This is a genomic window from Nocardia sp. No.11 (assembly GCF_038752175.1).
GTDB lineage: Bacteria > Actinomycetota > Actinomycetes > Mycobacteriales > Mycobacteriaceae > Nocardia > Nocardia canadensis.
Map to the genome: position 1 here is coordinate 1 of NZ_JBCGFB010000021.1, position 56,925 is coordinate 56,925.

Sequence of the window (56,925 nt, forward strand, 5' to 3'; positions counted from 1 at the left end):
CCACCCCGCCCGCGCCGAGGACGGTGCCCTCGAGGACCGCGCGCACCGGCACCCGGCCCGTCGCGTCGACCGCGCCGTGCCTGCTCAGCCAGTGCCGGACGGTGTCGGGCACCTCGTGCAGCGCCGCGAAGACCCGCCTGCCGTCGGCGAGCGCGGCCAGGGCCGCCGTGTGCCTGCCGGGGAGTTCGGCGCCCGCTTCGTCGTAGAGCGCGGCGAAACGCACCGAGAGTCCGGGGGCGACAGCCGGATTCGGATGCACCCGCGACAGCACCGGCGCCAACCCGTAGGCGCTGGAGAATTCCATCCCGGACAGCTCGGCGCCGGCCTCGGCCGCCATCAGCAGGCCCTCGCCGGTGTTCACCTCGGTCCCGGCGCCGCCGGACAGGAACGCGCAGCCACCGGTGGCCACCACCACCGCGCCCGCCCGGATGGTCCACGGCCGGAACCGGTTGTGCCGCTGGATGCCCGCGGCACCGACCACCGTGCCCGCCGGATCGACGAGCAGTTGCAGCGCCGGATGGTGATCGAGGATGCGCACGCCCGCCTCGAGCGCGCCCCGGCGCAGCCTGCGCAGGTAGCTCGCGCCGTCGAGGTGCACCACCGGCGGATCGACGCCCGCGGTGTCGGGCACCCGGTTCCTGGTGCCGGACCAGACCCGCAGGCGGCGGTGGGTCTCGTCGGCGACCCGGTGCAGCCAGTCGGCGTCACCCAGGCCACCGCCGCGGACCAGCGCCGTGTCCACCACGTCGGCACGGCTGTGACCAGGAGCGACGTCCCAGATCATGGTGCTGCCGTAGACCGAGGGCCCACTCGACCCGCACCTGCTCTTGTCGACGAGGACGACCCTGGCCCCCGCGGTCGCGGCCGAGACGGCGGCCCAGAGCCCGGCGGGTCCACCGCCCAGGATCAGAACATCCGTCTCGATGTTGCTCACAAAGAGAAATATTCGGGGACAGTTCACCCGGGCGCAACCATTACGCGCTCGTCAACTCCACCATTGTGTCCAAAGCAGTACACCGGTCGTGATCATCACGACCGCCGAGGCGGTGAACGCGGCGACGCCCCGGCTCCGATCGGCGTAGAGCTGGGCGGCCACGACGACCACCGCCGCGAGCACATGCCAGGTCAGCGATTCGGCGCCCGGCCCGGGGAAGTCCCGGCGCGAACCCATCACCGCGGCCCCGATCACCACGCACAGCAACGCGACCACTCCGCCCGCGACCAGGCCGCTGAACCCGCGCACCAGCGTCACGGGGCGATCACCGGCACCCCGCTCGCCTTGCCGATCAGCGCCTCGAACTGTTCGGGATCGGTCCGGCAGGCGCCGATCTCGATGGTCTTGTTGCTGCCGTGGTAGTCCGACGACCCCGTGCGCAGCAGGCCGAGTTCGGCTGAGAGGTCGGTCAGGACCGCGCGATCGGCGGCGCTGTGGTCCGGGTGGTCGATCTCGAGACCGCCCAGGCCGAGGGCGGCCAGGTCGCGGATCTCGTCGAGGGCGAGCAGCCTGCCGCGCTTGCGCGCCCGCACATGGGCCAGCACGCTGACCCCGCCCGCGGCCGCGATCAGTCCGACCGCGCGGGTCAGCGGGGTGTCGGCCTTCTCGGCGTAGTACGGGCCGTGCGGGGCCAGCAGTTCCTGGAACGCGGCGTCGACGCTCTCGACCACCCCGGCCTCGACCAGCGCCCGCGCCAGATGCGGACGACCGGCCGCCGGGCCCGCGCCGGCCAGCACCGCGTCGGGATCGATGGGCAGCCCGTCGGCGACCATCTTGTCGGCCATCGCGCGCACCCGGGCCACCCGCTCGGCGCGCAGGCGTTCGCGTTCCTCGGCGAAGCCGGCGTCGGCGGGATCGAACAGGTAGGCCAGCAGATGCACCGGGACGGGCCAGCCGTCCTCGCCCATCCCCTGGCACGACATCTCCATGCCGCGCACCAGCGTCAGTCCCGGCGGGCGCGCCGCCTCGGCCTCGGCCCAGCCCGCGGTGGTGTCGTGATCGGTGATCGCGACGACGTCGAGGCCGGCCGCGGCGGCGTTGCGCACCAGCTCGGCCGGGCTGTCGGTGCCGTCGGACGCCGTCGAATGGGTATGCAGATCAATGCGCACACCCTCAGTCTTACAGTGCCGTCTCGACCGGCGCGCGGTCCTCCACCGAGACAGCGCGGGCCGTAGCATCCACCTCGTGCCTTCGCTACCGCAGATGCCGTCATTCCGTGGGCCGAGCCGGGCCGGTCCGGCGCGGCCGCGGATTCCCGTGCCGACCGCGCGGGCCATCGTCGACTGCGGGGTCTACGTCGACGGGAAACGCCTACCGGGTCACTTCACGCCGCAGCAGGCGCTGGCCGAGGCGAGCAAGACCGAGACCGGATTCGTCTGGCTCGGGCTGCACGACCCCGACGAGGGACAGATGAACGAGGTCGCCGCGATCTTCGGCCTGCACCCGCTGGCGGTGGAGGACGCGGTGCAGGGCAGGCAGCGTCCCAAGCTCGAGCGCTACGACAACACGCTGTTCCTGGTGCTGCGCACCGTCAGCTATGTCGAGCACGACATCCACGCGATCAGCGAGATCGTCGAGACCGGCGACATCATGGTCTTCACCGGACCGCATTTCGCGATCACCGTGCGCCACGGCGAGCACACCGGGCTGGCCGGGGTGCGCCATGACCTGGAGGGCAAGCCCGACCAGCTGCGGCTGGGCCCGTGCTCGGTGCTGCACACCGTCGCCGACCACGTCGTCGATTCCTACGTCGACGTCTCGGAATCGGTCGAGTCCGACATCGACGAGATGGAGGAGGCCGTGTTCACCCCCGCCTCCAAGATCGGCATCGGGTCGATCTACCAGCTCAAGCGCGAAGTGGTCGAATTGCGCAGGGCCGTCTCACCGTTGGGGCAGCCGCTGCAGATGCTCGTGCACAGCCAGGACATTCCGGTGCCCAAGGAGATCCGCCGCTATCTGCGCGACGTCGCCGACCACCACACCACCGTCACCGAGCACATCACCTACTTCGACGAATCGCTGAGCGGCCTGGTCAACGCGGCGCTGGCCAAGATCAGCGTCCAGCAGAACACCGACATGCGCAAGATCGCCGCCTACGCCGCCATGGCCGCCGTGCCCACCATGATCGCCGGCGTCTACGGCATGAACTTCGACTACATGTGGGAACTGCACCAGCCGTGGGGCTATCCGGCGGTGCTGATCATCATGGTCGTCGTCTGCGGGGTGCTGTTCCGCAGTTTCCGCCGCAGCAAGTGGATCTAGAGGTTCACCGCACCGCGCGCGGGGTCGCGGATGTCGATGCCCGCTTCGGCCCACGCGTCGCGCAGGGCCTGGGCGCCGCGGACGCGGACCCAGGCGGCTTCGGTCGCGGTGATCGGGGTGACGCTGAGATACCGCACCGGCTCGGCGGGTTCGGGCAGGGCGATCTCGGTGATGTCGCTCTCGCCGAGCAGGACCGCGGTGAAGGTGGCGTTGTGCCACAGCGGTTCACCCAGGTCGAGCAGCGCGTCCGCCTGGAGCACAACGCCTTCCACCGACGGGGTCGCGACGAGCACGCCCAGCGAGCGCGCGACGCCCGCCTGCGGGCCCGCGCTCAGCAGCAGGGTCAGCACCAGTTCGGCGCGCGGGCCGCGGACGGGGTCGGCCAGCAGATCGGCGGGATCGCCCATCGGATGGCGTGATCCGCCCAGCGTCGCGTAATGCACCGCGTCGTCGCCGGGGATGCGCAGGATCTCGATCGGTTCCAGGCCGAGGAAGGTCACCGAGGCCGAGTCGACCCGGGCGCGCTCCACGCCGTAGTGGTCCAGCACCGCGGTGCGGACCGTGTCCACCACATCCATTGCGTCACAGGGCCAATCGGGCCAGCATGTCGCGGGCGCGCTCGGCGGTCTTCGGGTCGCACAGCACGTCGTAGCGGCCGGCCACCAGCTGCATGGTCGAGGCGAAATCGCGCTGGCCCTTGGTGGCCGCGTACGGGATCGAGGTGGTGATCACGCCGAACACGATGCCGCCCAGCAGGCCGACGACCAGCGGGCCGAGGGCGCCGCCGGTGGTGGTGAACAGACTCAGCAGCAGGCCGAGGAACAGGCCCAGCCACGCGCCCGAGACCACGCCGCCGCCGATGACCTTGCCCCAGGTCAGCCGGTACAGCACCCGCTCGACCTGCATGAGGTCGACGCCGACGATGGTCACGTCCTGCACCGGGAACTGTCCGTCGGCCAGGTAATCGACCGCGCGCTGCGCCTCGGCGTAGGTCGGATACGAGCCGACCGGCCAGCCCGACGGCGGCGTCGGCAACGCCTGCCGTCCGCGATTCGGGTTGCCCAAGGGATTCGTCATAGTCCCATTCTGCTAGTTCTGGACCGGCTGTGGCGGAGTGAAACGCGTTGTGCGTGTCATTCCCGCAGCTCGCCCCTTCTCCGCTATGACCTGCGCCATCTTCGCGCTGGCTTCGTCGATCATCTCATCCCCCAGCATGACGGCGCCACGAGCGCCGCCGGCGTCGGAGGTGTGGAAGGCGTAGGCCTCCAGGATCAGCTCGGCGCGGTCGTAGTCGCCCTGGCGCGGGCTGAAGATCTCGTTGCAGGCGTCGATCTGATCGGGGTGCAGCACCCACTTGCCGTCGAAGCCGAGCGCGGCGGTGCGTCCGGCCGCCCGGCGGAATCCGTCGACATCGCGGACCTGCAGGTAGGGACCGTCGATCGCCTGCAGGCCGTGCGCGCGGGCGGCGAGCAGGATGGTCATCAGGATGTGGTGGTAGGCGTCGCCGACGTCGTACCCCACCGGCTGCTCGCCCACCACCAGCGTGCGCATATTGATACTGGCCATGAAATCGGCCGGGCCGAACACCAGCGCCTGCACCCGTGGGCTGGCCGTGGCGATCGCGTCGATATTGCGCAGGCCGAGCGCGTTCTCGAGCTGCGGTTCGATCCCGATCCGGCCGACCTCGAGCCCGCTCGCCTTCTCCAGCTGGGTGAGCAGCAGGTCCAGCGCGTGAACCTGGCCCGCGTCGGTCACCTTGGGCAGCAGGATCGCGTCGATCGCCGCGCCCGCGCCCTCGACGACGCTGATCACGTCGGCGTAGGTCCAAGCGGTCGACCAGTCGTTGACCCGGACCACCCGCAGCTGCGCGCCCCAGCCCGGTTCGTTGAGCGCGGCGACGATATTCGCCCTGGCCGCGGTCTTGGCGCCGGGCGCGACGGCGTCCTCGAGGTCGAGGAAGACCTCGTCCACCGGCAGGCCCTTGGCCTTGGCGATCATCTTCGGATTGCTGCCGGGTACGGCCAATACTGAGCGGCGGGGCTTCATGGGCCCTCCTCCTTCGTTCGTCACACCGGCCGTGGCGTGTGGTGACCGGCCGTTGTGGACCGCCTAGCCTGAGGGTCATGGCAACCACCAGGGTGTACGTCGCCCGGCTCGCCGGCCTGACGGTGCTGGGTCCGGACGGGGAGTCTATCGGCCGGGTCCGCGATGTCGTCGTGGCCGTGCGGCACGGACGGCAACAACCACGGGTGCACGGCCTGGTCGTCGAATTGGTCACCCGGCGGCGGATTTTCGTGCCGATGCTGCGCGTCACCGCGATCGAACCGGGCATCGTCACCCTCAACACCGGCACCGTCAGCCTGCGGCGATTCGCCCAGCGGCCCGGCGAGATGCTGGCGCTGGCCCAGATCGTGGACTCGCAGGTGCGGGTGAACGATCCCGGACTGCCGGATCTGGACGGCGTCGACGTCCATGTGGCCGACCTGGGCATCGAGCAGACCAGGACCAGGGATTGGGTGATCGGCCGGGTCGCGGTGCGCGGGCACCGGCGGATCGGGCGCAGGCGCACCGTGCACGTGGTGGACTGGTCGCAGGTCGAGGGCCTGACCCCGGCCGAGGTCGGCAGACCAGGCCAGGACGTCACGACGCTGCTCGAACAGTTCGAGGGGTTGCGCGCGGCCGACGTCGCGCACCGCCTGCGGGAGCTGCCGGAGAAACGCCGGGTCGAGGTGGCGATCGCCCTGGACGACGAACGCCTCGCCGACGTCGTCCAGGAACTGCCCGACGACGATCAGGTCGACCTGCTCGGCCACCTCGAGGTGCGCCGCGCGGCCGACGTGCTCGAGGCGATGGACCCCGACGACGCCGCCGACCTGCTGGGCGAGCTGCCCGAGAGCGAAGCCGAATCCCTGCTGGCCCTGATGGACCCGGAGGAATCCGAGCCGGTCCGCAGGCTGCTGGCGCACTCCCCCGATACCGCGGGCGGTCTGATGACGCCCAAACCGGTCGTGCTCAGCCCGTCGACCACCGTCGCCGAGGCGCTGGCCCGGGTCCGTGACCCCGACCTGACCCCGGCGCTGGCCTCGATGGTCTTCGTCGTTCGCCCACCCACGGCGACCCCCACCGGCCGCTACCTGGGCTGCGTGCACATCCAGCAGTTGCTGCGGGAACCGCCGGCGCACCTGGTCGGCGGAATCGTCGACACCGACCTGATGCCGCTGGCGCCGGAACTGCCGCTCTCGGCGGTGACCCGGTACTTCGCCACCTACAACCTGGTCAGCGGCCCGGTCGTCGACGCGGAGAATCATCTGCTCGGTGCGGTGACCGTCGACGACGTCCTCGATCACCTGCTGCCCGAGGACTGGCGCGAAGAAGAAGAGCAGACGTTCGCCCATGCCGAAAGGGTCCCGCGTGAGTGAGAAGAACCCGGCCCGTCAGCGGCTGGAAACCCCGGTCGGCTCCCGGTTCACCCTCGACTGGGACTCCGAGGCGTTCGCGCGCAGCAGTGAGCGCGTGGCACGGTTCCTCGGGACCGGGCGATACCTGGCGATCCAGACGATCATCGTCATCGTCTGGATCGTGCTCAATGTGTTCGTGGTCGCGCTGCGCTGGGACCCGTACCCGTTCATCCTGCTCAATCTGGCCTTCTCCACGCAGGCCGCCTACGCGGCGCCGCTGATCCTGCTGGCGCAGAACCGCCAGGACAACCGGGACAAGGTCTCGCTCGAGGAGGACCGCAGCCGGGCCGCGCAGACCAAGGCCGACACCGAGTTCCTCGCCCGCGAGCTGGCCGCGCTGCGGCTGGCCGTCGGCGATGTCGCCACCCGCGACTACCTGCGCCGCGAGCTCGAGGAGATCAAGGACGTGCTCGACCGGATCGACGCGGTCACCACGCCCGACGGCGCGCCGAAGCCGGAGAAGAAGCGAAAAGCCGTCCGCAAGAAAACCTCCGGTCAAATGCCCTCTGCTGCCCCGGTTTCGCCAGGTGGTTCAGACGAGTAACCGGAAATGCTCTACAACTTCCTGACCGGTAGGTAACCTGGATCACGTTGTTCCGGGCGGGCCGGAGGGGGACTCTGCGGTGCCGCTGCTTCGACGTAAAGGGTTGGTGTGGCCGTGCGAATCTCTGCTCCGATAACGATGTCGGCCCTTGTCGTCGCTGGACTCGTCGCCTCCGGGTCGGCCGTGCAGACCGCGACGCCGAGCACCGCCCCCACCGCGCCCGAGGCTCTGCTCGCCGCGACCGCGAGCACCACCGAGGACACCCCGGAGACCGATCCGTCCGAGATCGTCGGGCTGCTGCCGATCGCGCAGGAGGCGCCGCGCAAGCTGCGCGCGCTGTCCCCGTCCGCGAACAGTCTGGCCCCCTTCGCCGGGACGGTTCCGTTGCAGAGCATCTCGCTGCCCACCGGCAGTGGCGCGCTCGGCATCCCCGAGATCGTGCTCGCCGCCTACCGCAACGCGGAGCTGGCGCTCGAGACCGCCCAGCCCGGCTGCGGGCTCACCTGGAACCTGCTGGCCGGCATCGGCCGCATCGAGTCCGGGCACGCCAGCAGCGGCCGCACCGACGCCGCGGGCACCTCGACCACGCCGATCTTCGGCCCCGCGCTCGACGGCACCCTGCCGGGCAACGAAATCATCAAGGAAGCCGACGGCGGGTTCGTGCGGGCCGTCGGCCCGATGCAGTTCCTGCCGAGCACCTGGGCGCTCTACGCCGCCGACGGCAACGGCGACGGCACCGCCGACCCGCACAATGTCTTCGACGCCGCGCTGGCCGCGGGCAAGTACCTGTGCTCGGGCGGGCTGAACCTGCGCGACGCCTCGCAGGAACTGCGCGCGGTGCTGCGCTACAACAACTCGATGTCCTACGCGGCCAATGTGCTCAGCTGGTCGGCGGCCTACCGCACCGGTGGCGCGCCGAGCTCGGTCGCCATCTCCCCCGACATCGTGCCGCCGGGCAGCGCGCCGATGGTCTCGCCGAATGTGCTGGCCGCCTCGACCGACGCGCCGGTCACCGCGGCGCCGCCGTCGACGACCAACCAGCTGCCGCCGAACACGCCGAAGGTGACCACGCCAACCCAGGTGATGATCACCCTGCCCGGCCTGCCGCCGATCCCCTGCGGCATCTTCTGCCCGGCTCCGGTCGCACCGGCTCCCGAGGTGTGTGTGAGCGATCCGGCGCCGGCCCAGATGCCGAACCCGCTCGAGCCGGCCAAGCCCGTCGAGCAGACCTTCGGCGCTGCGGCGCCGAAGGATCCGGCGCAACCCGAGCAGACCGACCCCGCGCAGCAGGCGGCCGAGCAGCAGGCCACGGCGCCGGTGTGCACCCCGGCCCAGACCGCCGAGCCCGCGCCCGCCGAGTCGAAGGCCCCCGCCCCGGAGAAGACGCCGGAGCCCGGCATCGAGCCGACCGAGGCGCCCGCGCCCGTCGAGCAGGCGCCGGCGGCGCCCACGCCGCCGCCGGGGATCACGTTGCCGTTCAACATCGTCATCCCGCTGCCGCCCGGTCCGGCGGTCCCCTAGAAATCAAACCGAAATACAGGTCACGGAGGGGTAACAAAAAGGTCTCGGGTGCGGTAATCTCTTCTCATCCAACACGGTTGAGGAGGGCACCACACAGTGGGTCGTCATCGGAAACAGCCTGCTACGACGGTTCGACGTAGCTCGCTCATCGCACTGACCGGATTGGTCCCCGCCGGACTCGTGGCCGTTACCGCCGCCGCGACCGACGCGACCATCGCCAGCAACGCCGCTGTCGAGCACGACCTGCCCGGCGCCGACGCCGAGGCCGCGCCGGAGCTCGTGGCCGCACCGCAGGCCGATATCACCGAGGTCGCCCACGCCGAGGCGCGCCAGTCGCCCTCGGCCGCGCCGGTCGTGAAAACCGTTGCGCTGCCGGATGATCGCGCGGCCGCCGATCTCCCGGCCGGCCCGCTGGGCATCCCGGGCATCGCGGTCGCCGCCTACCAGAGCGCCGAACAGCAACTGGCCGTGGAGAATCCGACCTGCGGGATGTCCTGGTCGCTGCTGGCCGGCATCGGCCGGGTGGAGTCCACCCACGCGTACGGCAAGGCCGACGCGGACGGCAACCCGATCAAGGCCGTCTACGGTCCGGTCCTGGACGGCAGCCTGTACGGCAACAACGTCATCCACGACAGCGACGGCGGTGAACTCGACGGCCTCGGCGGCTACGACCGCGCCATCGGCCCCATGCAGTTCCTGCCCGAGACCTGGCACCGCTACGCCGCCGACGGCAACGCCGACGGCATCGCCGACCCGCAGAACCTGTTCGACGCCGCCCTCACCGCGGGCCGCTACCTCTGCGACGGCGGCCTCAACATGCGCGACCTCTCCCAGCAGTCCAAGGCGATCCTGCGCTACAACAACTCCATGGCCTATGTAGCCAACGTCATGGCCTGGTCGACCTCCTACTCCAGCGGCATGGCCCCCAAGCCCTCGGACCTCCCCCGCATCTGACCTGAGAGGACATGGCCCCGCCGAGGGCGCTCGAATGAGCAGCAGCATAAAATCGGGCATATGCCAGTGATTACGGAAGCGGATGTGCGGGCCGCGCTCGCGAAGGTCGACGACCCGGAGATCCGCAAGCCGATCACCGAGTTGGGCATGGTCAAGAGCATCGCCATCGCCGACAGCGGTGACGTGCACGTCGAGGTGTATCTGACGACGTCGGGCTGCCCGCTGCGGACCGAGATCGTCCAGCGGGTGACCAAGGCCGTCGCCGATGTGCCCGGCGCCGGTGCGGTGACCGTGGATCTCGACGTGATGAGCGACGAGCAGCGCACCGAGCTGCGCAAGTCGCTGCGCGGCGACTCGGCCGAACCGGTGATCCCGTTCGCCCAGCCCGGATCGCTGACCCGCGTCTACGCCGTCGCTTCCGGCAAGGGCGGCGTCGGCAAGTCCAGCGTCACCGCCAACCTGGCCGTCGCGCTGGCCCAGCGTGGCCTGTCGGTCGGCGTGCTCGACGCCGACATCTACGGCCACTCGATCCCGCGCATGCTCGGCACCGACGCCCGCCCGACCCAGGTCGAGCGGATGATCATGCCGCCGATGGCCTACGACGTGAAGATGATCTCGATCGCGCAGTTCACCCAGGGCAACACGCCCGTGGTGTGGCGCGGTCCGATGCTGCACCGCGCGCTGCAGCAGTTCCTCGCCGACGTGTTCTGGGGCGACTTGGACGTGCTGCTGCTCGACCTGCCGCCCGGCACCGGCGACGTCGCGATCTCCATCGCGCAGCTGATCCCCAGCGCCGAGATCCTGGTCGTCACCACCCCGCAGATCGCCGCCGCCGAGGTGGCCGAGCGCGCGGGCGCGATCGCCCTGCAGACCCGTCAGCGAATCGCCGGCGTGGTGGAGAACATGTCCTGGCTGGACCTGCCCGACGGCACCCGGATGGAGCTCTACGGCTCCGGCGGCGGCCAGGTCGTGGCCGATCGGCTGACCCGCGCGGTGGGCTCGACGGTGCCGCTGCTCGGCCAGATCCCGATCGAGCAGGCCCTGCGCGAGGGCGGCGACGCCGGTACCCCGATCGTCCTCGGCGACCCGGACAACCCGGCCGCCAAGGCCCTGCGCGAGGTCGCCGACAAGCTGGCCGTCCGCAAGCGCGGCCTGGCGGGCATGTCACTGGGCATCGATACGACCCGGCACCTCTGAGCCTGGGGTTGTCGGTGGGGGTGCTTAGGCTGTCTACATGCTGACGCTGCTGCTCTATGTGCTGATCGTCGGACTGGTCGCGGCCATGTTGTTCCTCGTGGCGAGCGCGGTGTTCGGCCGGTCCGAGGAACTCGGGCCGCTGCCCGAGGGCACGACGGCCACGGTGCTGCCCGCCCACGGCGTCACCGGCGCCGACGTGCGCGCGTTGCGGTTCCAGCAGGTCGTGCGCGGCTACAAGGCCGGCGAGGTCGACTGGGCGCTGGGCAGGCTGGCCGAGCGGATCGACGAACTCGAACTCGAGCTGGCGCAGGTGCGGCAGTGGCAGGCGCAGGTCGCCGCGGGCCAGGACCGCCCGTGACCGAGCTCGCCGACGACGGGTACGAGCGCTGCCCCTGGTCGACCGGCTCGGCGCTGTATCGCGACTACCACGACACCGAGTGGGGCAAGCCCCTGCACGGCGACGACGCGCTGTTCGAACGGCTGTGCCTCGAGGCCTTCCAGTCCGGCCTGGCCTGGATCACCATCTTGCGGAAGCGGCCCGCGTTCCGCGCGGCGTTCGCCGACTTCGAGATCGCGAAGGTCGCCGAGTTCGGCGACGCCGACCGCGAGCGACTGCTGGCCGACGCGGGCATCGTCCGCAACCGCGCCAAGATCGACGCGGTGATCGCCAACGCTCGGGTTGCTCGGGACCTGCCGGTGGGCTTGGACGAGCTGCTGTGGTCCTTCGCCCCCGCGCCACGCCCGCGGCCGGCGACGATCGCGGATGTGCCCGCCACCACACCCGAATCCATTGCTCTGGCAAAGGAATTGAAGCGCCGAGGCTTCGTCTTCGTCGGCCCGACGACGGCGTATGCCCTCATGCAGGCGACCGGGATGGTCGACGATCACCTGGAGGTTTGCTGGGTGCGCCAGGCCGCGAACGGAACCGACTCGCGAGTCACATTTCGTACTCAGGTGTCCGTCCGAGACGGCAATAGGGAAGAATAGGACCGGTGTGGCCCGCCGAACACCCGGCGAGCCCGCTGGTTGGCGACAACCGGCAGACGAGAATCAGTGCGCAGACAGACCGCGCAGATCTGGAGGGAGCAGAGGATGGCGGCCATGAAGCCCCGTACCGGGGACGGTCCCCTCGAGGCAACCAAGGAAGGTCGTGGAATCGTCATGCGGGTTCCACTCGAGGGTGGCGGGCGTCTGGTCGTCGAACTCACACCGGACGAGGCTGCGGCGCTCGGTGACGAATTGAAGAGCGTCACCAGCTGACGGCACTCACCGAGGTGGCCGCACTCCTGGCCTGCCCGGAGTGCGGTGACGAACTGCAACCGCGCGATCGCGCGCTGCGCTGCGGTACCGGCCACAGCTTCGACATCGCCCGACAGGGCTATGTCGGGCTGCTGACCGGCGCAGCGACGAAGATGACCGGCGACACCGCCGATATGCTCGACGCCCGCGCCGCTTTCCAGGGCGCGGGACACTTCGCCCCCATCGCCGCGGCCGCGACGCACGCTTTCACCGCGGCACCCGCGCCCGACCTGCCCGACGCCCAGGTGATCCTCGAGGTCGGCGCCGGCACCGGCTACTACCTCGCCACGATCCTGGCCGCCGAGCCCGGGTTCGCCGGCATCGCGCTCGATGTCGCCAAGCCCGCCGCGCGCCGGGCCGCTCGCGCGCACCCGCGCCTGGCCTCGGTGCTGGCCGACGCCTGGCGCGGTCTGCCGATCCGCGACCACTCTCTGGCCGGCGTGCTGTCGGTGTTCGCCCCGCGCAACCCCACCGAGGTCGCCCGGGTGCTCGCGCCCGGTGGCAGCTTCGTGGTGGTCACGCCCACCGTCGACCACCTGAACGAGCTCGTCGGCCCGCTCGGCATGGTCCGCGTCGACCCCGACAAGGAGCGCAGGCTCGCCGATTCGCTCGCGGGGCTGTTCACCCGCTCCGCGCACACCCGGGTCGAGTTCGGGATGAAGCTGTCCCGGCGCGACGTCACCGACGTCATCGCGATGGGCCCCTCGGCCTTCCACGGCACCCCGGCCGACGATCCCCGCATCGCGGCGCTCCCCGACGTCACCGAGGTCACCGCCGCGGTCACGGTCTCGACCTACCGTCCGGCGAGCTGACCGCGCTCGACGGGCCGACCGCCCAGGATCGCGACCGCTGCGCGACGAACCGCGTCGCGGCTACTTCAGCACGCTGCGGTACACCTCGACGGCCTGCTCGGCGATTCGCGCCCAATCGAATTCCGCGATGGCGCGCGCCCGCCCGGCGTCACCGTAGCGCCGCGCCAGCTCCGGATCGCCCGCCACCGCGTTGACGGCGGCGGCCAGCCCGCGTTCGTACTCTGCCGTCGACCCCGCGTCGTAGTGCACGAGCCGACCGGTGACCCCGTCGTCGACGACCTCCGGGATGCCGCCCACATCGGAGGCGACGACCGCGGTGGCACAGGCCATAGCCTCCAGGTTGACGATGCCGAGCGGTTCGTAGACCGAGGGACAGACGAACACCGCGGAGGCGGTGAGGATCTGGCGGACCTGCTCGGTCGGCAGCATCTCCTTGACCCAGAACACGTTGCCGCGCTCGCGCTGCAACCCGTCGACGGCGGCGGCGATCTCGAGTTCGAGTTCCCTGGTATCGGCCGCACCGGCGCACAGGACCAGCTGGATGTCGGGATCGAAATCGGCGGCCGCGGCGAGCAGGTGGCCGACCCCCTTCTGCCGGGTGATCCGCCCGACGAAGGACACGATCGGCAGCTCGGCACGCACCCCGAGCCGTTCCAGCACGGGGGCCTCGTCGCCGGCGGGTGCGCCCGGATGCCAGACCGTGGCGTCGATGCCGTTGTGCACCACGTGGACCCGGCCCGGGTCGATCGCCGAATAGGCGTCGAGCACGTCGTGGCGCATGCCCTCGCTCACCGCGATCACGGCGTCGGCGTACTCCATCGCGTTGCGTTCCGACCACGACGAGAGCCGGTACCCGCCGCCGAGCTGCTCGGCCTTCCACGGCCTGCGCGGTTCCAGCGAATGCGCGGTGAGGATGTGCGGAATGCCATAGAGCGCGCCGGCGAGATGGCCCGCGAGCCCCGCGTACCAGGTGTGCGAGTGGACCACGTCGACGGCGCCGACCGCGTCGGCCATCCGCAGCTGCGCCGACATCATCTGCAACGCGGCGTTGGCGGCGTAGAGCTCGGGGTCGGGCCGATGCACGACGGCGCCGGTGCGCGGCGCGCCCATACAGTGCACGGTCACCTCGGCCAGCGCGCGCAGCCGGGCGGTGAGTTCGGTGACATGAACTCCCGCACCGCCGTAGACCTCGGGCGGGTATTCCCGGGTCAGCATGGCGACCCGCAGCTGTTGCGCCGGCTCCTGGTCGCTGTCGGTGCCATAACTCACTGGTCCAAATTAGACCCTCGGGTCGACATGAGCCACCGTTGTGCCGCCCAGCCTGTACTTTGAGCAGGGTGAGGAGCCAGCCGCACGTACTCGGGATCGTGCTCGCCGGTGGCGAGGGCAAACGACTGTTTCCGCTCACCGCAGACAGGGCCAAGCCCGCGGTTCCGTTCGGCGGCGCGTACCGGCTGATCGATTTCGTCCTGAGCAATCTCGTCAACGCGGGATACCTGCGCCTGTGCGTGCTCACCCAGTACAAGTCGCATTCGCTGGATCGCCACATCTCGCAGACCTGGCGGCTGTCCGGTTTCACCGGCGAGTACATCACCCCGGTGCCTGCCCAGCAGCGCCTCGGGCCGCGCTGGTACACCGGCAGCGCCGACGCGATCATGCAGTCGCTCAACCTGATCTACGACGAGGACCCCGACTACATCGTCGTCTTCGGCGCCGACCACGTGTACCGGATGGACCCGGAGCAGATGGTCGCCAGCCACATCGCCTCCGGCGCCGGGGTGACCGTCGCGGGCATCCGGGTGCCGCGCAGCGAGGCGAGCGCGTTCGGCTGCATCGACTCCGACGAGTCCGGCCGGATCACCCAGTTCCTGGAGAAGCCCGCGCATCCGCCCGGTACCCCCGACGACCCGAACGTGACGTTCGCGTCGATGGGCAACTACGTGTTCACCACCCGGGTGCTGGTCGACGCGATCCGCGCCGACGCCGAGAACTCCGACTCCGACCACGACATGGGCGGCGACATCATTCCCGCGCTGGTCGCCGCGGGGAAGGCCGCGGTCTACGACTTCGCCGACAACGAGGTGCCCGGCGCCACCGAGCGCGACCGCGGGTACTGGCGTGACGTCGGGACCATCGACGCCTTTTACGACGCGCACATGGACCTGGTCTCGGTGCACCCGGTGTTCAACCTCTACAACAAGCACTGGCCGATCCGCGGCGCCGCCGAGAACCTGCCGCCCGCCAAGTTCGCCAGGGGCGGGCTGGCGCAGGAGTCGATCGTGGGGGCCGGCTCGATCCTGTCGGCGGCCACCGTCCGCAATTCGGTGCTCAGTTCGAACGTGATGATCGACGACGGCGCCACCGTCGAGGGCAGCGTGCTGATGCCGGGGGTGCGGATCGGGAAGGGCGCGGTCGTGCGGCACGCGATCCTGGACAAGAACGTCGTGGTCGGCGAGGGCGAGATCATCGGTGTCGACCTGGATCGCGACCGGGAGCGGTTCGCGGTCAGCCACGGCGGGGTGGTCACCGTCGGCAAGGGGATCTGGGTCGGCTAGCAGCGCGAAGCGCAGAGCAGCCCGTCACCGATCGGGATCAGCACGCTGGTGAGGTCGGGGTTCTCCGCGATGGCCCTGGTGGCCGCCCGCACCGCCTGCGTGGCCGGGTCGCGCTGGGATTGGTCGGGCACGCGACCGCCGAGCAACGCGTTGTGCAGGATGAACGCGCCGCCTTCGCGCAGCAGCCGGACGCCCTGTTCGACGTAGTGCGGGTGTTCCATGGGGGCCGCGTCGACGAAGACGAGGTCGTAGGCGCCGTCGGCGAGCCGAGGTAGGACGTCGAGAGCGCGGCCGTTGATCAGCCGGGTGCGCGCGGGCGGGATCTCCGCGGTGCGGAAGGCCTCCTTGGCCGCGCGCTGGTGCTCGGGCTCGGAGTCGATCGTGGTGAGCGTGCCGTCCTCGCGCATGCCGTCGAGCAGCCATAATCCGCTCACCCCGGCGCCGGTGCCCACCTCGACGACCGCGCGGGCGCCCAACATCTGCGCGTACATGCTCAGCAGGGCGCCGACGGAGGCGGGCACGGGCACCGCGCCCAGCTCGGTGGCCCGCTCGCGCGCGTCGAGGAGGATTTCGTCCTCGACGACGGACTCCTCCACATAGGCCAGGTTCCGCTCCACGTTCGATGCCACAGCTATGAGGCTAGGGCACCGGAGGGGTCTGTGTATTCAGCGAATGCGCCGATCGCCCCGAGTGTCGCGCACCGATCGAACAATTGCCGCAAGTTTGCGGAAAGGTCACGAAGGGGCTGGAACTGCTGCTTTCCGCGTGCCGGCGGGACTAGGGTCGGCATCGATAAGGATTCTCAGGACACACTCAGGATCTCCACATCTGACCCATATCGGGGCAGGAAATAGTTGCCCTACGCAAGACCAGCCGATCGCGGCGGGTACGAGACGCGGGAACAACCTCACACAGTTGCTGGTTGATTCCGATAGCAAGGTTCGCTGACCCGGACCGGTGTGGTTTCGTGCCAGCGGTCCCGAGTAGGAGGTGTCCCATCCCGATGGTAGACACGGCGCGTCACGCCACACCGACCGATCAGACTCTCCCCGCCGATCTCCTCGCCGCCGACGGCGAGCAGCTCGACGCCGAACTCACCGGCACCGCAGCCTTCGACGCGACCGGTGACCGCACGGTCATGCCCTCCTGGGACGAACTCGTCCGCGAACACGCCGACCGGGTGTATCGCCTGGCCTACCGCCTCTCCGGCGACGCCCAGGACGCCGAGGACCTCACCCAGGAGACCTTCATCCGGGTGTTCCGCTCGCTGCAGAACTATCAGCCGGGCACCTTCGAGGGCTGGTTACACCGCATCACCACGAACCTGTTCCTGGACATGGTCCGCCGCCGCAACCGCATCCGCATGGAGGCGCTGCCGGAGGACTACGACCGGGTCCCCGCCGAGGGCCCGACGCCCGAGGAGTCCTACCACGACGCCCGTCTGGATCCCGACCTGCAGAAAGCCCTGGACTCACTGGCGCCGGAGTTCCGTGCCGCCGTGGTCCTGTGTGACATCGAAGGCCTGTCCTACGAGGAGATCGGCGCGACGCTCGGCGTGAAACTGGGCACCGTACGCAGCCGGATCCATCGTGGGCGGCAGGCACTGCGCGAATACCTTGCGCATAATGGAACTGAGCAGCGGTACTCCGCTGACGCCTACGCAGGGTGACGCAGTTGTCGGCGTCACCGGGCCTCTCGGTTGATGTCGGTCGGAAGGAAGAACTCCGCATGAGCGTGGACCCCAGTGCCTCAGGTCGTACCCCGCGCTTTCAGCCCACCGAGCACCTGGCCAGCGAGGCGATCGCGGCCTATGTCGACGGCGAGCTGCGCATGAACGCGTACCTGCGCGCCGCCCAGCATCTTTCGGTGTGCCCGGAATGCGCGGCCGAGGTCGATGCCCAGCAGCAGGCGCGCATCGCGCTGCGCCGGGCCGCCGAGGTGGCCGTGCCGCGCAGCCTGCACGACAGCCTGACCAGGATCCCGCTGGCCGAACTGCCCGGCACCACAGCCGAGCCGCCGCGCCGTAACGAGGCATTTCTCGGATTCATCACCGATTCCTTCACCGCGACCCGGTGGACAACCTGGCGGCGCAAGTAGAGTCACGGGCGTGACAGGCGAATCGACGAATTCCGGATCGACCGAACACGCGGATTCGGCGGCCGACCGGGGGAACCTGCGGCCGTCGGACGCGCCGAACCTCGGCCCGCGCCCGGTGTACCGGCCGCACATCGACAGTCATACCGCGCGCGCGTTCCGTCGCCCGAACGGTCAGACCGGCTCGTTCGCGCCGCACGACCCGCAGCGGCCCGGCCCGGCCGCAGGCGCCGATCAGCTCGTCAGCCAGCGCCCGCCGGACGGCGTGCTGGCCGAGGCATTCTCCCGCCCCGAAGGTTCCGACGAGCTGCTGCAGCGCGAACCGGGCTCCGAGGAGCCGCGCACCGTCGTCGCGGGCCCCGTCGATCCCTGGCGCGATCCCGCCGCCACCGCGCGCCTCGGCGCGCCTGCTGTCGAGACGCCCGCGCCCGAGCGCCTCCCCGCCGCCCCCAAGCTGACCGCCCGCGAGGTGCTGTTCGGCTCCCGCGTCGCGCCCAAGGCGCTGGCGCTGCTGGCCGTGCTCGCGCTCGGGATCGCCGTGCTCGGCGGCCTGGTCGGGCGGATCACCGCCGAGACCGCCTCCACCCTCACCTCCCGCAAGGTCACCCTGGACCAGACCGCGGGCATCGAGGAACCGCACAGCCGCATCGCCGCGGTGGCCAACGCCGTGCTGCCCTCGGTGGTCTCCATCCGGGTCACCGTCGGCGACAACGGCGCGACCGGTTCGGGCGTCGTCATCGACGGCGCGGGCTACGTCGTCACCAACAATCACGTCATCTCGATGGCCGCGACCGACAAGTCCGATCGCGCCGCCATCCAGGTGCAGTTCTCCGACGGCACCCGGGTGCCCGCCGAGATCGTCGGCCGCGATCCCAAGACCGACCTCGCCGTGCTGAAGGTCGAGGCCAAGAACCTGACCGTGGCCAACCTCGGCAAGTCCTCCGACGTGCAGGTCGGCGACGACGTGCTGGCGGTCGGTTCACCGCTGGGCCTGAGCAAGACCGTCACCTCCGGCATCGTCAGCGCCCAGCACCGCCCGGTGAAGCTGGCCGGTGAGGGCAGCGACACCAACGCCGTCATCGACGCCGTGCAGACCGACGCCGCGATCAACCCCGGTAACTCCGGCGGCGCGCTGGTCGACATGCAGGGCCGGGTGATCGGCATCAACACCGCGATCCGCAGCGAGACCGGCGGTTCGGTGGGCCTCGGCTTCGCCATCCCGGTCGACGTCATGCAGACCGTCGCCCAGACCTTGATCCGCGACGGCCAGATGCACCACCCGGTGATCGGCCTGAGCGCGCGCACCAAGACTGTCGCCAACGAGGTGATGAGCGGTGCCGCCGTCGCCGATGTGAGCCCAGGCAGCCCCGCTGCCAAGGCCGGCATCGTCGAGGGGGATGTCATCGTGAAGATCGGCGACCGCGAGGTCACCGGACCGGACGAGCTGGTCGTCGCGGTGCAGGCGCGCAAGATCGGCGAGACGGTGAACGTGCAGTTGATCCGCGATGGCAGGCAGGTGGACGTCCCGGTCACGCTCGAATCCGACTGAGCCGCGACCGCGCCGTCCAGGTAGCCTGGACTGCGTGTTCAGCAACATCGGGTGGAGCGAGATGATGATCCTGCTCGTCGCCGCCCTCGTGATCCTCGGCCCGGAGCGCCTCCCCGGCGCGGTCCGCTGGACCACGCGTTCCCTGCGCCAGGTGCGCGACTACGCCAGCGGCGCCACCTCGCAACTCAAGCAGGAGCTGGGGCCGGAGTTCGACGAGCTGCGCAAGCCGCTGGCCGAGCTGAACGAGCTGCGCAACATGAGTCCGCGCGCCGCGGTCACCAAGCACCTGCTGGGCGGTGACGATTCGGTGCTGCGCGGCCTGGAGAGCGCGGTGCCCGACAAGCAGCAATTGTTCGGCACGAGCAGTGGGATGCCGGGCGGATCGGGGTCGTCCTCGCCCTCGCTGTCGAAGCCGCTGGGCCACAACGAGCGCCCGCCGATCGACTTCGACGCGACCTAGACCCCCGGATAACACCGCACGGTCGGCATTTGCCACGAGGTCGCGCGCCCCGGACACAGCCGCGGCTACCTCGAAAGATTGTGATAGCCGACAAGTCGGACATGATACGCGTTGTGCCGCAATACAGTTCGATGTCAACCGATATAGACACGGAATGCTGTCGAGCTGTCTAGACTTCGCACATGTCGGCCGATGACGTGGCACGAGTCTTCGCGATCGAGGACAAGGTCGAGAGACTCAAAGCAGCCACCGACGGGGTGGCGGCTGCCCAGCAGACCATCAACGAACTCACCAGGATCAGGCGCGCCGTGATCCGCGAACTCCACGCCGAGGGCTGGACGTTCGCCCGGATCGGGGCCGCCGCCGGCCTCTCGCGTGCGCGCATCCACCAGGTGAGCACCCAGGGACCGGTCCCCGAGGGCCTGTTCTTCGGGCACGGCACGCTGACCGTGCTCGCGCCCGAGGTCCGCGCCGGGCGGCTACTGGGCGCCCCGGACCCGGCCGCGGCCCAGCGGCTGGCCGAGCTCCTGCGTCAGCTGGGTTTCGTGGCGAATGTGGAGACCTTCCTGCCCGGCAGGCCGGTCGACCTCAACCGCGACGGCCTGGTGATCCTCGGCGGCCCCGAGCTCTCCCCCAGCCTGCGCCAGCTGGTGGTCGCCGATCCACGCCTGCGCCGGACCGTCACCCGCGCCGGCGACACCCGTCGCGGCATCGAGGACCGGGCCGCGCGGCGCGTCTACCGACCCGGCGGCACAGAGCCGCACGACATCGCCTACCTGGCCCGGCTGCCCCGCCCCGACCGGCGCGGCAGCGTCATGCTGATCGACGGACTGCACCCGCCGGGGTCCCTGGGTGCGATCCGATTGCTGGCCACCCGGCTCGCCACCCTGCACGAACGCGCGAGCAGTCACTTGTTTTCGGTACTCATCGCGGTCCGTTACGACCGCACGTCGGGCGAGCCCGTAGATGCCGACCTTCTCACCCCGGTTTATCGGCACGAAACCGACCCAAGGTTGGCTACGACCCGGGTTCGTCCATAGTTAGATCTAAACTGAGCTCACTTTGTGATCTGCATCACGCTATTGTTATGCAGCACAGAATACCGACGATGTTTAGATTGCTAGCGAGTAACCGAATGTGAGTAGGTGAGCGTCACATGTTCTCGTCTCCCGAGGCCAGCGCGTGCCGGGTCCTGCCCGTGCGGGCGGCAGGCACCCAGGATCCCCGACCCGTGCCCCCGTTCGAGGCCGAGTCGACCGCCGCCGACGTGATCGTCGCGACCCATCGCCTCACCTACAGCGACCGCCTGAAGGTCTTCATCGGCCCGCACGAGGACGTGGACAGCTTCCTGCGCCCCCTGCGCCGGATGGACGGCAGGCAGCGTTACGCGCTCGATCTGACCGTGCTGCCCGAGCCGATGCCCGCCACGGAGGTCACCACGGCGGTGAGTGGCGCCCGTGGCGATCTCGCGCTGCGCTGCGCGGGCTCGGCCGACGCGATGACCCTCCAGCTACGGGTGACGATCGACCACATCACCCGCCGCTACACCCTCGGGTTCCCCGGCGGCAGGCTGGGCCTGCCGACGGTCTACCTGCCGCACGGCGACGACGACACCTACGTCTACCCCGAAGAGGTGTTCACCGCCGAGCGCGCGGCCGCGGTCTTCCGTGGCTTCTTCCACGACGGCGCGATCGGCGCCGATCTGCAGCACCGCGAGATCCTCGACTGACCGGCGCTCACCGCGCGCCGATGCTGCGCGATAGCTAGGCTGGTCACAACGGTCACAACGCCTCGGTGACCGTGGAGAGGCCGGTGGGCGATGCGGGAGCTGTTCGACGAGATCCTCGCGCTACTGGCCGTCCAGCCGGTGGCGCTGGCCAGAATCGTCGACCGGACCGGCACCGGACCGCGCGACACCGGCGCCGCGATGGCGGTGGCCGCCGACGGGCGGGTCGTCGGGTCGCTGTCGGGCGGATGTGTCGAGGCGGCCGTCGTCACCACCGCGAGCCAGGTCCTGCGTGACGGGCACGCGAGTACCGAACGCTTCGCCGCGGCCGACGAGTTCGCGGTCGGCCTGCCCTGTGGCGGCGAGATCGAGGTCTTCGTCGAACGCCTCGACGCCACCGATGCCCCGCTGTTCGGCGCGCTCGTCGCCGCGCTCGCGGCGCACGAGCCGGTCGCCTACGCGACCACCCTCGAATCCGCCCCGGATCGCCGGCTGCTGCGTCCCGGGCGCGTGGAGCCGTGGCGCGAGCTCGACCGGGACGCGGCCGCGCTCCTCGCCGCGGGCCGCAGCGGCCTCATCGGCGCGCAGGACTGCACCCCGGCCGCCGCCGACAGGCCACGCACCTTCGTCCAGGTCTTCCGCTCCCCCGCGCGCCTGATCCTGGCCGGGGCCAACGACTACACCCGCGCGCTCGGCGTGGCGGCGGCCCAGCTCGGCTACCACGTCACCGTCGTCGACGCCCGCGAAACCTTCACCACCCCGGCCCGTTTCCCCGCTGCCGACGCGGTGGTCCTCGACTGGCCGCACCGGTACCTGGAGGCGGAGCGGCGGGCGGGCCGGATCGACGAACGCACCGTCGTCTGCGTCCTCACCCACGACGCCAAGTTCGACGTCCCGATGCTGGCGAGTGCGCTGCGCCTGCCCGCCGTCGCCTTCGTCGGCGCGCTCGGCTCCCGCCGCGCCCACGCCGACCGCACCGCGCGCCTGCGCGACGCGGGGCTCACCGAGGCCGAGATCGCCCGCGTCCGTAGCCCGCTCGGCCTCGACCTGGCCGCGCACACGCCCGAGGAGACCGCGATCTCCGTCCTCGCGCAGATCCTCGCCGAGCGCGGTGGCGCGTCGGCGCGGCCGCTCGCCGACCTCGACGGGCCGATCCACCGCCCCTGACTCGAATCGGGTCGCCCCTCTTGTTCTTGCCGCGCCAATTTCGATACAGTTTGTTTCATAGATTCGAAACAAGCTGTCTCGCAAGGAGGTTCTGTGCGACCACCCGATCCCCGTACCGTGCGCAGTCGTGAGGCCGCGCTCGTCGCGGCCAGGCAGCTACTGGTCGAGCAGGGCCTGGCCGGGCTGACGCACGGCGCGATCGCGGCACGCAGCGGAATCAGCCGGGCCACGCTGTACCGCCTCTGGCCGGAGCCGACCGATCTGGTGCGCGCCACCATCACCTGGCACATCACCCTCGCCCAGGCACCGCCCACCGGGAACCTACGCGCCGACCTGCTGACCGCGCTGGCGGGCACCCACGCGATGTTGCACGAGCCTGCCAGCGAACAGGCGATACGGGTGCTGATCGAAAGAGCCGCTGTGGACCCGCAATTCGCGGCCGTCAAGGAGTCGGCGTACCGGTCGGGCACCCGGGTGGTGCGCACAATCCTCACCGCCGCGGTCGAGCGCGGCGAGTTGCCCGTCGATCTCGATGTCGACCTCGCCGTCGACCAGCTGCACGGCCCCCTGTTCTTCCGCAGGCTGGTCGCCCACCGCACCTTCGACCTCGACTACGTCCGGGCGGTCGCCGACGACTTCCTGCGCCATCGCCCGACGAATCCGCCCTCCCGGCAAGGACCTTCGTGACATGACGAGCACCACCCCCGTAACCCGCTCCGCCCCACGCCTGCTCGCCGCCTCGATCGCCCTCGTCACCGTCTTCGGCGCGCTCCTAGCCGATGTCGTCATCCCCGCGAGCGCCGACCAGCACCTGGCCAACGACGCCTGGCCGCCACACGCGAAATTCCATGACGCCCAGTACATCGTGATGTCGATCCTGCTCGGCGTGCTCGCCCTCTACCTCCTGCGCGGCGACGTCACCCGCTCCCGCCTCCGCACCGCCTGCGCCCTGCTCGCCACCCCCTGGCTGGGCCTCCTCGGCGCCTTTCTGTTCCCCGGCACCGCCGTTCAAGACCCCGAATTCCACAATCCCGCGCCCCTGGGCCTGCACCCCCAGGTCCTGCTGGCCGTGGTCGCGCTGATCGTCCTGGCCGTCGCCACCACGCTCGTCGCCCGCGAGGACTCGCCCGGTTGCGCGGGCCGAAGCAGCGGGTGACGACGAACGGCGGACGAAGCCGCAGAACGGTCCCTCGGTGGTCTCTACCGCGCTCGCAACCCGGACAGTGGACGGGCGCCCCGTCGACGTGACGAGGCGCCCGGTGGGTGGGAGATTACGCGGCGACCTGTTCGGGGCGCAGGGTTTTCATCGGGGGGCGGTCTTCGAGGGAGACCTCGGTGGAATGGGCGATGAATTCGCCGCCGATCATCGGGAACTGGGTGAGCGCGGCGCCGGAATCGATGACGCCGCTGCGGCCCAGGGCGGTGCCGAGGATCTGGCGGCTCATCACGCCGAGATCGGCCAACGGGCGATTGCGGTGGGTGCGCACGCCCAAGTTGACCTGGGTGATGGCGTCCATGCCCATCTGGTCGTAGGTGTCGAGCAGCAGGCCGATCTCGACACCGTAGCCGGGGGCGAAGGGGACGGCGGTGAGCAGTTCGCGGGTGCCCGCGTACTCCCCACCGAGTGGCTGCAAGACCTGGGACAGTTCGGGCCGCAGGGCCGCCAGCAGCGGCCGGGCGACGAGCTCGGTGACCCGGCCGCCGCCGTTGGCGTCGACGGACTCGCCCTGGCGCAGCGGACGGCGGTAGTAGGCCTTGGACAGGTGCGTGCCCGGCATGGTCAGCAGCGGGCCCAGCAGTTTGGGCACGAAGTCGGGATCGGGGTCGATCAGATCGGAGTCGACGAAGGCGATGAGATCGCCGGCGGTACAGGCCAGCGAGCGCCACAGCACCTCGCCCTTGCCGGGGACCGGTTCGAGCTCGGGAACGGCTTCCTCACGGGTGATCACCTCGGCGCCCGCCGCGCGAGCGCGTTCGGCGGTGGCGTCGGTGGAGCCGGAGTCGAGCACGATCAGTTCGTCGACCAGTGTGCCGAGCAGCGGCCGGATGCTGGCCACCACCGCGGCGACGGTGTCTTCCTCGTTCAGCGCGGGCAGCACCACCGAGACGGTGCGACCCGCCTTGGCGGCGACCAGTTCGCCGACCGTCCAGTCAGGGGTGTCCCAGGTATGGGTAGTGGCCCAGGCGGGCTCGCGGTGTTGGATTTTCATGCCAGACCTCGCAGAGTTCGTGCGGGGGGCCGGATGCCCTGGATCGCGGCGATCATGTCCACCACCCGCCGGGTTTCGGCGACCTCGTGGACCCGGAAGATTCGAGCGCCCGCGGCGGCCGACCACGCGGTCGCCGCCAATGTGCCCTCGACCCTTTCGGTCAGACCGACACCTAAAGTCTCCCCGATAAAATCCTTGTTGCTCAGTGCCATCAAGACTGGCCATCCGGTTTTTACAAGACCGTCGATTCCGCGCAACAACTCGAGCCCGTGATAGGTGTTTTTCCCGAAATCATGGGTGGGATCGATCACGATGCCATCGCGGCGCACCCCCGCGGCCGCCGCGTTCTCGGCCGCGGCGACAACGGTCGCGGTCACCTCGGCGACCACATCGGCGTAGCGGACCCGGTGCGGGCGGGTGCGCGGAATCGCGCCGCCGGTGTGGCTGCAGACGATGCCCGCGCCCGTCTCGGCGGCCACGTGCACCAGCTCGGGGTCGGCTCCGGCCCAGGTGTCGTTGACGAGGTCGGCCCCGGCCGCGACCGCGCTGCGGGCGACATCGCCGCGCCAGGTGTCCACACTGATCAACAGGTCGGGATACTTCGCGCGGATCGCCGCCACGAACGGCACCACCCGCCGCGTTTCCTCGGCGGCGTCGACCGTGGCGCCAGGCCCGGCCTTGACCCCGCCGATATCGACCAGGTCGGCGCCCTCGTCGACCGCGCGGGCCACCCGGTCCATGGCGGCCTCGTCGCTGAACGTCGCGCCGCGATCGTAGAAGGAATCGGGCGTGCGATTCACGATCGCCATGACCAGGGCCCGATCCGTCTCCACCGGCCGCCCGCACAAGGTGGGGCCGGGCCGCCCCCGCGCGATTTCCGCCGACGGGTCGGAACCGCTACTGCTGGCGCTGCGGGCAGGCGGTTGTTCGTGTGGTCGGGGTTCGGGCGTGCCCGACGAGGTACCCATGTTCATGCGAGCTCAGACGTTACCTTGCTAGCGCGGGGCCTGACCGGCCGCGACGTCGGCCGCGTAGCCGTCGTAGGCGGGGACGTAGCCGGTGGCCGGGCCGGACAGGACGTAGAGCCGACTGTCCGGGTCCGGGGTGTAGCCCTGTTTGCGCAGCTCCACTTTGCGGCTCTTGAACGTCGAGGTCTGTTCCAGTTCGGCCACCACCCGGACGAACAGCGGGATCGCGTAGATCGGCAGACGCTGGTAGACCGTCGCGGCCAGCGACTTGCCGTCGAATTCCGCGCCGGGGCGCAGGGTGACCGCGGCCATGCCCGCCTTGCCGTCGGTGCCGGGGATGTCGACGCCGTAGACGACGGCCTGCTCGATGTTCTCGTCGTGGTCGAGCGCGCCCTCGACCTCGGTGGTCGCGACGTTCTCGCCCTTCCAGCGGAAGGTGTCGCCGAGCCGGTCGACGAAGGCGATGTGCCAGAAATGCTGGTCGCGGACCAGGTCGCCGGTGTCGAACCAGCAGTCGCCCTTCTTGAAGCCGTCGCGGACCAGCTTGGACTCCGAGGCCCGCTTGTCGGTGTAGCCGTCGAAGGGCTGACGATCGTTCACCTTCGCCAGCAGCAGACCGACGCCGCCCGAGCGCACCCGGCGCAGCTTCCCGTCGCGCCCGCGCTTGGCCTTGCCGGTCTCGTCGTCGTACTCGACGACGGCGTAGGGCAGCGGGCACAGACCGGCGGTGCGATCGAGGCCGAAGGCGTTGACGAAGGCCAGCGGCGCCTCGCTGGACCCGTAGAACTCGACCACCCGGCCGATCCCGAACCGGCTGCGGAACTCGTCCCACAGTTCCGGGCGCAGGCCGTTGCCGACGGCCAGGCGCACCCGGTTGTCGCGCTCGGCCTGCCGCACCGGCTGGTTGAGCAGGTAGCGGCACAGTTCGCCGATGTAGATGAACGCGGTCGCGCGCTCGCGGGCGATCTCGTCCCAGAAGCCCGAGGCCGAGAACTTGCGGCTGAGCACGTAGGTCGACTCGCCCGCCAGCACCGCCGACAGCGCGACCGTCAGCGCGTTGTTGTGATAGAGCGGCAGACAGCAGTACAGACCGTCGTCGGCACGCAGCCGGACCCCGAGGCCGCCGAGCCCGGCCATGCTCTTGGTCCAGCGGTGGTGGGTCATCACGCTGGCCTTGGGCAGGCCGGTGGTGCCGGAGGTGAAGATCAGGAACGCGCGTTCGCCGGCGGTCACCCGCGCGCACACCGCCGGGTCGGCATCCGGTGCGGTGCGGGCGGATTCGGCCAGTTCCTCGGCGGCGAGGACGTGCTCGGCGGGCGCGGGCAGCGAGGCCAGCGCCTCCCCGCACTCGGCGCCGACCACGGTGAGCACGCTGTCGAGCAGGCCGATGCTGTGCGCGAGCACCTGATCGCGCTGGTTGTAGTTGAGCAGGCCGACGGTGCCGCCGAGCTTGAGCACCGCGAGCACGGTGAACAGCGTCTCGGGACGGTTGGTCATCAGCACGCCGACCACGTCGCCGCGGCGCACCCCGCGCCCCGACAGCACCGACGCGTACCGGTTGACCTCGCTGTTGGCCGCGCGATAGGTGTAGGAGCGGCCCTCGAACCGCAGGAACACCCGATCGGGCCGCCGGTGCGCGACGCGCTGGAAGTACAGGCCGATGGAGGCTTTGTCCTTGGGCCCCACCAGCATTCCGCGCGCGTTGCGCAGCATGCCGGGCGCGTCGAGCGCCATGGCGGGCAACGCCTTGGCGAGATCGAACACGCTGACGGTCGAGCGGGCGTCGTTGCTCACGTCGAATTCTCCTAGCCCTGAGCCGGTTCCAGCGCAGCGAAGGCGGCGGGCAGATCGGCGACCACGGTGATGCGGTCGCGCGCCTGCCGCGTCACGATTCTGCGTTCGTACAGTTCATCGATCCAGCGGAAGAGCCCGCCGTAGAAGCCGTCGGCGTCCAGCACCACCACCGGTTTGGCGTGTTCGCCGAGGTAGCCGCCGGTCCAGGTCTCGAACAGTTCCTCGAGCGTGCCGACCCCGCCGGGCAGGGTGAGGAAGGCGTCGGCGCGGGCCTCCATCAGCTGCTTGCGCTGACGCATGGTGTCGGTGACCAGCAGTTCGTCGGCGTCGACATCGGCGACTTCCTTGTGCACCAGGTGTTTCGGGATCACCCCGATGGTGTGCGCCCCGCCCGCGCGGGCGGCGGTGGCGACCGCGCCCATCATCGACACATGGCCACCGCCGGAGACCAGTTGCCAACCGCGCCGGGCGATCTCGGTGCCGACGCGGGCGGCCAGGCTGATCAGGTCGGGATCGGTGGTACTGGCCGAGCAGTAGACGCAGATCGAGTACGGCGCGCTCACCACTCGTCCTCGGTGCCGAGCCGCTCGATGTTCGCGTGATCGCCGGTCTCGCCCTGGATGATCCGCACGACCTCCTCGACGCTGTCGGTGAGCTGGATCAGGTCGAGGTCTTCCGCGGCGATCTTGCCCGAGCCGGCCAGCGACTCGCGCAGCCAGTCGACCAGGCCGGACCAGTACGCGGTGCCGAACAGGATGATCGGGAAACGGGTGATCTTGCGGGTCTGCACCAGGGTCAGCGCCTCGAACAGCTCGTCGAGGGTGCCGAACCCGCCGGGCAGGCAGACGAAGGCCTGCGAGTACTTCACGAACATGGTCTTGCGGACGAAGAAGTACCGGAAGTTGATACCGAGATCGACCCACTCGTTGAGGCCCTGCTCGAACGGCAGCTCGATGCCGAGCCCGATCGAGTAGCCGCCCGCCTCCGAAGACCCGCGGTTGGCGGCCTCCATCGCGCCGGGCCCGCCGCCGGTGATCACCGCGAAACCGGCCTTGGTGAGCGCGGCGCCGATCGCCATGCCCGCCGCGTATTCGGGATGGTCCTTGGACGTGCGCGCCGAACCGAACACGGTCACCGCGGGCGGCACCTCGGCGAGCGCGCCGAAACCCTCGACGAACTCGGCCTGGATCCGCAGCACCCGCCACGGATCGGTATGCACCCAATCGCTGTCCTGGCGGGTGTCGAGCAGATTCCGGTCGGCGGTCCGCACACCCTGCTTGCGTTCGCGGCGAAACATCACCGGCCCACGGAACTTCGCCGTCGATTTGACCTTCCCAGCCTGATCAGCGGAATCGGTAGACATGCCCCCACGCTACTGGGTCGGGTCGAACACCAGTCGTCAGCGGGCTGACAGGTAGGTGCGCAGCATCGCGGTGACGGCGGTGATCTGGCTCAGCGGCACGTGCTCGTCGCGCTTGTGCGCGAGGTTGGGATCGCCGGGGCCGAAGTTGACCGCGGGGATGCCGCGCGCCGCGAAGCGGGAGACGTCGGTCCAGCCGTACTTGGCCCGGACACCACCGCCGCCGTGGGCGTTGACCGAGTCGATCAGGGTGCGCGCGGCGGGCGCGGTGAGGCCGGGCAGGGCGCCGGGCGAGGAGTCGGTCACCACGAACTCGACGTCGAGCCCGGCGACGACCTCGCGCACGTGCGCGACGGCCTGCTCGACGGTCCGGTCGGGCGCGAAACGGAAGTTCACATCCACCTCGGCGACATCGGGCACCACATTGCCCGCGACCCCACCGGAGACCCGCACGGCCGACAGCCCCTCGCGGTACACGCAGCCGTCGATGTCGACCTCGCGCGCGTCGTAGGCCGACAACCGCGCCAGTACCGGCGCCAGCCCGTGGATGGCGTTCTCGCCCAGCCAGGCCCTGGCCGAGTGCGCGCGCACGCCGGAGGTCGTCAGCCGGACCCGCAGCGTGCCCTGGCAGCCCGCCTCGATCCAGCCGCCGGAGGGCTCACCCAGAATCGCGAGGTCGCCGTCGAGCCACTCGGGCAGCTCGCGCTCGATATGGCCGAGGCCGTTGAATTCCGCGGCGATCTCCTCGCCGTCGTAGAAGATCAGCGTCAGATCGTGGGCCGGGTCGGCGATAGTGGCCGCCAGATGCAGGAATACCGCGTCGCCGGACTTCATGTCGACGGTACCGCAACCGAACAGCACCGGCTCCCCACCGACCTCGTCGGGCCGGCTCGGCACGTTGTCGGCGATCGGCACGGTGTCGAGATGACCGGCCAGGATCACCCGCGTCGGCAGCCCGCGGTTTGTGCGCGCCAGCACCACGTTCCCGTGCCGCAGCACCTCGAACCCGGTGGTCTGCTCCCGCAATGCCTGCTCCACCAGATCCGCGATCTTGGCCTCGTCGCGCGACACACTGGGAATGTCGACCAGGGCGGCGGTCAGCTGGACGGGATCGGCACGCAAATCGAGAGTCACATCTCGACAGTAGTACGGACGCCGCCCCGGCTCGCCGCGTTCGCCGGGCGGCGCGTTCGCACGAAGCGGCCACTCGACGTCGGGCAGCCGAGAACGCGGCCACTGCCGACGCTCTGCCCTGAACCGGTGGACGCCCGGGTGTGCGGACGATCGCCGTCCGCACACCCGGGTTCGGTGTCCGGCCCGGGGGTGGCCGACACAAAGCGTCGCGGACCCGGCAAAATGAACTCCGTGAGCATTCAGGGAGCAACCGCAGTCGGTATCGCCAACGTGACCTCGGACGGCACCGTCCTCGACACCTGGTACCCCAGCCCCGAGCTGGGCGAATTCACCGAGACCGGCTCCAAGCGCGTCGACGCCGCCGAGGCGGGCGAGTTCGCCGAGCTGCTCGGTGTCGACGCGGCGCGCGGCGTCGAGGTGATCGCGGTGCGCACCACGATCGCCGACCTGTCGGCCGCCCCGGTCGACGCGCACGACGTCTACCTGCGCCTGCACCTGCTCTCGCACCGCCTCGTGCGGCCGCACGGCCTGAGCCTCGACGGCCAGTTCGGCCTGCTCAGCAATGTGGTGTGGACCAACCACGGCCCGTGCGCGGTGGACGGCTTCGAGCAGACCCGGCTGAAGCTGCGCGCCCGCGGCCCGGTCACCGTGCTCAGCGTCGACAAGTTCCCCCGCCTGGTCGACTACGTGGTGCCCTCGGGCGTCCGCATCGGCGACGCCGACCGGGTCCGCCTCGGCGCGCACCTGGCCCCGGGCACCACCGTCATGCACGAGGGCTTCGTCAACTTCAACGCGGGCACCCTGGGCAATTCGATGGTCGAGGGCCGCATCTCGGCCGGTGTCGTGGTCGGCGACGGCACCGACGTCGGCGGCGGCGCGTCGATCATGGGCACCCTGTCCGGCGGCGGCACCCAGGTGATCTCGGTGGGCGAGCGCTCGCTGCTCGGCGCCAACTCCGGCCTGGGCATCTCGCTGGGCGACGACTGCGTGATCGAGGCGGGCCTCTACGTCACCGCGGGCACCAAGGTCACCGGCCCGGACGGCACCGTGGTCAAGGCCGCGACCCTGTCCGGCCAGAACAACCTGCTGTTCCGCCGCAACTCCACCACCGGCGCGGTCGAGGTCGTCCCGCGCAAGGGCACCGGGATCGAGCTCAACGCCGCGCTGCACGCGAACGACTGAGCCAGGCTTTCCGGCGGCCCCGCACTCGCGCGAGTGCGGGGCCGCCGGAAAGCCTGGCTCAGTCGTTCGCGTGCAGCGCGGCGTTGAGCTCGATCCCGGTGCCCTTGCGCGGGACGACCTCGACCGCGCCGGTGGTGGAGTTGCGGCGGAACAGNCGACCGCCCGATCGACAGTGACGAGCGTCACCATCACAACCGGGCGTCCACCCGCATCCCATGGTCGACCCAGTTCTTTCCGGCAGGAGGCAGACGATGGACATCGTGGTGATCGGCGCAGGGTACGCGGGCACAGGGGCGGCGAACCGGCTGGCGAAGAAGGTGCCGACAGCCCGGATCACCGTGGTCAATCCACGGCCCGATTTCGTCGAGCGGGTGCGGCTGCACGAGCACCTGGCCGGCACGGGCACGGCCGCGACTCCCCTCGCCGAGATGCTCGTGCCCACCATCGCGACCCGGGTGGCGGGCGCGGACAAGATCGGCGACGGGACCGTGACCCTCGACGACGGGACCGAGCTCGGTTTCGACTACCTGTTCGTCGCCGTCGGCAGCACGGCCGCGCCGCTGCCCGGCGCGATTCCGGTCGGCACGTGGGAGGGCGCCGAACAGGCCCGCACGGCACTGGCGGCGCTGCCCGCCGACCGGACCGTCACCGTCGTCGGGGGTGGGCTCACCGGCATCGAGACCGCGGCCGAGCTCGGACAGGCCCGACCGGATCTGCGCATCCGGCTGGTGGGGGCCGAGATCGGCGCGAGCTTGTCGGCGGGCGGACAGCGGCGGGTGCGGCGCGGATTGGCCAGGCTGGGCGTCGAGGTCGTCACCGGTACGGTCGAGCGCGTCGGTGACGGCACGGTCGAGCTGGGCTCGGGCGCCGCGCTCGCGTCGGACCTGACGCTGTGGGCGGTGGTGTCGGCCGTGCCCGACCTGGCCGCGCGCAGCGGGCTCGCGGTGAACGCGGGCGGTAGGGCGCTGGTGGATCCGTACCTGCGCAGCGTGACCGATCCGCGGGTGTTCGTCGTCGGTGACTGCGCCGCGGTGCCCGGCGCGCGCATGGCCTGCGCGACCGCGGCGCCGCAGGGCGCGCACGCGGTGGATACGCTCGCCCGGATGATCGAAGAACGCGAGCCGCAGCCGTATTCGATGGGATACGGCGGCCAGGCGCTGAGTATCGGCAGGCGCGACGCCGTCGTCCAGGCCTCGCGCCGCGACGACAGCCCGCTGCCGGTCTCGTTCGACGGTCGCGGCGCGGCGTTCGCCAAGGAGCGCATCGTCCGGTACGCCGCGTGGGCCGCGCGCACCGGCAACAGCGTGTGGTTGAGCGGCCCGAAACAGTGACCACCGAGCCCGAGCGGGTGTTCGCCGAGAACCGCAGACTGCTGTTCTCCATCGCCTACGAGATCCTCGGCTCGGTCGTCGACGCCGAGGACGTGCTGCACGACAGCTACCTGCGCTGGCGCGAGGTCGACCACGCGAGCGTCGAGAATCCGCGCGCCTACCTGGCCCAGATCGTCACCAGGCAGGCGATCGGCGTGCTGCGCTCGGCCGCGCGCAGGCGCGAGGAGTACATCGGGCCGTGGCTGCCCGAGCCGCTGGCGGCGGAGTCCGAGGGCGGGGTCGAGCACGTACTGACCGGCGAGGCGGTGACCACCGCGATGCTGCTCGTGCTGGAGACGCTGACGCCGGTACAGCGCGCGGTCTTCGTGCTCCGCGAGGTCTTCGCGTTCAGCTACGCCGAGATCGCCGCGGCGGTCGGCAAGTCCGAGACCGCGGTGCGGCAACTGAATCAGCGGGCCAGGGATCGCGTGCACGAGAAGCGGCACACCGCGATCGCGACCCCGGCCGAGGCGCAGTCGGTGGTGGAACGGTTCTCGATCGCGGCGGCCACCGGCGATGTGCAGGCGCTGATGGACGTGCTCGCGCCCGATGTGGTCTATATCGGCGACGGCGGCGGCGTGGTCAACGCGGTGCGCAGGCCGGTCCTCGGCCCGGACAAGGTGGCGCGCTTGGTCATCGGCCTGCTCGCCAAGGGCGACCGAATGGGCGAGGTGGGCGTGCGCGTCGGCGTCTTCAACGCGATGCCCGGCGTGGCCGTGACGATCGACGGCGTCCTGGACCAGGTGACCTCCATCGAGGTCACCGACGGCGTCGTCACGGCGGTGTACTGCGTGCGCAACCCCGAAAAGCTCAGCGCGGTACGGATTCCGGGGTGAGACCGAAGGCGATGACCCTGGTCGGGTGGATTCGGATGAGCGCGTCGGGGCGCTCGGTGATGTAGGACTCGACCTCGGTCAGCGCCTCGGCGGTGCCGCGGATCTCCAGACAGCGCACCCGCCACGGCCGCACCGAGGCGATGTCGTCGACGACGAACGCGACGTGCTCGTTGTCGGCGAGATTGCGGAACTTCTTGGAGGCGGCCATGTTCCAGCCCGCGATGTCGATGGTCCCGAGCTCGGCGTTGTAGCGGAAGCCGACGGGGTTGTTCTGCGGGGTCCCGTCGGCCCGCACGGTCGCCAGCCTGCCCAATTTCTGGGTGGCCAGGTAGTCGAGATGCTCGGGCGTCAGCGTTGCGCTCATGCCCCGACCGTAGGACCTGAACCGCACTCGAGGTCAATCCCCGGCTCTCGACGACGGCGCCGACCCGCGCTAGGCTGCCAGTTATACGGAACCGTATAACTGGAGGATCGTCATGGCACTTCCCCCTGGTCAACGCGCGGTCGAGGGCTTCCCGCGCTTCGGCACCCACCTCCACCACCCGCCGCCACCGATCCCCGCCGATCCGGGAATCGAGCTCGGCGGAGCGCTCACCGACACCGTCACGCTGTCGCCGGCCGCACTCGCGGAGCTCCCCCGAACGCAGATGCTGGCCGACTTCCACTGCGTCGCCGGATGGTCGGCGACCGGGCTGCGCTGGGAGGGCATCCCCTTCGAGACCTTCTACCGGCTGCGGGTCGAACCACTGCTGCGCCCGGACGCGCGGATCAGCCACGTCGTCTTCGCGGGGCTCGACGGATACCAGTCGATCGTGCTGCTCGACGACGTCCTGACCGGCGACGTCCTGCTCGCCGACCGGCTCGACGGACAACCGCTCGACAGCGACCACGGCGCGCCGATCCGGCTGGTGAGCCCGAGCCAGTACGGCTTCGTCAATACGAAACACCTGTGCCGCATCGAGTTCCACGTCAGCGAGCCGCCCGATCCCGAACGGTTCTCCCCGCTCGCGGCCCACCGCAGGGCGCGGGTGTGGGCGGAGGAACGGCATCGCTATCTGCCCGGCCGCGCGGTACGGCCCATCTATCACGCGCTGATCGGACCGATCCGGAAACTCAGCGCGCGCGGGAGCACCACACGGCCCCGCTGAGTCAGCCGAGCAGCTTCTTCTGCACCTTGCCCATGGCGTTGCGCGGCAGCGCGTCGACGAACCGGACCTCGCGGGGCCGCTTGTGCGCCGAGACCTGGGCGCCCACATGGGCGATCAGCTCGGTGCCGAGCTCGGCGGAACCGCCGTCGCGCGGCACCACGAAGGCGACGATGCGCTGGCCCAGGTCGTCGTCGGGCAGGCCGACCACCGCGACCTCGGCGACCGCCGGATGGCCGAGCAGCGCGGTCTCGATCTCGCCGGCGCCGATCCGGTAGCCGCCGGACTTGATCAGGTCGATGGACTCGCGTCCGACGATGCGGTGGAATCCGTCGGCGTCGATGACGGCCACGTCACCGGTGCGGAACCAGCCGTCCTCGGTCCAGTCCGCCGCGGTGGCATCGGGACGGTTGAGGTAACCGTCGAACAGCATCGGGCCGCGCACCTGGAGCGCGCCGATGCTCTCGCCGTCATGCGGGACCGCGGCGTCGGATTCGTCGCGCAGCCGGGTTTCCACGCCGCGCACGGGCGTGCCGACCCAGCCCGGCCTGCGCTCGCCGTCGGCGCGGGTGGACAGGGTGATCATGGTTTCGCTCATGCCGTAGCGCTCCACCGGCGGCTGCCCGGTGAGCTCGGCCAGCTTCTCGAACACCGGCACCGGCAGTGGCGCGCTCCCCGACACCAGTAGTCGCGCCTTGCCCAATTGCCGTGCCGAATCGGGCTTTTCGACGATCCGTGACCACACCGTCGGCACCCCGAAGTACAGGCTGCCGCCCGCCGCCGCGTAGGCCTCGGGCGTCGGCTTGCCGGTGTGGATCACCGGGCTGCCGACCCGCAGCGGCCCGAGCAGGCCCAGGATCAGCCCGTGCACGTGGAACAGCGGAAGCCCGTGCACGAGGGTGTCTTTCCAGGTCCAGCCCCACGCCTCGGCGAGCGCGTCGAGGCCGGCCGCGATGGCAGCGCGGCTGAGCATCACGCCCTTGGGCGCGCCGGTGGTCCCGGAGGTGTAGAGGATGAAGGCCGTCGACGCGGGATCGGGTTCGGGGTAGGTGTGCCAGGACCGCGCGTGCAGCCGCACCGGCACCACCGGCAGCCCGGTGCCCTCCGGCGCCGCGCCGAGCCAGGCCTGCGCACCGGAATCGCGCAGGATGTGCTCGAGTTCAGCCGCACCGGAATCGGGCGGCACCGGCACCACCGTCACGCCGGCGATCAGACAGCCGACCACGGCCAGCACGGTGCGCACGGTCGGTTCGGCCAGCACCGCGACCCGGTCGGCGCGCGCGATCCGCTCGGCCACCGAGGTCGCCGCACCCAGCAGATCGGAGCGCGACAGAGTGGCATCATCGATGGTGACGGCGTCGGGAATGTCGGCACCGGCGGCGACGGCGACCGGATCGAGCGAGGCGAGCAGCAGCGGCGGACCGTAGGGCATCCGTCCACGCTAACGCGGCGCGGTTCGGCCCGCGCGCGCCACCGTCCGTTGACTCCCCGACGACATGATGAGACATTCATCATATAGTTCTCTCACCGATGAAGGGGTCAACGATGACCATCCTTGCTCGCGCACGTTCGGGTCGCACCGAACCGGCCGAATTCGACATCCGGGACTACGTGGACGGTTCGACCGCCTTCTGGGGCGCGACCGCGAACGTGATCATGCAACTCAGCCTGGCGCCCGTCGGCTACGGCGTCGCGGAATCCCGAGTCCACAGCGGCAGCATCATGCGGCATCCGGTGAAACGAACACGCACCACCCTGACCTATCTCTCGGTGGCCCTGATGGGCGATGACGCCGATCGCGCCGCCTATCGGACCGCGATCAACGGCGCGCACAAGTACGTCCGCTCGACCGCGGACAGCCCGGTGCAGTACAACGCCTTCGACAAGAACCTGCAGCTGTGGGTGGCTGCGTGCCTGTACTGGGGCGCGGTCGACGTGATGGCCCGCATCTACGGCCCCGCCGACGACGACATCGCCGACACCTTCTACGAATACGCCCACCGCCTGGGCACTACTTTGCAGGTCCCGAGGCAGATGTGGCCGGCCGATCGCGCCGCCTTCGACGCCTACTGGACCGAACATCTGCCGCAGGCGCACATCGACGCCACCATCAAGGCCTACTTCGACGACCTGCTCGATCTGAAGATGATCAGCCCGGCCCTGCGGCTGCCGTTCGCCCGGTTCCACCGCTGGTTCACCACCGGCCTGCTCCCCGCCCACCTGCGCGACGAGATGGGTATGACCTGGACCGACCGCGACGAACGCACGCTCAACCGGCTGATGCGGGCGAGCGGCAGGGTGACGGGCCGGCTGCCGCGGGTGATCCGCAACTTTCCGTTCAACCTGACTCTGGCCGACATGCGCCGCAGACAGCGCCGGGGCAAGCCACTGATCTGACCGGTCCTGCCGCGCGCCTTCCGCGCCGACCTGCGACGTTCGGGTTTCATACCCACGATCGGTCCGTCGCACAGAACCGGAGGACGCTCATGAGCAGGCGAACAGTCATGTGGTGCGTGGCGGCGGCCGCCACCGGTCTGCTGATCGGCGCGCCCGCCGCCAACGCCGACGAGGACCCGGCCACCGTGCCGTCGCGGACGGCGCTGTCGGTGCGGACGCCCGGCGGATTCTCCTGGGGCACCGCCAACGAGCACGAATCGCGGTCGGCGCTGTCGATGTCGAAGCTCTACATCGTCGACTACGCCCTGCGCCACGGCGACGGCGCGCCGGAGGACCGCGCGCTGGCGGAACGGATGATCCGCGACTCCGACGACGGCGCGGCCACCCAGCTGGCGAACAAGTATCCCCAGGCCATCGAAGCCACCGCGAGCGAATACGGGCTGCGCGCGACGCATGGCAGCGCCGACTGGGGCCGGTCCAGCACGAGCACCGCCGATCTCACCGAGTTCCTGGTCACCAAGCAGCGCACCGATCCGGGCTCGCCGATCTTCGGCTGGATGGCGGACGCGAGCAACACCGCCGCCGACGGCACGCCCCAGAACTGGGGCACCGCCCAGCTGCCCGGGGTGCAGGGCAGCAAGTGGGGCTGGTCGGACCTGGACACCCCCGAGGTGGCCTCCGCGTCCTTCGGCACCGGGTTCTCGGTCGCCGCCCACACCTACGGCACCCCGGCCGAGCAGTCCGCCGATGTGCTCGACGCGCTGCCCGCGGTGCTCCTGCGGCTGGTCAGCGGGCGCTAGTCCATGTGCGGATAGCGGTAGCCGGTCGGCGGGACGAAGGTCTCCTTGAGCACGCGCGGGGCGACCCAGCGCAGCAGGTTCAGCGGAGAGCCCGCCTTGTCGTCGGTGCCGGAGGCCCTGGCGCCACCGAACGGCTGCTGACCGACCACCGCGCCCGTGGGCTTGTCGTTGATGTAGAAGTTGCCCGCCGCGTAGCGCAGTGCGGCGGCGGCCTTCTCGATCACCGCGCGGTCGCGGGCGAAGACCGCGCCGGTGAGCGCGTAGGGCGAGGTCGAATCCACCTCGGCCAGCAGCACCTCGAAGGCGTCGGGCGCGTCGTCGTCGTAGACGTACACCGAGAGGATCGGCGCGAAGTACTCGGTCCGGAAGGCCTCGTCGTGCGGATCGTCGGCGAGCAGCACCGTCGGCCGGACGAACCACCCCACGCTGTCGTCGTAGGTGCCGCCCGCGGCGATGGTGATTCCCGCGTCCCTGGCGCGCTCGATGGCGGCCACCGACTTGTCGTAGGCGCGCTGATCGATCAGCGCCCCACCGAAATTCGCGAGATCGGCGACATCGCCGTAGGTCAGCTCCCCCACCGTGGCCAGGAACTTCTCGCCCATCGTCCGCCACAGCGATCGCGGCACGTAGGCGCGCGAGGCGGCCGAGCACTTCTGGCCCTGATACTCGAAGGCGCCGCGAATCATGGCCGTGGACAACGCCTCCGGATCGGCGGAGGGGTGCGCCAGGATGAAGTCCTTGCCGCCGGTCTCCCCGACCAGGCGCGGATAGCTGTGGTAGCCACCGATATTCGCGCCGACCTGCTGCCACAGGTGCTGGAAGGTGCGGGTCGAGCCGGTGAAATGAATACCGGCCAGGCGCGGATCGGACAGCGCGATCTCGGAGAGGTTCCTGCCGTCGCCGGTGACCAGATTGATCACCCCGGGCGGCAGGCCCGCCGCGATCAAGATCCGCATCGTGACCCACGCCGCCAAGGTCTGGGTGGGTGCGGGCTTCCAGATCACGGTATTGCCCATCAGCGCAGGCGCGGTGGGCAGATTGCCCGCGATGGCGCTGAAGTTGAACGGGGTGATCGCGTAGACGAAGCCCTCCAGCGGCCGGTAGTCCATCCGGTTCCAGACGCCGGGCCCCGATCGCGGCTGCTCCTCGAGGATCTGCCGCGCGTAGGCGACATTGAACCGCCAGAAGTCGACCAGCTCGCACGGCGCGTCGATCTCGGCCTGCACCGCCGACTTGGACTGCCCGAGCATGGTCGCCGCCGCCACGGTCTCACGCCACGGTCCCGACATCAGATCGGCCGCGCGCAGGAAGACCGCGGCCCGCTCGTCGAAGGACAGGTCGCGCCACTGCGGCGCCGCCAGCACCGCCGCCTCGATCGCGTCGCTCGCCTCCTCGTGCGTGGTGTCGGTGTAGGTCCCCAGCACCAGCGATCGCCGGTGCGGCGCCACGATCCCGTGCCGCTCACCGTCGCCGCCCCGCTCCTGTCCCCCGATCACCAGCGGCACGTCGACGCACTCCCCCGCGATCTCGGCCAGCCGCGCCCGCAGCCGCTCCCGCCCCGCCGTCCCCGGCGCGTACGACTGCGCTGGCTCGTTCGCGGGCACCGGAACCACCGTGACAGCGTCCATACTCCGAGGCTATCGCCGCGGCCCCGAGATCGCCCGGATCGAGATGTCGCTCGGCGCGTGGCGGATGGCTACAGCGGCGCCCACAGGTACCAGTTGAGCTGGGTCGATTCGAACGAGCCGCCGGGCGCGGCGACCTCGACGATGACCGGCTGGCCGACGCCGTCGACGGCACGGCGCACCGCGAGGGTGAACGGCTCACCGGCGCGGGGACGCCAGGCCGTGACGGTGGCGTTGGCGCCGACGGCGGCGCCACGGGTGGTCGTGGGGTCCGCCGTGGCGTGCCGGTCGAGATAGGCGTCCGCGTCGGCGGACGTGGCGTACTGGGTGTACCAGGAGGTGACGCCCTGGGAGTCGGTGCAGGTGATCTGCCGGATCGGCACCGGATCACCGGTGTGCACGACCAGCGCGCCCGTGGCGAAACACGTCGATTCCGACCAGCCGGTGGCGGTCGGGTCCTTCGGCAGGATCTGGGAGAAGTCGTAGAGCAGCGAGCGGTGCTCGCCCCACGACGCCACCGGCGGCGGCGCGATCCGGCCGGGTCGCACGAACTTCCAGTAGATCGCGCCGATCCCGACCACGCCGATACCGGCGACCATGGCCAGGACCAGCAGGGCGACCGCGAGCGCGCGCCAGCGCGACGACACCGCCTTGCGCGGTGAGGCGGATCGCGCGGCCGGATACGAGCCGTAGCCGGGCGGTCCCGCGCTCCAGCCGGGGCCACCGGCGATCGGCGGCCGGGCTCCAGAAGGTGGCGCCGTCACCAGGGTCGCCGTCGAGCTCGACGTCGGCAATGCGCCGGCTCGCTGCGGCGCCGAACCTCCCGGACCGGGAGCGCGCACCCCCTGCGATGCCGGCGCATGCGCCGCCGGCGCAAGGGCCGACAGCACTGGATGATTCGGCGCGGACGTGGCCGACGGCTGTGCCGACGCGCCGGTCACGCCACCCAGCGCATCCACCGCCGCCTGCGCGAACTCCGCACAGCTGCCGAACCTTTCGGCCGGGTCCTTGGCGAGCGCCCGGGCGATCACGGCATCGATCCCGGGCGGCAGGGTCGGCACCGTCGCGGACGCGCGCGGCACCGGCTTGCTCAGGTGCGCGGCCACCACCGCGCCGGGATTGTCGGCGGGGAACGGACTTTCGCCGGTCAGCAGGGTGAACAGGGTGCAGCCCAGGGAGTACTGGTCGGAGCGGTGGTCCACCGGCGCGCCGGAGAGCTGCTCCGGGGAGGCATAGGCGAGGGTGGCCAGGAAGGCCCCGGTGCGGGTCAGCTGGCGAGCGTCACCGCGCAGGCGGGCGATGCCGAAGTCGGTGAGCAGCACACGGTCGCCGGTGCGGGCGGCGGCCAGCAAGATGTTGGCGGGCTTCACATCCCGGTGCAGGACCCCGCGCTCGTGGGCGTAGTCCAGCGCCTCGGCGGTCTGGGCGACGATGTCGATCGCGCGCGCGGGTTCCACCGGCGAATTCCGGAACACCGACGCGTCGGTGCCGTCGACGTACTGCATGGAGATCCACATCAGCCCGTCCTCGACGCCGCGGTCGAGCACCGACACGATGCCGGGATGGTCCAGGTGCGCCGACACATCGGCCTCGCGTTCGAACCGCCCGCGCACCTCCGGGTCCGACGACAGTTCGCGATTCAGTAGTTTCAGCGCCACCTGACGCGGCAGCCGCGGGTGCGCCGCCAGGTAGACGGTTCCCATCCCACCCCGGCCGAGCAGCCGTTCGATCCGATACCCGGCGAAGACCGTACCCGCGCCGAATTCCACCCCGTGCATCCGTGACGAGCCTTTCGATCCCATACCGCTCCGACTGCCGGACCCTAGCCGATCCGGCAGCCGGAACGCGAGATCAGCGCAGATCGTCGGCGATGATCCGCTCGATATTGCGCTCGGCCAGCGCGGTGATGGTGACGAACGGATTCACGCTGGTATTGCCGGGAATCAGCGCGCCGTCGATGACGTAGAGGCCCGGATAGCCGTGCAGGCGACCGTAATTGTCGGTGGCCTCGTTGAGCACGCAACCGCCCAGCGGGTGATAGGTGAAGTCGTCACCCCAGGTCTTGTAGACGCCGAACAGATCGGTCCGGTAGATCGTGCCCTCCTTCTTGTTGATCTTGTCGAAGATCCGCTTGGCCGCGTCGATCGAGGACTGGTTCCAGGCGGTCTGCCAGTTCAGATCCACCTTGCCGGTGCCGGAGTTGAAGGTGAATTTGCCCCGGTTCGGGTTCTTCGTGATCGCCAGGTACAGGCTGACGTAGGTCTCGATGCCGGACGGGAACGGCGCGACCTCGGCGAAGGCCGGACCGCCCGCGTCGGCCCAGTTGTCGATGCCGAGGCAGGGCATGGCCGACTGCAGACTGCCGGTGGCGTCCCACATGTGGTTGGCCCGGCCGACCATGACATTGCCGTTGTTGCCCCACTTCTGCCCCACCGCGTCGGACAGATTGCGCAGCTGCCCTTTGGCTTTCAGCGCGACCAGCAGCTTGCTGGTACCGACGCTGCCCGCCGCGAAGAACACGCGGTCCGCGACGACCTTCTTGGTCGAGGTGGTCCGGCCCTGGGTGTCGATCACGGCCATCTCCACCTCGTAGCCGCTGCCGCTGGGCGTCACCGAGGTGACCATGTGCTGGGCGGCGATGGTCACCTTGCCGGTGCCGGTGGCCGCCGCCAGGTAGGTCTTGTCCAGCGAGCGCTTGCCCGCGTTGTTGCCGTAGATCACCTCACCCGCCAGCGCGGAGCGGCGCACCGTGTTCGCCTGTTCCTTCTTCATGTACTCGAAGTCGTAGACGTTGGGCACGAAAGTCCAGCCGAAACCGGATCTTTCGGCATGTTTGCGGCCGACCCGCGCGAACTGGTAGCACTCGGCCGACTCGAACCAGTTCTGGTCGATGGTGTTGACTCCGAGCGCGCTGTTGGCGCGTGGGTAGTAGGTGGCGTACATCTCGTCGGCATTCACCGAGGGCAGGATGGCGCCGAAGTTCTCCCGCTTGGGCGTCACCGCCATGCCGCCGTTGACCAGCGAGCCGCCGCCGACGCCGCGGCCCTGGTAGACCCGGATGCCACCGAAGCCCTCGGAGTCGAGCACGCCGGTGTAGCGGTCGATGTCCTTGTTGTAGGACCCGCCCATGAAGTACCCCACCGGCTGATCGGTGGTCTCGCGCAGCCAGTAGGACCGGCCGTCGGGCTTCAGGACCGGACAGAAGATGTCGCCGTCGGGCCCGGGTTTCGTCCAGGACATGCCCATCTCGGCGACGAGGACGTCGACGCCTGCCTGGGCCAGGCGCAGCGCGGCGACCGATCCGCCGTACCCGCTGCCGATCACCAGGGCGGGCACCTTGTCGCCGTCGGCCGCGGGCGCTGCTGCGGCGACCGCGCGACTCGCCAGCACGGCCGCCCCTAGCGTGAAACCTGTTGCAGCTAGGAACCCGCGGCGCGAAATACCCCCGGCGTATTGGTACTGACCTGGCTTTTCATACAAGAATTCACGCACCGAGCGGCTCCTCATCGAGACTGCAATGAGAACCTGTTATACCGAGACTTTCAGTGAAACAACCGCGTTTCGAACAAACGAAACCCCGGGCACGCGGGTGCCCGGGGTTTGCGGAAGCGGTGGGTCAGGCCAGCCGTTCGGCCGCGGCGGCCACCCGTTCGTCGGTCGCGGTGAGCGCGATGCGCACATGTTCCGGCGAGCGCGGGCCGTAGAAATCACCGGGCGCGGCGAGGATTCCACGCTCGGCGAGCCAGTCCAGGGTGCGCCGGCACGACTCCCCGCGGGTGACCCACAGGTACAGCCCGGCGTCGGAGAAGTCGATGCGGAAACCGGCCTCCTGCAATGCCTTTCGCAGGATCTCGCGACGGGCGCGGTAGCGCTCGCGCTGGCGCGCCTCGTGCTCGTCGTCGCTCAGCGCGGCGGTCATCGCCGCCTGGATCGGGAACGGCAGCATCATGCCCGAGTGCTTGCGCACCTCGAGCAGTTCGGCGACCAGCTCCGGATCGCCCGCGACGAAGCCGGCGCGGTAGCTGGCGAGATTCGAGGTCTTCGACAGCGAGTGGATCGCCAGCAGACCGGTGTGGTCGCCGTCGCACACGCGCGGGTCGAGAATCGAGACCGCCTCGCCCTCCCAGGTCAGACCCAGGTAGCACTCGTCGGAGGCGACGATCGCGCCGCGCTCGCGGGCGAACGCGACCACCTTGCGCAGATGCTCGATCCCGAGCACCTTGCCGGTCGGGTTCGACGGCGAGTTCACGAAGATCAGCGCGGGCTTCTGCGGGCCGATCTGGGTGAGCCCGTCCGCGCGCCACGGCTTCGCACCCGCCAGCAGCACGCCGACCTCGTAGGTCGGGTACGCGATCTCGGGAATCACGACCAGATCCTCCGAGCCCAGCCCGAGCAGACGCGGCAGACCGGCGATGAGCTCCTTGGTGCCGATCACCGGCAGCACGGCGGCCGGATCGACGCCGGTGATCCCGAACCGGCGCGCCAGCGCCGCCACGGTGGCGGCGCGCAGCTCAGGGGTGCCGTGCGTGGTCGGGTATCCGGGCACCTCGGCTACCGACCCCAGCGCCGCCTGGATCAGCGGATCGACCGGGTCGACCGGCGTGCCGACCGAGAGGTCGACGAGCCCGCCGGGATGTGTGGCCGCCTTCTCCTTGACCGCGGCGATCGTGTCCCAGGGAAAATCGGGCAGCAGGCTGCTGACCCTCATTCTTCTGCCATGGGGGGCAGCGCCTTGATGAAGGCCGGGTCGAAGTCGACCTTGCCCACCTTGGTGGCGCCGCCGGGGGAACCGAGCTCGTCGAAAAAGTCGACGTTGGCGTTGATGTAGCCGCTCCACTGGTCCGGGGTGTCGTCCTCGTAGAAGATCGCCTCCACCGGGCAGACCGGCTCACACGCACCACAGTCAACGCACTCGTCGGGTTGGATGTAGAGCATGCGGCCACCCTCGTAGATGCAATCCACGGGGCATTCCTCGATGCACGCCTTGTCCTTCACGTCAACGCACGGTTCAGCGATGATGTACGGCACTGCCGTTCTCCTAGTCTGTCCTCACCTGCGGTGGTACTCCGCCACCGAAACCCTATCCCGAGACCGCACCTCAGTCCCAGGTCAGCCTGCCCTAACTCACACTCTCGATCAGCCGATCACTCTTTCCCTCCGGCGTATCGGGCCCTGGATTCGGGATCAGCCGATCGACAGCGGCAGCGCCACCGGCTTGGGTGGCACCTGTCCGTAGACGGTGGTGCGTTCGCGCACCGGCCGGTCGATGCCCGCGGCGATCTCGGTGAGTTCGGCCACAGTCTTGGCCGAGCCGTGCTGGGAGCCGGCCATCCGGGAGATGGTCTCCTCCATCAGGGTGCCGCCGAGGTCGTTGGCGCCGCCGGTGAGCATCACCTGGGTGCCGACGGTACCGAGCTTGACCCAGCTGGTCTGGATGTTGTCGATACGGCCGTGCAGCATGATCCGGGCCAGGGCGTGCACCGCGCGGTTGTCGCGGTTGGTCGGGCCCGGCCTGGCCGCGCCCGCCAGGTAGAGCGGGGCGCTCTGGTGCACGAACGGCAGCGGGACGAACTCGGTGAAGCCGCCGGTCTCGTCCTGGATGCCGCGCAGCACCCGCAGGTGCCCCACCCAGTGCTTCGGGTTGTCGACGTGGCCGTACATCATCGTCGAGCTGGACCGGATGCCCAGCTGGTGCGCGGTGGTGATCACCTCGATCCAGGCCGAGGTGGGCAGCTTGCCCTTGGTGAGGACCCAGCGCACCTCGTCGTCGAGGATCTCGGCCGCGGTGCCCGGAATCGAGTCGAGCCCGGCCTCTTTCAGCGCCGCGAGCCAGTCGCGGATGCTCTGGCCGCCGCGGGAGGCGCCGTTGACGATCTCCATCGGGCTGAACGCGTGCACGTGCATCGACGGGACGCGGGCCTTGATCGCGCGGACCAGATCGGCGTACCCGGTGACCGGCAGCTCGGGATCGATGCCGCCCTGCATGCAGATCTCGGTGGCCCCGTCGACGTGCGCTTCCCAGGCGCGGTCGGCGACCTCGTCGGTGCTCAGCGTGAACGCGTCGGCATCGCCCTTGCGCTGGGCGAACGCGCAGAACCGGCAGCCGGTGTAGCAGATGTTGGTGAAGTTGATGTTCCGGTTCACCACATAGGTGACGTCGTCGCCGTTGACCGTGCGGCGCAGCGAATCGGCCAGTGCGGCAATGGCGTCCATGTTCACGCCGTCGGCGGTGGCCAGCGCGAGATACTGATCGTCGGTCAGGCCGGCCGGATCCCGCTCGGCGGCGCGCAGGGCGGCCAGGACGTCGGAATCGAGCCGCTCGGGCGCGGTGACGGCCAGGTCGCGGGCGTGTTCGCGGATGGTCTCCCAGTCGCCGAAGGCGCCGACGACTTCCTGACCGAGGCCGGAATCGCTGCGGCTCTCGGTGTTTCGGCCCTCGGTGTCGATGGCGGTGTTCAGGTCGACGCGCCCGACCGAGTCCCACGATTCGTCCGGCTCCTGCCACGGCAGGCCGACCGGCAGCGCGTCGGGCCTGGCGAGCCCCGTCGCCGGGTCGGTGAGCGCGGCGACGTGCGCGCCGATGCGCGGATCGATCCACGGGTGCCCGGCACGCACGTATTTCGGGTGCGCGGAGGTGCGCTCCACCAGCGTGAAGCCGGCCGCCTCGGTGATCTCGCGCAGGGTGTCCAGGTTCGGCCACGGGCGTTCGGGATTCACGTGGTCGACCGTCGCCGGCGACACCCCGCCCCAGTCGTCGATGCCCGCGTCGATCAGGGCGCGGCAATCGCTGTGCGAGACCAGGTTCGGCGGCGCCTGTACCGGAACATCCGGTCCCAGCAGCAGTCTCGTGACCGCGACGGTGGCCAGGAACTCGGTGACATCGGCGTCGGGGACATCGCGCATGGCGGTGTCGTCCTTGGCCCGGAAGTTCTGCACGATCACTTCCTGGATGTGCCCGAACTCGCGGTGCTGCTTGCGAATCGCCATGATCGACTCGGCGCGCTCGGTGAGCGTCTCGCCGATGCCGACCAGGATGCCGGTGGTGTAGGGCACCGAGAGCCTGCCCGCGTCGGTGATCGAGCGCAGCCGCACGGCCGGGTCCTTGTCGGGACTGCCGTAGTGGCACTGCCCCTTCTCGGTGAACAGCCGCGTCGAAGTGGTCTCGAGCATCATCCCCATCGACTGCGCGACCGGCTTGAGCCGGGCGATCTCGGCCCAGCTCATCACGCCGGGGTTCAGATGCGGCAGCAGGCCGGTCTCCTCGAGCACCAGGATGGAGACGGCGCGCAGGTAGTCCAGGGTGGAGTCGTAGCCGCGCTCGTCGAGCCACTGCGCGGCCTCGGGCCAGCGGTCCTCGGGCCGGTCGCCCAGGGTGAACAGGGCTTCCTTGCAGCCGAGCGCGGCGCCCTCGCGGGCGATCGCGAGCACCTCGTCCGGTTCCAGGAACATGCCGTGGCCCTCGGCGCGCAGCTTGCCCGGCACCGTCACGAACGTGCAGTAGTGGCACTTGTCCCGGCACAACTTGGTGAGCGGGATGAAGACGTTGCGCGAATAGCTGATCGTGCGCGGCCTGCCCGCCGACTCCAGGCCGGCGTCGCGGACCCTGGCCGCGCTGGCGCACAGATCGGCGAGATCGTCGCCGGTCGCGTGCAGCAGGACGGTGGCCTCGTCGACATTGAGGGTGACACCGTCGCGTGCCCGGCGCAGCGCCCGGCGCATGGCGGCGGGACTCGGCGGCGGCAGGGGAACGCTCGGGTTCGGAAGCTCGGTCACCCCGTCGATCATGCGCTACTTCTTTCCCGAACGTGCGGTCGGCTGGTCACGAGCCCGGACGGGCACGAGTTTGTCGTCCTCGTCGCACGACAACCCTCCGCACGACCCCGCGTATTCCCGAGGGGGTGAACTCACCGGCCGCGCATGCAACCATGGCCTCATGTCGCTGCCGCGTTCCACCATTCTGGCCGAACCGGCCTGGCGTCCGAGTGCCAAGGCCAAGCTGCTGTGGGCGCTGGAGAACGCGATCGCGGTCGCGGTGCTGTGCGTGGTGCTCGTCGGGTGGGCGCTGCTCGACGCCGACCGGCGCGGGTGGCAGCTGGTCGCGGCCGTGCTCGTCGTCGCGTGCGCGGTGCTCGGGGTGGTCGTGGTGCCACTGTGGCGCTACGCGGTACATCGCTGGGAGGTCACCGACGAGGCCGTGTACACCCGGGTCGGGTGGCTGGACCAGGAGTCGCGGGTCGCGCCGATCTCGCGGGTGCAGACCGTCGACACCGAGCGCGGGCCGCTGGAGCGGATACTCGGGCTGGCCACCGTCACCGTGACCACGGCGTCCTCGGCGGGCGCGGTGAAGATCAGCGCGCTGGATCTCCCGGTCGCCGAACAGACCGTGGCCCGGCTGGCCGCCATCGCCGCCCAGCATCGCGGGGACGCCACGTGAGCACCCCGCCCGCGCCGCAGGCCGAGTGGCAGCGGCTCGACCCGCGCATGCTCATGGTCTATCCGATCAACGAGATCATGAAATACATTCCGGTGCTGCTCGGTTCGATCATCGTCGGCACCACCAGCGGCAATCCGCTCTGGAGCCTGATCCCGGTGACCCTGGTCGCGGGGTTCGGCGTCGCGCGCTGGTTCACCACCTCCTACCGCATCGACGCCGATCACGTGCAGCTGCGCAGCGGGATCGTGCAGCGCCGGACCCTGTCGGTGCCGCGCCCGCGGATCCGTTCGGTGGACGTGGAAGCGCCGCTGCTGCACCGCGCGCTCGGGCTGGCGGTGCTGGCGATCGGCACCGGCAAGCAGACCGACAAGGGCGAGGAGTTCAAGCTCGACGCGCTCGACACCAGCCGTATCCCCGCGCTGCGGGCCGAATTGCTCTCGCACACCGGGCAATTCCCCACCGACCAGCCGGAGTCACCGGGCGTCCCGCATGTCGCCCCGCACGACGCCGCCGCCGAATCGGGGGTCGAGATCGGGCACTGGCAGGCCGCGTGGGTGCGCTACGCGCCGCTGTCGCTGACCGGGCTGGCCGTCGTCGCGCCGATCGCGGGCCTCGGCGCGCAGTACGGGCTCATCGACATCCTGTCGGAATCACCCGCCGTGCAGCACCTCGACGACGACAGCCCGCCCATCGTCGCGATCGTCATCACCGGACTGACGCTGCTGTCGGTGGCGCTGGTGAGCCTGGCCGCCTGCGCCCAGTACCTCGCGACCTGGTTCGGGCTCAGGGTCATCGACAACGGCGCCACCCTGCACCTGCGCCACGGCCTGTTCACCACCCGCCAGATCACCCTGGACCTGGCCCGGTTCCGCGGCGCGACGCTCAATGATCCGCTGCTGCTGCGCGCCGCCAAGGCCGCGCAGCTGGAGATGATCATGACCGGGGAGAACCCACGACAGAAGATCCTGCCGCAGGCGCCGCGGACCGCGGTCGAACGCACCCTCGACGAACTGCTCCGCACCCGCCGCAAGCCCGACGGGCCGCTCGACGCCGACCCGGCACCACCGGATTCCGGTGCCGAGCCGTCCCGGCCCACGTCAGCCGCGTCGCCGTCGTCGACGAAACAGGCGGCACCGCAACCGATCACCGGCACCGCCCTGGGCACGATCGAGCTGATGCGGCACGGTCCGGCGGCGCGGCGGCGCCGCTACACCAAGGCGGCGTGGCCGGTCGGCGGGCTGGTCGTCGTGCTGCTCGCCGTCGCCCTGAGCTTCGGCCCGCTGCCGGGCTGGCTCTGGGGCCTGCCGGTGGTGTTCGCCGCGATCATGGCCGCGCTCGCCGAGGACCGCTACCGCAGCCTCGGCCATCGGGTGCTGCCCGGCAGCACCGGACCGACCTGGCTGATCACCCGGCGCGGCAGCCTCGACCGCAATCGCGACTGTCTGGAGGCACCGGGCATCATCGGCTGGACCATCCGCCGGACCTACTGGCAGCGACGGGCCGGGCTGGCGACCGTCGTCGCGGCGACCGCGGCGGGCAAGAAGGCCTACCTGGTGGACGACATCCCGTTCGACCAGGCCGTCGCCCTCATCGAGGCCGTCACGCCCGGGGTGCAGGGCAGCCGCTGACCGGCGCGGCGCTGCCGCCGACCCCGGGCGGCACCGAGTGTCGGCCCCCGCGCACGCCCGCGCGCGGCGTAGCGTTCCCTCTGGAGCCGTAGGGCGGACGGAGGGTGGTTGGTGTGGAGTTCACCGAGATCATCGAGACCGCGGGTCAGGCGCTCGACGGTGCCGGCGTGGCGGCGATCGTCATCGGCGGGCTCGTCGGGACCGTCAAGTTCCTCCGCGCGCTGGCCGGGCACACGGAGTTCGACCTCGCCTACCGGGTCTACCGGCGCGGCCTCGGCCGAGCCATCCTGCTCGGGCTGGAATTCCTGGTCGCCGCCGACATCATCCGAACCGTCGCCATCGCACCCACGTTCACCAGTGTCGGGGTCTTGGCGCTGATTGTGCTGGTCCGGACGTTCCTGAGCTATTCGCTGGAGCTCGAGCTCACCGGCCGGTGGCCGTGGCAGCAACCGCAACCCGCGGACGCGCCGACTCCGCGCCCGGTGACCTAGACGGCCGCCGCCTCGAGCTCCGGCTTCGGCTCCCCCGCATCGGCTTTCGCATCCCGCATCAGGAGGACGGCGAGCACGGCGGCGGCGACCGAGGCCAGCGCACCGACGCCGAAGGTGACCTGCATGGCGGTGCAGAAGGCATCGCGGGCCAGCCCGATGACGGTGCCGTCTCCGGTGCCGAGCGCGCCCGCGATCGACTCCTTGGCCACGGCGGGCGCCGAATCCGGCATGGCGCCGGCGAAGGTGCCCGCCAGCACCGCGCCGAGCACCGCGACACCCAGCGCCGCACCGGCCTGCTGAATGGTGTCGTTGAGGGCCGAGCCGACGCCGGCGTGGTCCTCGGGTACCGCGCTCATCAGCGCGCCGATCGCGGCGGGCATCGCCAGGCCGCCGCCGGCGCCGAGCAAGGCCATCGCGACGGCGGGCAGAATGAAGCTCGCCCCGGCGTCGAGGGTGGCCAGTACCGCGAAGCCCGCGGCGACGACGAACAGACCGGCGATGGTGACGATCCGCGCGCCCAGCTTCCCGACCAGCACCGCGCCGGTGCCGTTGGCCATCAGCAGGGTGACCGCCATCGGGGTGAAGGCCAGCGCGGTCCGCATCGGCGAGTAGTCGAGCACGAACTGCAGGTACTGGGTGAGCACCAGGACCAGACCGCCGTTGGCGAAGGTCACCAGGACCAGCGAGAAGCTGGAACCGGTGAAGGTGCGGTTGCCGAACAGCTGCAGCGGCACCATCGGTTCGTCGGTGCGCAGTTCGCGAATCACGAAGGCGCCCAGGGCCAGGACCGTGACGGCGAAGCCGACCAGCACGTCGCGATCGGTCCAGCCCGCGTGCGGCACCGAGATGATGGTCCACACCAGCGCGGTCATGCCGATGATCGAGGTCAGCATGCCGGGCAGGTCGGGCCTGCGCCACGGCCCCTTGGACTCGGGCATCAGCACCAGCGCGGCCACGATGGCGACCGCCGCGATCGGCACATTCATCACGAACACCGAACCCCACCAGAAATGATCGAGCAGCACGCCGCCGACGATCGGGCCGCCGACCATGCCGACCGTGGCCACCGCGCTCCACGCGCCGATCGCCTTGGGTCGTTCGTCGTCGTCGAAGACGGTGATCAGGATCGACAGCGTGCTTGGCATGATCAGCACACCGCCGATGCCCATCAGCGCCCGGCCCGCGATCAGCAGTTCGGCGCTGCCCGCGTAGGCGGCCAGCAGTGACGCGCCGCCGAAGAGGACCAGGCCGATCACCATCACCAGCTTGCGGCCGAACCGATCCGACAGGCTGCCCGAGGTGAGCAGCAGGCCGGCGAACACCAGCAGGTAGGCGTCGATGATCCACTGGATCTGCTGTGCGCTCGCGTCGAGATCGGTGGCGATCTGCGGGATGGCGACGGTGAGGACCATGTTGTCCACCACCAGCACCAGCGAGCTCAGGCACAGCACGATCAGGATCAGCCACCGGCGGGGGTTGCGGACCACCGGGTCCGCCGAAGGTGTTGCGAGCGTGTCCATTCTGCTCTCCTCTCGACTATCGCCGCACACTGTGCGGTCATGTCGAACACTGTACGATCACTGAACGTCGTACGCAACAGGAACGCCGTTCGAAATCCGTACAGTGTTCACAGCGAGCTATGCTGTGCGCACACGCGACGTGGAGACCGACACATCACCAGCACAGGAGGCAGCGATGGCCGCGGGCAGCACGAACTCGACCGAGATCGCATCGGTGTGGACCAGGCCGACCCGCGAACGCCGAGATCAGCCCGCGCTGAGCCGAGATCAGATCGTCGCCGAGGCGATCGCGCTGCTCGACGAAGAAGGCTTCGACGCGCTGAGCATGCGCAAGCTGGGCGCCCGGCTCGGCGCGGGCGCGACCTCGCTCTACACCCATGTCGCGAACAAGGACGAGCTACTCGAACTGGTCGTCGACCAGGTCATCGGAGAGGTCCCGTTCCCGGAGCCGGACCCGGCGAACTGGCGGGCCACGGTGCACGAACAGGCCGACGGCCTGCGCGCGACCCTGCTGGCCCACCCGTGGGTCACCATCGTGTTCGGCAACGCGGCGCTGACCTACCTCGGCCCCAACATGATGCGGCTGACCGACTCGATGCTGTCGCTCGTGGAGGCGGGCGGCTTCCCCGACGACGTCGTCGACGTCACCACCAACACGGCCTTCCGGTTCATCGTCGGCTCGTGCGCGAACGAGGCCGTGATGCTGACGACCATCGCCCGCAGCGGACTGCCGCCGCAGCAGTGGGTCGACCGGGTGATGGCGGCCAGCGCCGCCGCGTCGCAGCGGTACCCGCGCCTGCACCGGCGCTATGTCGCCCAGCGCGAGCAGGTCGTCGCCGAGGCGGCGGGCGGGAAGGTGAGTCAGTTCTCCGAGGCGATCGATCTGATCCTGGACGGCGCCGAGACCCGGCGCCACTGACGCCTCAGCTCCGGAACAGGCCCACGTTGGAGCGGTAGTAGAGGTAAGCGGCCGGCGCGAGCACCCCGCAGGCGAGCAGCAGCAGGGTGCGACCGTCGCTGCTGAGCAGCACGTCGCCGCCGGGACCCCGCGAGGCCGCCACCAGGAATCCGAAGACCCACACCACGATCGGCGCGAAGGCGAAACCGAGCCGGGAGGTCACCGATTCCATCCCGTAGACCAGCGCCACATTGATCGGGGCGGCCAGCAGCGCCGCCACCGGCAGCGCGACGGCACCGACGTAGAGCGGCAGGAACAGCACCTCGACGGCCAGCGTGATCAGCGCGTCGACGAGCAGCAGCACCACGATCAACCCCGAGATCACCGGGTCGAACCGGGCGGGCAGACGCACCGACCGCAGCACGGCGGTCGACGTGCCTGCGGGCTGAGCGGAGTCGGTCACCATGGGGGCGAGTCTATTCGGCCGAACCGGTCGACCGGGCCGCCCGCACGCGTGGCCCGGCGATGCGCCAGCCGATCAGCAACGCGGGCACGATGAGCACCAGGCTCGCCACCGTCCAGGTGCCCACCGGCCGGTCGATCGCCATCAGGACCAGCACGGTGAACAGGAACGCCAACGTCAGCAGGCCGGTGTAGGGCGCGCCCATCATCCGGAACGCGGGGCGCTCGATCCGGCCCTGTCGCCACAGCCGCCACATCTGCAACTGACACAGCACGATGGTGCCCCAGGAGGCCAGGATGCCCAGCGAGGCCAGGTTCAGCACGATCTCGAACGCCTGATCGGGGACGACGCCGTTGAGCACCACGCCGAGCAGGGCGATGCCGAAGGTGAGCAGGATTCCGCCGTAGGGCACGCCGTGGCTGCTCATCACGGCCGTGAACCGGGGCGCGCTGCCGCGCACCGACATCGAGCGCAGGATTCGGCCGGTCGAGTACAGCCCGGCGTTGAGGCTGGAGAAGGCGGCGGTGAGCACCACGATGTTCATCAGCGAACCGATTCCCGGCACGCCGAGCGCGGCGAAGAAGGTGACGAACGGGCTCTCGCCCGCGTGATAGGCGGTGTAGGGCAACAGGAGTCCGAGCAGCAGCAGCGACCCCACGTAGAACACCGCGATCCGCAGGATCACCGAATTGATCGCCCGCGGCATCAGCTTCTCGGCGTCCTTGGTCTCTCCCGCCGCCGTGCCGACCAGCTCGACGGCCGCGTAGGCGAACACGACCCCCGAGGTGACGGTGACCAGCGGCAGGATGCCGGTCGGGAACAGCCCGCCGTACTCGGCGATCATCGGCGGCCCGGTCGGCTCGCCGCGGACGGTGAACCGGCCGAGCAGGAACACCGTGCCGACGACCAGGAACGCGCACAACGCCGTCACCTTCACCAGCGCCGCCCAGAACTCCATCTCCCCGAAGGCCTTGACGCTCACCAGGTTCACGATGAGCACGATCACCAGCGCGATCAGCGCCAGCAGCCACTGCGGCACCACCGTCAGCGGCGACCAGTAGTGGAAGTACAACGCGATCGCGGTGGAGTCGGCGATGCCGGTCATCGACCAGTTCAGGAAGTACATCCAGCCGGCCACGAAAGCCGCCTTCTCCCCGAGGAATTCGCGGGCATAGGAGACGAAGGAGCCCGAGGTCGGCCGGTGCAGCACCAATTCGCCCAGCGCCCGCAGGATGAAGAACACGAACACACCGCAGACGGCGTAGACGATCCACAGCGACGGCCCCGCACTGGCCAGCCTGCCACCGGAACTCAGGAACAACCCGGTCCCGATCGCGCCGCCGATGGCGATCATCATCAGCTGCCGTTTGCCCAGGGACTTGTGGTAACCCGCATCCTCGTCTTCGAGTTCCGGCCGATCACCCACTACGGTCATGACGCCACCCCTTGTGCTGAGAACACCCGGATACGCGGACATCGGAAACCTACCGGTCGACCCACCCGGCAGGCACGGCAACCCCGTGGCTAGCGACTCAGTCGAGGCCGGCGAACAGGTCGTGCTCGAAGCCGTCGGCGCCCACCTGGCCGCGCGTACCGCGCACGAGCGTGAAGTGTTCCTCCGGCAGCACCGGCAACGCGATGTTGTTGGACAGGGCGAACTCCCGGCCACTGGGCGCGACGGTCACCTGGGTGGCGTGCGCGCGCATCGCGGCGCGCTTGGCCGAGACGGCGTCGGAGACGTCGACCACGGTGGTCACGCCCGTCGTCGACATGGCGGCCAGCTCGGCCTCCACCGGCAACCGCCAACCGGCGGGCAGCGCGCCGGGCAACTCGTCGACGGTGCGGCGGGCCAGCGCGGCGGTGTGCTGGCGCAGCAGGTCGCCGTCGGTGACGGTCCAGTAGAACTTGGGCACGTCCCAGCCCCGCTCGGCCGCCGCCGCGACGGCCGCGGTGGTGATCTCGTGCGCGCGGATGTGGTCGGGGTGGCCGTAGCCGCCGCGCGGATCGTAGGTCACCACGACCTTCGGCTTCAGCTCCAGCAGCACCTCGACGAGCGCCTCGACCGCGGCGTCGCCGGAGTTCACGAAGGCCCGTGGATGCGCGGCCGACGGCGTGCCCGCCATGCCGGAATCGCGCCAGCGGCCCGCGCCGCCGAGGAACCACGGCGCGCCCGCGTCCAGCGCGTCCAGCGCCGCGGTGAGTTCGGCGATGCGGTAGCCGCCGAGCTGGTCGGCCTCGGCGGCGATCAGGCCCGCCCAGCGCGCACCGATGACCTCGCCCTCCTCGCCGAGGGTGCAGGTCACCACCGTCACCGGACGGCCGCGCTTGCGATAGTGCGCGATCGTGCCACCGGTGGTGAGGGTTTCGTCGTCGGGGTGGGCGTGCACCAGCAGCAGGCCGCCGGTCTCGCGGGTCGAATGCGTCACGGGATCCTCCGCCATTGCGCCGTGTCTGCGAAGATGCCGACCTGGATCGCACCGGCCAGCGAGACGCCGTCCACCCGCGGGCCCGCCGCGGCGACGACGTTGTCCTGCACGATCGGCAGCACCGTCGACAGTTCCCACAGCTTGGGCTCTGCCTCGGCCAGCACGCGCGGCACCTCGACGCCGCGCAACGCCTCGTCGATCGAGGGTTGCAGGGTCGGGTCGCACACGCCGCCGATGTTGCTGGGCGCCTTGCGGTAGGCCTCAGCCGCCGCCAGCGCCTTGCTGTCGGCGCCGGGAAGCTCCGGCGGGGCGCAACCGTAGCGCGAGGCCAGCACCGTCGCGGGGTCGTCCCCGGCCAGCTCCCAGCCGACGATGGCGTCGATCGCGGATTCGGTGAGGTCCTTGCCGTACAGCTCGTCGGCGGGCACGCCGCGCACGGTGGCATCGATGCCCGCGCTGCGCAATTGGTCGGCGGCGGTATTGGCCACGGCCAGCGCGGCCGCGTCCTCGTTGACGGCGCCGATCCGCACCGACAGACCCTTGCCGTTGCGCGCCACCGAGCGCGGGCGCGGCGCGGGCGAGGTCGGCGAGCCGGTCTGCGGCGTCTCCGGCGCGCGGCCGAAACCGGCCTCGGCCAGCAGCGCGAACGCTTCCTCGGTGCTCAGCCGGGGCGGCGCGGTCGGGACGTAGCCGGGACTCGACGGCGGGAGCACCTGGGCGCGTGCGGGTTCCACCCAGCCGCCGGTCTGCGCGCCGACGGTGGCCAGCAGCGCGGGATCGAGCAGCGCGAGCACCGCCTTGCGCACGCGCACGTCGGTGAGGTCACCCGAGCGGCCGTTGAGCGCCAGTTGCAGCTCGCGGGCCTGCGGCATGATCGTGGTCCGCACCGACGGGATCGCGGCGAGCTGGGCCTGGGTCGCGACGCCGCCGTGCACCAGCGCCATCTGCGCGTCGCCGGTGCGCAGCGACTCGGCCAGCTGCGAAGGCGTACCGCCGCGGCGGAACAGGATCTGGTCCGGCGCGGCCGGGGTGCCCCAGAAGCGGTCGTTGCGCTCGAGCAGGATCTCGTCGCGCCCGCGGTCGACCGACTTGATCGTGAAATTGCCGCCCGAGACCGGAATCCGGTCGACCAGACCGCTGGTGAACCCGCCCGGCGAGTCCTTCACCAGGTGCGAGGGCAGCAGGTTCGAGAACAGTTCGCGCCAGGCCGGATACGGCTGGGTCAACGTCACGGTGACCGTCTTGCCGCCCCCGGACGACGCCACGTCCGAGATCAGCCGGTAGCCGGCCGGGTCGACCACGCCGGGCTGGGTCGTCATCTGCTGCCACAGGAACCGGAAGTCCTCGGCCGCGATCGGGGCGCCGTCGGACCAGTTGGCCTGGTTGCGCAGCGTGTAGGTGATCGTGAACGGCTCCTGCGCGGTGACATCGGCCGACTCGATGAGCGAGGCGTCGGGCACCCAGTCGACCACGGCCGGATGCGCCTGCGCCGCCACCGGCCGGAACGGGCTCGGCAGCACCATCGAACTCACCGCGTTGGTGGCGGGCGACTGATCCGAGCGCAGATGCGGATTGAACCCGATGCCGATGTCGTCGATCGCGACCACGACCGTGTTCTTCCCCGGCTTGGCCTGGGTGGTCTTGGGCGAATC

General features: G+C 70.4%; 57 protein-coding genes (1 of these 57 only partly in view). 30 read left to right on the forward strand and 27 right to left on the reverse strand.

Annotation, left to right across the window (positions count from 1 at the left end):
• The 3 genes from V8688_RS09405 to V8688_RS09415 form a co-directional block, all read right to left on the reverse strand.
• Positions 1-934 (reverse strand): FAD-binding protein (locus tag V8688_RS09405; RefSeq protein WP_342800634.1); only part of this gene is annotated, 934 nt, incomplete at its 3' end.
• A gap of 51 nt (positions 935-985) precedes the next feature.
• Positions 986-1,252: a hypothetical protein gene (locus V8688_RS09410; protein ID WP_218719911.1), complete on the reverse strand. Its 267-nt coding sequence runs from the start codon at positions 1,250-1,252 to the stop codon at positions 986-988.
• Positions 1,249-2,103, reverse strand: coding sequence for a PHP domain-containing protein (locus V8688_RS09415; protein WP_218719910.1), 855 nt, complete (start codon positions 2,101-2,103; stop codon positions 1,249-1,251). Before V8688_RS09415 ends, V8688_RS09410 begins: the two co-directional genes overlap by 4 nt.
• 94 nt (positions 2,104-2,197) lie before the next feature.
• Here V8688_RS09415 and V8688_RS09420 point away from each other — a divergent pair, with 94 nt between their 5' ends.
• Positions 2,198-3,256, forward strand: coding sequence for a magnesium and cobalt transport protein CorA (locus V8688_RS09420; protein WP_218719965.1), 1,059 nt, complete (start codon positions 2,198-2,200; stop codon positions 3,254-3,256).
• Here V8688_RS09420 and V8688_RS09425 read toward each other — a convergent pair.
• The 3 genes from V8688_RS09425 to V8688_RS09435 are packed head-to-tail and all read right to left on the reverse strand — an operon-like array spanning position 3,253 to position 5,302.
• Positions 3,253-3,834, reverse strand: a complete 582-nt coding sequence (locus V8688_RS09425; RefSeq protein WP_218719909.1) for a suppressor of fused domain protein — start codon at positions 3,832-3,834, stop codon at positions 3,253-3,255. The two genes, V8688_RS09420 and V8688_RS09425, sit on opposite strands and share 4 nt — an antisense overlap.
• A gap of 4 nt (positions 3,835-3,838) precedes the next feature.
• Positions 3,839-4,333: a general stress protein gene (locus tag V8688_RS09430; RefSeq protein ID WP_019048869.1), complete on the reverse strand. Its 495-nt coding sequence runs from the start codon at positions 4,331-4,333 to the stop codon at positions 3,839-3,841.
• 12 nt (positions 4,334-4,345) lie between these two features.
• Positions 4,346-5,302: a CoA ester lyase gene (locus V8688_RS09435; RefSeq protein WP_342800635.1), complete on the reverse strand. Its 957-nt coding sequence runs from the start codon at positions 5,300-5,302 to the stop codon at positions 4,346-4,348.
• Between the two features lie 77 nt (positions 5,303-5,379).
• Between V8688_RS09435 and V8688_RS09440 the strand changes: the two genes are divergently transcribed.
• From V8688_RS09440 to V8688_RS09480, 9 genes are all read left to right on the forward strand, one after another.
• The gene (locus V8688_RS09440) at positions 5,380-6,675 is read left to right on the forward strand and encodes a CBS domain-containing protein (protein ID WP_218719907.1); all 1,296 of its coding nucleotides are present in this window, start codon (positions 5,380-5,382) and stop codon (positions 6,673-6,675) included.
• The gene (locus V8688_RS09445) at positions 6,668-7,258 is read left to right on the forward strand and encodes a DUF1003 domain-containing protein (RefSeq protein ID WP_342800636.1); all 591 of its coding nucleotides are present in this window, start codon (positions 6,668-6,670) and stop codon (positions 7,256-7,258) included. Before V8688_RS09440 ends, V8688_RS09445 begins: the two co-directional genes overlap by 8 nt.
• 138 nt (positions 7,259-7,396) lie before the next feature.
• Entirely contained in the window at positions 7,397-8,779 is a 1,383-nt protein-coding gene (locus V8688_RS09450) for a lytic murein transglycosylase (RefSeq protein ID WP_218719905.1), read from the forward strand.
• A gap of 96 nt (positions 8,780-8,875) precedes the next feature.
• Positions 8,876-9,733: a lytic murein transglycosylase gene (locus V8688_RS09455; RefSeq protein WP_342800637.1), complete on the forward strand. Its 858-nt coding sequence runs from the start codon at positions 8,876-8,878 to the stop codon at positions 9,731-9,733.
• Positions 9,734-9,793: 60 nt separating this feature from the next.
• On the forward strand, positions 9,794-10,930 hold the full coding sequence (locus tag V8688_RS09460) for an Mrp/NBP35 family ATP-binding protein (protein WP_218719903.1): 1,137 nt from the start codon (positions 9,794-9,796) through the stop codon (positions 10,928-10,930).
• A gap of 37 nt (positions 10,931-10,967) precedes the next feature.
• Positions 10,968-11,288, forward strand: a complete 321-nt coding sequence (locus tag V8688_RS09465) for a DivIVA domain-containing protein (protein WP_218719902.1) — start codon at positions 10,968-10,970, stop codon at positions 11,286-11,288.
• Positions 11,285-11,917, forward strand: a complete 633-nt coding sequence (locus tag V8688_RS09470; protein ID WP_218719901.1) for a DNA-3-methyladenine glycosylase I — start codon at positions 11,285-11,287, stop codon at positions 11,915-11,917. Before V8688_RS09465 ends, V8688_RS09470 begins: the two co-directional genes overlap by 4 nt.
• Positions 11,918-12,022: 105 nt before the next feature.
• Complete coding sequence (locus tag V8688_RS09475; protein WP_011211259.1) at positions 12,023-12,190, forward strand: DUF3117 domain-containing protein; 168 nt, start codon at positions 12,023-12,025, stop codon at positions 12,188-12,190.
• 14 nt (positions 12,191-12,204) lie between these two features.
• A complete protein-coding gene (locus V8688_RS09480) occupies positions 12,205-13,041 on the forward strand; it encodes a putative RNA methyltransferase (protein ID WP_218719900.1) in 837 nt (278 codons plus the stop codon).
• A gap of 60 nt (positions 13,042-13,101) precedes the next feature.
• Here the strand turns inward: V8688_RS09480 and glgA are convergent, their stop codons facing one another.
• On the reverse strand, positions 13,102-14,268 hold the full coding sequence (gene glgA / locus V8688_RS09485) for a glycogen synthase (protein WP_342800656.1): 1,167 nt from the start codon (positions 14,266-14,268) through the stop codon (positions 13,102-13,104).
• 110 nt (positions 14,269-14,378) lie between these two features.
• Here glgA and glgC point away from each other — a divergent pair, with 110 nt between their 5' ends.
• Complete coding sequence (gene glgC / locus V8688_RS09490) at positions 14,379-15,596, forward strand: glucose-1-phosphate adenylyltransferase (RefSeq protein ID WP_218719899.1); 1,218 nt, start codon at positions 14,379-14,381, stop codon at positions 15,594-15,596.
• Here glgC and V8688_RS09495 read toward each other — a convergent pair.
• Positions 15,593-16,231 (reverse strand): O-methyltransferase, encoded by a 639-nt coding sequence (locus V8688_RS09495; RefSeq protein WP_218719963.1) that lies wholly within the window; start codon positions 16,229-16,231, stop codon positions 15,593-15,595. The genes glgC and V8688_RS09495 overlap by 4 nt on opposite strands.
• A gap of 368 nt (positions 16,232-16,599) precedes the next feature.
• On the opposite strand from V8688_RS09495, the gene sigE reads away from it, so the two are divergent.
• The 9 genes from sigE to V8688_RS09540 all read left to right on the forward strand — a co-directional run bounded on the left by sigE (position 16,600) and on the right by V8688_RS09540 (position 23,748).
• A complete protein-coding gene (gene sigE / locus V8688_RS09500; RefSeq protein WP_218719898.1) occupies positions 16,600-17,265 on the forward strand; it encodes an RNA polymerase sigma factor SigE in 666 nt (221 codons plus the stop codon).
• A 59-nt stretch (positions 17,266-17,324) separates the two neighbouring features.
• Positions 17,325-17,693, forward strand: a complete 369-nt coding sequence (locus tag V8688_RS09505) for a hypothetical protein (protein ID WP_218719897.1) — start codon at positions 17,325-17,327, stop codon at positions 17,691-17,693.
• Positions 17,694-17,703: 10 nt separating this feature from the next.
• Positions 17,704-19,239: a trypsin-like peptidase domain-containing protein gene (locus V8688_RS09510; protein ID WP_218719896.1), complete on the forward strand. Its 1,536-nt coding sequence runs from the start codon at positions 17,704-17,706 to the stop codon at positions 19,237-19,239.
• 34 nt (positions 19,240-19,273) lie between these two features.
• Entirely contained in the window at positions 19,274-19,699 is a 426-nt protein-coding gene (tatB, locus tag V8688_RS09515) for a Sec-independent protein translocase protein TatB (protein WP_218719895.1), read from the forward strand.
• A 182-nt stretch (positions 19,700-19,881) separates the two neighbouring features.
• The gene (locus V8688_RS09520; protein ID WP_218719894.1) at positions 19,882-20,739 is read left to right on the forward strand and encodes a hypothetical protein; all 858 of its coding nucleotides are present in this window, start codon (positions 19,882-19,884) and stop codon (positions 20,737-20,739) included.
• A 116-nt stretch (positions 20,740-20,855) separates the two neighbouring features.
• On the forward strand, positions 20,856-21,428 hold the full coding sequence (locus V8688_RS09525; RefSeq protein WP_218719893.1) for a hypothetical protein: 573 nt from the start codon (positions 20,856-20,858) through the stop codon (positions 21,426-21,428).
• A gap of 90 nt (positions 21,429-21,518) precedes the next feature.
• The gene (locus V8688_RS09530) at positions 21,519-22,592 is read left to right on the forward strand and encodes an XdhC family protein (RefSeq protein ID WP_316575947.1); all 1,074 of its coding nucleotides are present in this window, start codon (positions 21,519-21,521) and stop codon (positions 22,590-22,592) included.
• A 93-nt stretch (positions 22,593-22,685) separates the two neighbouring features.
• Entirely contained in the window at positions 22,686-23,279 is a 594-nt protein-coding gene (locus V8688_RS09535) for a TetR/AcrR family transcriptional regulator (RefSeq protein ID WP_342800638.1), read from the forward strand.
• 1 nt (position 23,280) lies between these two features.
• Positions 23,281-23,748 (forward strand): DUF6640 family protein, encoded by a 468-nt coding sequence (locus V8688_RS09540; RefSeq protein WP_342800639.1) that lies wholly within the window; start codon positions 23,281-23,283, stop codon positions 23,746-23,748.
• A 115-nt stretch (positions 23,749-23,863) separates the two neighbouring features.
• Here the strand turns inward: V8688_RS09540 and V8688_RS09545 are convergent, their stop codons facing one another.
• From V8688_RS09545 to dapE, 6 genes are all read right to left on the reverse strand, one after another.
• On the reverse strand, positions 23,864-24,802 hold the full coding sequence (locus tag V8688_RS09545; RefSeq protein WP_218719889.1) for a glucosyl-3-phosphoglycerate synthase: 939 nt from the start codon (positions 24,800-24,802) through the stop codon (positions 23,864-23,866).
• Positions 24,799-25,677: a dihydropteroate synthase gene (folP, locus tag V8688_RS09550; protein WP_342800657.1), complete on the reverse strand. Its 879-nt coding sequence runs from the start codon at positions 25,675-25,677 to the stop codon at positions 24,799-24,801. The genes V8688_RS09545 and folP overlap by 4 nt, the downstream gene beginning before the upstream one ends.
• 120 nt (positions 25,678-25,797) lie before the next feature.
• Positions 25,798-27,564, reverse strand: coding sequence for a long-chain-acyl-CoA synthetase (locus tag V8688_RS09555; RefSeq protein ID WP_218719888.1), 1,767 nt, complete (start codon positions 27,562-27,564; stop codon positions 25,798-25,800).
• A gap of 11 nt (positions 27,565-27,575) precedes the next feature.
• Positions 27,576-28,127: a TIGR00730 family Rossman fold protein gene (locus tag V8688_RS09560; protein ID WP_218719887.1), complete on the reverse strand. Its 552-nt coding sequence runs from the start codon at positions 28,125-28,127 to the stop codon at positions 27,576-27,578.
• The gene (locus V8688_RS09565) at positions 28,124-28,927 is read right to left on the reverse strand and encodes a TIGR00730 family Rossman fold protein (RefSeq protein ID WP_218719886.1); all 804 of its coding nucleotides are present in this window, start codon (positions 28,925-28,927) and stop codon (positions 28,124-28,126) included. Before V8688_RS09565 ends, V8688_RS09560 begins: the two co-directional genes overlap by 4 nt.
• Before the next feature lie 36 nt (positions 28,928-28,963).
• A complete protein-coding gene (dapE, locus tag V8688_RS09570; protein ID WP_342800640.1) occupies positions 28,964-30,058 on the reverse strand; it encodes a succinyl-diaminopimelate desuccinylase in 1,095 nt (364 codons plus the stop codon).
• Between the two features lie 231 nt (positions 30,059-30,289).
• Between dapE and dapD the strand changes: the two genes are divergently transcribed.
• The 3 genes from dapD (at position 30,290) to V8688_RS09585 (ending at position 33,446) form a co-directional block, all read left to right on the forward strand.
• Entirely contained in the window at positions 30,290-31,240 is a 951-nt protein-coding gene (gene dapD, locus V8688_RS09575) for a 2,3,4,5-tetrahydropyridine-2,6-dicarboxylate N-succinyltransferase (RefSeq protein ID WP_342800641.1), read from the forward strand.
• 251 nt (positions 31,241-31,491) lie between these two features.
• A complete protein-coding gene (locus V8688_RS09580) occupies positions 31,492-32,571 on the forward strand; it encodes an FAD-dependent oxidoreductase (protein ID WP_342800642.1) in 1,080 nt (359 codons plus the stop codon).
• Positions 32,568-33,446, forward strand: a complete 879-nt coding sequence (locus V8688_RS09585) for an RNA polymerase sigma-70 factor (protein ID WP_342800643.1) — start codon at positions 32,568-32,570, stop codon at positions 33,444-33,446. Before V8688_RS09580 ends, V8688_RS09585 begins: the two co-directional genes overlap by 4 nt.
• Here the strand turns inward: V8688_RS09585 and V8688_RS09590 are convergent.
• Entirely contained in the window at positions 33,421-33,810 is a 390-nt protein-coding gene (locus V8688_RS09590; RefSeq protein WP_218719881.1) for a PPOX class F420-dependent oxidoreductase, read from the reverse strand. The genes V8688_RS09585 and V8688_RS09590 overlap by 26 nt on opposite strands.
• A 112-nt stretch (positions 33,811-33,922) precedes the next feature.
• On the opposite strand from V8688_RS09590, the gene V8688_RS09595 reads away from it, so the two are divergent.
• Positions 33,923-34,594, forward strand: a complete 672-nt coding sequence (locus tag V8688_RS09595; protein WP_316575953.1) for a molybdopterin-dependent oxidoreductase — start codon at positions 33,923-33,925, stop codon at positions 34,592-34,594.
• A 1-nt stretch (position 34,595) separates the two neighbouring features.
• Here the strand turns inward: V8688_RS09595 and V8688_RS09600 are convergent, their stop codons facing one another.
• Complete coding sequence (locus V8688_RS09600; RefSeq protein ID WP_316575954.1) at positions 34,596-36,023, reverse strand: acyl-CoA synthetase; 1,428 nt, start codon at positions 36,021-36,023, stop codon at positions 34,596-34,598.
• A gap of 113 nt (positions 36,024-36,136) precedes the next feature.
• On the opposite strand from V8688_RS09600, the gene V8688_RS09605 reads away from it, so the two are divergent.
• Positions 36,137-36,988, forward strand: a complete 852-nt coding sequence (locus tag V8688_RS09605; protein ID WP_218719878.1) for an oxygenase MpaB family protein — start codon at positions 36,137-36,139, stop codon at positions 36,986-36,988.
• Between the two features lie 89 nt (positions 36,989-37,077).
• On the forward strand, positions 37,078-37,788 hold the full coding sequence (locus V8688_RS09610; protein ID WP_255588185.1) for a hypothetical protein: 711 nt from the start codon (positions 37,078-37,080) through the stop codon (positions 37,786-37,788).
• Here V8688_RS09610 and pruA read toward each other — a convergent pair.
• From pruA to V8688_RS09640, 6 genes are all read right to left on the reverse strand, one after another.
• Positions 37,785-39,416: an L-glutamate gamma-semialdehyde dehydrogenase gene (gene pruA / locus V8688_RS09615; RefSeq protein WP_218719877.1), complete on the reverse strand. Its 1,632-nt coding sequence runs from the start codon at positions 39,414-39,416 to the stop codon at positions 37,785-37,787. The two genes, V8688_RS09610 and pruA, sit on opposite strands and share 4 nt — an antisense overlap.
• 68 nt (positions 39,417-39,484) lie before the next feature.
• On the reverse strand, positions 39,485-41,191 hold the full coding sequence (locus tag V8688_RS09620) for a protein kinase (RefSeq protein ID WP_342800644.1): 1,707 nt from the start codon (positions 41,189-41,191) through the stop codon (positions 39,485-39,487).
• 73 nt (positions 41,192-41,264) lie between these two features.
• A complete protein-coding gene (locus tag V8688_RS09625; protein WP_342800645.1) occupies positions 41,265-42,920 on the reverse strand; it encodes a GMC oxidoreductase in 1,656 nt (551 codons plus the stop codon).
• 109 nt (positions 42,921-43,029) lie between these two features.
• A complete protein-coding gene (gene dapC / locus V8688_RS09630; RefSeq protein ID WP_342800646.1) occupies positions 43,030-44,121 on the reverse strand; it encodes a succinyldiaminopimelate transaminase in 1,092 nt (363 codons plus the stop codon).
• On the reverse strand, positions 44,118-44,441 hold the full coding sequence (fdxA, locus tag V8688_RS09635) for a ferredoxin (protein ID WP_189026332.1): 324 nt from the start codon (positions 44,439-44,441) through the stop codon (positions 44,118-44,120). The genes dapC and fdxA overlap by 4 nt, the downstream gene beginning before the upstream one ends.
• Positions 44,442-44,597: 156 nt before the next feature.
• Positions 44,598-47,198, reverse strand: a complete 2,601-nt coding sequence (locus V8688_RS09640) for a bifunctional FO biosynthesis protein CofGH (protein ID WP_342800647.1) — start codon at positions 47,196-47,198, stop codon at positions 44,598-44,600.
• 148 nt (positions 47,199-47,346) lie between these two features.
• On the opposite strand from V8688_RS09640, the gene V8688_RS09645 reads away from it, so the two are divergent.
• The 3 genes from V8688_RS09645 to V8688_RS09655 all read left to right on the forward strand — a co-directional run bounded on the left by V8688_RS09645 (position 47,347) and on the right by V8688_RS09655 (position 49,966).
• Complete coding sequence (locus V8688_RS09645; protein WP_342800648.1) at positions 47,347-47,847, forward strand: PH domain-containing protein; 501 nt, start codon at positions 47,347-47,349, stop codon at positions 47,845-47,847.
• 47 nt (positions 47,848-47,894) lie between these two features.
• Positions 47,895-49,475: a PH domain-containing protein gene (locus V8688_RS09650; RefSeq protein WP_342800658.1), complete on the forward strand. Its 1,581-nt coding sequence runs from the start codon at positions 47,895-47,897 to the stop codon at positions 49,473-49,475.
• Positions 49,476-49,588: 113 nt separating this feature from the next.
• Positions 49,589-49,966, forward strand: a complete 378-nt coding sequence (locus V8688_RS09655) for a DUF1622 domain-containing protein (RefSeq protein ID WP_316575961.1) — start codon at positions 49,589-49,591, stop codon at positions 49,964-49,966.
• Here V8688_RS09655 and V8688_RS09660 read toward each other — a convergent pair.
• Positions 49,963-51,486: an MFS transporter gene (locus V8688_RS09660; RefSeq protein WP_342800649.1), complete on the reverse strand. Its 1,524-nt coding sequence runs from the start codon at positions 51,484-51,486 to the stop codon at positions 49,963-49,965. The two genes, V8688_RS09655 and V8688_RS09660, sit on opposite strands and share 4 nt — an antisense overlap.
• Before the next feature lie 175 nt (positions 51,487-51,661).
• Here V8688_RS09660 and V8688_RS09665 point away from each other — a divergent pair, with 175 nt between their 5' ends.
• Positions 51,662-52,405 carry a TetR/AcrR family transcriptional regulator gene (locus V8688_RS09665; protein ID WP_342800650.1) on the forward strand — a complete coding sequence of 248 codons (744 nt, stop codon included), beginning with the start codon at positions 51,662-51,664 and terminating at the stop codon, positions 52,403-52,405.
• A gap of 4 nt (positions 52,406-52,409) precedes the next feature.
• Here the strand turns inward: V8688_RS09665 and V8688_RS09670 are convergent, their stop codons facing one another.
• From V8688_RS09670 to V8688_RS09685, 4 genes are all read right to left on the reverse strand, one after another.
• Positions 52,410-52,850 (reverse strand): hypothetical protein, encoded by a 441-nt coding sequence (locus V8688_RS09670; protein ID WP_342800651.1) that lies wholly within the window; start codon positions 52,848-52,850, stop codon positions 52,410-52,412.
• A gap of 10 nt (positions 52,851-52,860) precedes the next feature.
• Positions 52,861-54,282, reverse strand: a complete 1,422-nt coding sequence (locus V8688_RS09675; protein ID WP_316575963.1) for an amino acid permease — start codon at positions 54,280-54,282, stop codon at positions 52,861-52,863.
• 97 nt (positions 54,283-54,379) lie between these two features.
• Positions 54,380-55,273 carry an N-acetyl-1-D-myo-inositol-2-amino-2-deoxy-alpha-D-glucopyranoside deacetylase gene (mshB, locus tag V8688_RS09680; RefSeq protein WP_308248570.1) on the reverse strand — a complete coding sequence of 298 codons (894 nt, stop codon included), beginning with the start codon at positions 55,271-55,273 and terminating at the stop codon, positions 54,380-54,382.
• A protein-coding gene (locus V8688_RS09685) for an ABC transporter family substrate-binding protein (protein ID WP_218719959.1) crosses the window boundary here: on the reverse strand, positions 55,270-56,925 show its 3' portion. The gene runs 72 nt beyond the window's last position; 1,656 of the gene's 1,728 nt are visible here — the last part of the coding sequence; its start codon lies off the right edge, out of view; the stop codon is at positions 55,270-55,272. The genes mshB and V8688_RS09685 overlap by 4 nt, the downstream gene beginning before the upstream one ends.

Bases quoted from the DNA above. Each gene is read 5' to 3' on its own strand.
- V8688_RS09420 (WP_218719965.1), top strand. From the start codon at position 2,198: ATGCCGTCATTCCGTGGGCCGAGCCGGGCCGGTCCGGCGCGGCCGCGG.
- V8688_RS09425 (WP_218719909.1), bottom strand. From the start codon at position 3,834: ATGGATGTGGTGGACACGGTCCGCACCGCGGTGCTGGACCACTACGGC.
- V8688_RS09430 (WP_019048869.1), bottom strand. From the start codon at position 4,333: ATGACGAATCCCTTGGGCAACCCGAATCGCGGACGGCAGGCGTTGCCG.
- V8688_RS09435 (WP_342800635.1), bottom strand. From the start codon at position 5,302: ATGAAGCCCCGCCGCTCAGTATTGGCCGTACCCGGCAGCAATCCGAAG.
- V8688_RS09440 (WP_218719907.1), top strand. From the start codon at position 5,380: ATGGCAACCACCAGGGTGTACGTCGCCCGGCTCGCCGGCCTGACGGTG.
- V8688_RS09450 (WP_218719905.1), top strand. From the start codon at position 7,397: ATGTCGGCCCTTGTCGTCGCTGGACTCGTCGCCTCCGGGTCGGCCGTG.
- V8688_RS09460 (WP_218719903.1), top strand. From the start codon at position 9,794: ATGCCAGTGATTACGGAAGCGGATGTGCGGGCCGCGCTCGCGAAGGTC.
- V8688_RS09465 (WP_218719902.1), top strand. From the start codon at position 10,968: ATGCTGACGCTGCTGCTCTATGTGCTGATCGTCGGACTGGTCGCGGCC.
- V8688_RS09475 (WP_011211259.1), top strand. From the start codon at position 12,023: ATGGCGGCCATGAAGCCCCGTACCGGGGACGGTCCCCTCGAGGCAACC.
- sigE (WP_218719898.1), top strand. From the start codon at position 16,600: ATGGTAGACACGGCGCGTCACGCCACACCGACCGATCAGACTCTCCCC.
- V8688_RS09505 (WP_218719897.1), top strand. From the start codon at position 17,325: ATGAGCGTGGACCCCAGTGCCTCAGGTCGTACCCCGCGCTTTCAGCCC.
- V8688_RS09520 (WP_218719894.1), top strand. From the start codon at position 19,882: ATGTCGGCCGATGACGTGGCACGAGTCTTCGCGATCGAGGACAAGGTC.
- V8688_RS09525 (WP_218719893.1), top strand. From the start codon at position 20,856: ATGTTCTCGTCTCCCGAGGCCAGCGCGTGCCGGGTCCTGCCCGTGCGG.
- V8688_RS09530 (WP_316575947.1), top strand. From the start codon at position 21,519: ATGCGGGAGCTGTTCGACGAGATCCTCGCGCTACTGGCCGTCCAGCCG.
- V8688_RS09540 (WP_342800639.1), top strand. From the start codon at position 23,281: ATGACGAGCACCACCCCCGTAACCCGCTCCGCCCCACGCCTGCTCGCC.
- V8688_RS09545 (WP_218719889.1), bottom strand. From the start codon at position 24,802: ATGAAAATCCAACACCGCGAGCCCGCCTGGGCCACTACCCATACCTGG.
- V8688_RS09565 (WP_218719886.1), bottom strand. From the start codon at position 28,927: ATGTCTACCGATTCCGCTGATCAGGCTGGGAAGGTCAAATCGACGGCG.
- V8688_RS09580 (WP_342800642.1), top strand. From the start codon at position 31,492: ATGGACATCGTGGTGATCGGCGCAGGGTACGCGGGCACAGGGGCGGCG.
- V8688_RS09590 (WP_218719881.1), bottom strand. From the start codon at position 33,810: ATGAGCGCAACGCTGACGCCCGAGCATCTCGACTACCTGGCCACCCAG.
- V8688_RS09595 (WP_316575953.1), top strand. From the start codon at position 33,923: ATGGCACTTCCCCCTGGTCAACGCGCGGTCGAGGGCTTCCCGCGCTTC.
- V8688_RS09600 (WP_316575954.1), bottom strand. From the start codon at position 36,023: ATGCCCTACGGTCCGCCGCTGCTGCTCGCCTCGCTCGATCCGGTCGCC.
- V8688_RS09605 (WP_218719878.1), top strand. From the start codon at position 36,137: ATGACCATCCTTGCTCGCGCACGTTCGGGTCGCACCGAACCGGCCGAA.
- V8688_RS09610 (WP_255588185.1), top strand. From the start codon at position 37,078: ATGAGCAGGCGAACAGTCATGTGGTGCGTGGCGGCGGCCGCCACCGGT.
- pruA (WP_218719877.1), bottom strand. From the start codon at position 39,416: ATGGACGCTGTCACGGTGGTTCCGGTGCCCGCGAACGAGCCAGCGCAG.
- V8688_RS09620 (WP_342800644.1), bottom strand. From the start codon at position 41,191: ATGCACGGGGTGGAATTCGGCGCGGGTACGGTCTTCGCCGGGTATCGG.
- V8688_RS09625 (WP_342800645.1), bottom strand. From the start codon at position 42,920: ATGAGGAGCCGCTCGGTGCGTGAATTCTTGTATGAAAAGCCAGGTCAG.
- dapC (WP_342800646.1), bottom strand. From the start codon at position 44,121: ATGAGGGTCAGCAGCCTGCTGCCCGATTTTCCCTGGGACACGATCGCC.
- V8688_RS09640 (WP_342800647.1), bottom strand. From the start codon at position 47,198: ATGATCGACGGGGTGACCGAGCTTCCGAACCCGAGCGTTCCCCTGCCG.
- V8688_RS09645 (WP_342800648.1), top strand. From the start codon at position 47,347: ATGTCGCTGCCGCGTTCCACCATTCTGGCCGAACCGGCCTGGCGTCCG.
- V8688_RS09650 (WP_342800658.1), top strand. From the start codon at position 47,895: ATGCTCATGGTCTATCCGATCAACGAGATCATGAAATACATTCCGGTG.
- V8688_RS09660 (WP_342800649.1), bottom strand. From the start codon at position 51,486: ATGGACACGCTCGCAACACCTTCGGCGGACCCGGTGGTCCGCAACCCC.
- V8688_RS09665 (WP_342800650.1), top strand. From the start codon at position 51,662: ATGGCCGCGGGCAGCACGAACTCGACCGAGATCGCATCGGTGTGGACC.
- V8688_RS09670 (WP_342800651.1), bottom strand. From the start codon at position 52,850: ATGGTGACCGACTCCGCTCAGCCCGCAGGCACGTCGACCGCCGTGCTG.
- V8688_RS09675 (WP_316575963.1), bottom strand. From the start codon at position 54,282: ATGACCGTAGTGGGTGATCGGCCGGAACTCGAAGACGAGGATGCGGGT.